This is a genomic window from Enterobacter sp. D2 (assembly GCF_034427575.1).
Taxonomy (GTDB): Bacteria; Pseudomonadota; Gammaproteobacteria; order Enterobacterales; family Enterobacteriaceae; genus Enterobacter; species Enterobacter cloacae_M.
Genome location: NZ_JAXQPP010000002.1, coordinates 171,047 through 228,717, shown reverse-complemented (window position 1 = coordinate 228,717; position 57,671 = coordinate 171,047). Strand labels below are relative to the sequence as shown.

Annotated in this window: 51 protein-coding genes (2 of these 51 running past the window's edge); 37 read left to right on the top strand and 14 right to left on the bottom strand. The window is 56.6% G+C overall.

All coding sequences use genetic code 11. From position 1 onward, the window contains the following. A protein-coding gene (gene tcdA / locus SPG90_RS13275) for a tRNA cyclic N6-threonylcarbamoyladenosine(37) synthase TcdA (RefSeq protein WP_008499651.1) crosses the window boundary here: on the top strand, positions 1-758 show its 3' portion. It extends 49 nt beyond the left edge of the window; only the last 758 of its 807 coding nucleotides appear in the window; the start codon falls outside the window, past its left edge; its stop codon occupies positions 756-758. On the opposite strand, the gene csdE is transcribed toward tcdA, so the two are convergent. Continuing rightward, positions 749-1,195 carry a cysteine desulfurase sulfur acceptor subunit CsdE gene (gene csdE, locus SPG90_RS13270; RefSeq protein ID WP_115876194.1) on the bottom strand — a complete coding sequence of 149 codons (447 nt, stop codon included), beginning with the start codon at positions 1,193-1,195 and terminating at the stop codon, positions 749-751. The genes tcdA and csdE overlap by 10 nt on opposite strands. Then, a complete protein-coding gene (gene csdA, locus SPG90_RS13265) occupies positions 1,195-2,400 on the bottom strand; it encodes a cysteine desulfurase CsdA (RefSeq protein WP_126303061.1) in 1,206 nt (401 codons plus the stop codon). The genes csdE and csdA overlap by 1 nt, the downstream gene beginning before the upstream one ends. Positions 2,401-2,592: 192 nt before the next feature. Between csdA and SPG90_RS13260 the strand changes: the two genes are divergently transcribed. The 4 genes from SPG90_RS13260 to rlmM all read left to right on the top strand — a co-directional run bounded on the left by SPG90_RS13260 (position 2,593) and on the right by rlmM (position 5,615). Then, a complete protein-coding gene (locus tag SPG90_RS13260) occupies positions 2,593-2,820 on the top strand; it encodes a YgdI/YgdR family lipoprotein (protein ID WP_008499648.1) in 228 nt (75 codons plus the stop codon). A gap of 349 nt (positions 2,821-3,169) precedes the next feature. Further along, complete coding sequence (gene gcvA, locus SPG90_RS13255; RefSeq protein ID WP_023309032.1) at positions 3,170-4,087, top strand: glycine cleavage system transcriptional regulator GcvA; 918 nt, start codon at positions 3,170-3,172, stop codon at positions 4,085-4,087. 39 nt (positions 4,088-4,126) lie between these two features. Then, a complete protein-coding gene (locus tag SPG90_RS13250) occupies positions 4,127-4,522 on the top strand; it encodes a DUF423 domain-containing protein (protein WP_023309031.1) in 396 nt (131 codons plus the stop codon). Beyond that, positions 4,515-5,615 (top strand): 23S rRNA (cytidine(2498)-2'-O)-methyltransferase RlmM, encoded by a 1,101-nt coding sequence (gene rlmM / locus SPG90_RS13245; protein WP_322408185.1) that lies wholly within the window; start codon positions 4,515-4,517, stop codon positions 5,613-5,615. The genes SPG90_RS13250 and rlmM overlap by 8 nt, the downstream gene beginning before the upstream one ends. A 107-nt stretch (positions 5,616-5,722) precedes the next feature. On the opposite strand, the gene xni is transcribed toward rlmM, so the two are convergent. The 5 genes from xni to queF all read right to left on the bottom strand — a co-directional run bounded on the left by xni (position 5,723) and on the right by queF (position 12,157). Further along, entirely contained in the window at positions 5,723-6,478 is a 756-nt protein-coding gene (gene xni / locus SPG90_RS13240; protein ID WP_248162743.1) for a flap endonuclease Xni, read from the bottom strand. Positions 6,479-6,590: 112 nt separating this feature from the next. Further along, positions 6,591-7,958, bottom strand: a complete 1,368-nt coding sequence (sdaB, locus tag SPG90_RS13235; protein WP_045355758.1) for an L-serine ammonia-lyase II — start codon at positions 7,956-7,958, stop codon at positions 6,591-6,593. A 65-nt stretch (positions 7,959-8,023) separates the two neighbouring features. Continuing rightward, positions 8,024-9,319, bottom strand: a complete 1,296-nt coding sequence (locus SPG90_RS13230) for an HAAAP family serine/threonine permease (RefSeq protein WP_322408184.1) — start codon at positions 9,317-9,319, stop codon at positions 8,024-8,026. 514 nt (positions 9,320-9,833) lie between these two features. Beyond that, positions 9,834-11,198 (bottom strand): nucleotide 5'-monophosphate nucleosidase PpnN, encoded by a 1,365-nt coding sequence (gene ppnN / locus SPG90_RS13225; protein ID WP_023309027.1) that lies wholly within the window; start codon positions 11,196-11,198, stop codon positions 9,834-9,836. Between the two features lie 116 nt (positions 11,199-11,314). Next, on the bottom strand, positions 11,315-12,157 hold the full coding sequence (queF, locus tag SPG90_RS13220; RefSeq protein WP_126303058.1) for an NADPH-dependent 7-cyano-7-deazaguanine reductase QueF: 843 nt from the start codon (positions 12,155-12,157) through the stop codon (positions 11,315-11,317). Positions 12,158-12,226: 69 nt separating this feature from the next. On the opposite strand from queF, the gene syd reads away from it, so the two are divergent. The 8 genes from syd to SPG90_RS13180 all read left to right on the top strand — a co-directional run bounded on the left by syd (position 12,227) and on the right by SPG90_RS13180 (position 20,541). Further along, positions 12,227-12,772: a SecY-interacting protein gene (gene syd / locus SPG90_RS13215; RefSeq protein WP_126303057.1), complete on the top strand. Its 546-nt coding sequence runs from the start codon at positions 12,227-12,229 to the stop codon at positions 12,770-12,772. A gap of 631 nt (positions 12,773-13,403) precedes the next feature. Continuing rightward, positions 13,404-13,733 (top strand): YqcC family protein, encoded by a 330-nt coding sequence (locus tag SPG90_RS13210; RefSeq protein WP_023309024.1) that lies wholly within the window; start codon positions 13,404-13,406, stop codon positions 13,731-13,733. Further along, positions 13,730-14,506 carry a tRNA pseudouridine(65) synthase TruC gene (gene truC / locus SPG90_RS13205; protein ID WP_045404163.1) on the top strand — a complete coding sequence of 259 codons (777 nt, stop codon included), beginning with the start codon at positions 13,730-13,732 and terminating at the stop codon, positions 14,504-14,506. Before SPG90_RS13210 ends, truC begins: the two co-directional genes overlap by 4 nt. Positions 14,507-14,530: 24 nt before the next feature. After that, positions 14,531-14,980, top strand: a complete 450-nt coding sequence (locus tag SPG90_RS13200; RefSeq protein WP_029741558.1) for a flavodoxin — start codon at positions 14,531-14,533, stop codon at positions 14,978-14,980. Between the two features lie 295 nt (positions 14,981-15,275). Further along, positions 15,276-16,631, top strand: coding sequence for a galactarate/glucarate/glycerate transporter GudP (gene gudP / locus SPG90_RS13195; protein ID WP_023309021.1), 1,356 nt, complete (start codon positions 15,276-15,278; stop codon positions 16,629-16,631). Beyond that, positions 16,631-17,971 carry an enolase C-terminal domain-like protein gene (locus tag SPG90_RS13190; protein WP_126303151.1) on the top strand — a complete coding sequence of 447 codons (1,341 nt, stop codon included), beginning with the start codon at positions 16,631-16,633 and terminating at the stop codon, positions 17,969-17,971. The genes gudP and SPG90_RS13190 overlap by 1 nt, the downstream gene beginning before the upstream one ends. 15 nt (positions 17,972-17,986) lie before the next feature. Next, entirely contained in the window at positions 17,987-19,324 is a 1,338-nt protein-coding gene (gene gudD / locus SPG90_RS13185) for a glucarate dehydratase (RefSeq protein WP_126303056.1), read from the top strand. Between the two features lie 77 nt (positions 19,325-19,401). Continuing rightward, a complete protein-coding gene (locus SPG90_RS13180) occupies positions 19,402-20,541 on the top strand; it encodes a glycerate kinase (protein WP_045355763.1) in 1,140 nt (379 codons plus the stop codon). Positions 20,542-20,636: 95 nt separating this feature from the next. Here the strand turns inward: SPG90_RS13180 and barA are convergent, their stop codons facing one another. Continuing rightward, on the bottom strand, positions 20,637-23,396 hold the full coding sequence (barA, locus tag SPG90_RS13175) for a two-component sensor histidine kinase BarA (RefSeq protein WP_126303055.1): 2,760 nt from the start codon (positions 23,394-23,396) through the stop codon (positions 20,637-20,639). A 57-nt stretch (positions 23,397-23,453) separates the two neighbouring features. On the opposite strand from barA, the gene rlmD reads away from it, so the two are divergent. The 5 genes from rlmD to eno all read left to right on the top strand — a co-directional run bounded on the left by rlmD (position 23,454) and on the right by eno (position 31,136). Then, a complete protein-coding gene (gene rlmD, locus SPG90_RS13170; RefSeq protein WP_322408183.1) occupies positions 23,454-24,752 on the top strand; it encodes a 23S rRNA (uracil(1939)-C(5))-methyltransferase RlmD in 1,299 nt (432 codons plus the stop codon). Positions 24,753-24,803: 51 nt separating this feature from the next. After that, a complete protein-coding gene (relA, locus tag SPG90_RS13165; protein ID WP_008499628.1) occupies positions 24,804-27,035 on the top strand; it encodes a GTP diphosphokinase in 2,232 nt (743 codons plus the stop codon). 67 nt (positions 27,036-27,102) lie between these two features. Next, the gene (gene mazG, locus SPG90_RS13160) at positions 27,103-27,894 is read left to right on the top strand and encodes a nucleoside triphosphate pyrophosphohydrolase (RefSeq protein WP_045404169.1); all 792 of its coding nucleotides are present in this window, start codon (positions 27,103-27,105) and stop codon (positions 27,892-27,894) included. 223 nt (positions 27,895-28,117) lie between these two features. Next, a complete protein-coding gene (gene pyrG / locus SPG90_RS13155; protein ID WP_023309013.1) occupies positions 28,118-29,755 on the top strand; it encodes a glutamine hydrolyzing CTP synthase in 1,638 nt (545 codons plus the stop codon). Positions 29,756-29,837: 82 nt separating this feature from the next. After that, positions 29,838-31,136, top strand: coding sequence for a phosphopyruvate hydratase (gene eno / locus SPG90_RS13150; RefSeq protein ID WP_045355766.1), 1,299 nt, complete (start codon positions 29,838-29,840; stop codon positions 31,134-31,136). A gap of 53 nt (positions 31,137-31,189) precedes the next feature. Here eno and SPG90_RS13145 read toward each other — a convergent pair whose 3' ends face one another. Further along, positions 31,190-32,299: an SDR family oxidoreductase gene (locus SPG90_RS13145; RefSeq protein WP_126303053.1), complete on the bottom strand. Its 1,110-nt coding sequence runs from the start codon at positions 32,297-32,299 to the stop codon at positions 31,190-31,192. Positions 32,300-32,657: 358 nt separating this feature from the next. Beyond that, positions 32,658-33,482, bottom strand: a complete 825-nt coding sequence (locus SPG90_RS13140; RefSeq protein ID WP_032660262.1) for a MurR/RpiR family transcriptional regulator — start codon at positions 33,480-33,482, stop codon at positions 32,658-32,660. Between the two features lie 165 nt (positions 33,483-33,647). On the opposite strand from SPG90_RS13140, the gene SPG90_RS13135 reads away from it, so the two are divergent. The 3 genes from SPG90_RS13135 to queE are packed head-to-tail and all read left to right on the top strand — an operon-like array spanning position 33,648 to position 36,640. Further along, on the top strand, positions 33,648-35,207 hold the full coding sequence (locus SPG90_RS13135) for a PTS transporter subunit EIIC (RefSeq protein WP_047173516.1): 1,560 nt from the start codon (positions 33,648-33,650) through the stop codon (positions 35,205-35,207). Further along, the gene (locus tag SPG90_RS13130) at positions 35,207-35,914 is read left to right on the top strand and encodes an N-acetylmannosamine-6-phosphate 2-epimerase (RefSeq protein ID WP_029741548.1); all 708 of its coding nucleotides are present in this window, start codon (positions 35,207-35,209) and stop codon (positions 35,912-35,914) included. Before SPG90_RS13135 ends, SPG90_RS13130 begins: the two co-directional genes overlap by 1 nt. 54 nt (positions 35,915-35,968) lie before the next feature. Beyond that, complete coding sequence (gene queE / locus SPG90_RS13125) at positions 35,969-36,640, top strand: 7-carboxy-7-deazaguanine synthase QueE (protein WP_023309006.1); 672 nt, start codon at positions 35,969-35,971, stop codon at positions 36,638-36,640. Between the two features lie 17 nt (positions 36,641-36,657). Here the strand turns inward: queE and SPG90_RS13120 are convergent, their stop codons facing one another. Both SPG90_RS13120 and SPG90_RS13115 read right to left on the bottom strand, forming a co-directional pair. Beyond that, positions 36,658-38,055 carry an MFS transporter gene (locus SPG90_RS13120; RefSeq protein ID WP_047173515.1) on the bottom strand — a complete coding sequence of 466 codons (1,398 nt, stop codon included), beginning with the start codon at positions 38,053-38,055 and terminating at the stop codon, positions 36,658-36,660. Between the two features lie 27 nt (positions 38,056-38,082). Continuing rightward, positions 38,083-39,252: a M20 aminoacylase family protein gene (locus SPG90_RS13115; protein ID WP_045355771.1), complete on the bottom strand. Its 1,170-nt coding sequence runs from the start codon at positions 39,250-39,252 to the stop codon at positions 38,083-38,085. A gap of 171 nt (positions 39,253-39,423) precedes the next feature. On the opposite strand from SPG90_RS13115, the gene SPG90_RS13110 reads away from it, so the two are divergent. Beyond that, positions 39,424-41,769 (top strand): helix-turn-helix transcriptional regulator, encoded by a 2,346-nt coding sequence (locus SPG90_RS13110; RefSeq protein ID WP_322408182.1) that lies wholly within the window; start codon positions 39,424-39,426, stop codon positions 41,767-41,769. On the opposite strand, the gene queD is transcribed toward SPG90_RS13110, so the two are convergent. After that, positions 41,715-42,119, bottom strand: coding sequence for a 6-carboxytetrahydropterin synthase QueD (gene queD / locus SPG90_RS13105; RefSeq protein WP_206514966.1), 405 nt, complete (start codon positions 42,117-42,119; stop codon positions 41,715-41,717). The two genes, SPG90_RS13110 and queD, sit on opposite strands and share 55 nt — an antisense overlap. Before the next feature lie 303 nt (positions 42,120-42,422). Here queD and cysJ point away from each other — a divergent pair, with 303 nt between their 5' ends. The 3 genes from cysJ to cysH all read left to right on the top strand — a co-directional run bounded on the left by cysJ (position 42,423) and on the right by cysH (position 46,751). Beyond that, complete coding sequence (gene cysJ / locus SPG90_RS13100; RefSeq protein WP_126303050.1) at positions 42,423-44,228, top strand: NADPH-dependent assimilatory sulfite reductase flavoprotein subunit; 1,806 nt, start codon at positions 42,423-42,425, stop codon at positions 44,226-44,228. After that, positions 44,228-45,940 (top strand): assimilatory sulfite reductase (NADPH) hemoprotein subunit, encoded by a 1,713-nt coding sequence (cysI, locus tag SPG90_RS13095; RefSeq protein ID WP_023309000.1) that lies wholly within the window; start codon positions 44,228-44,230, stop codon positions 45,938-45,940. Before cysJ ends, cysI begins: the two co-directional genes overlap by 1 nt. Before the next feature lie 76 nt (positions 45,941-46,016). After that, positions 46,017-46,751, top strand: a complete 735-nt coding sequence (cysH, locus tag SPG90_RS13090) for a phosphoadenosine phosphosulfate reductase (protein WP_126303049.1) — start codon at positions 46,017-46,019, stop codon at positions 46,749-46,751. Between the two features lie 71 nt (positions 46,752-46,822). On the opposite strand, the gene SPG90_RS13085 is transcribed toward cysH, so the two are convergent. Then, complete coding sequence (locus SPG90_RS13085; protein WP_045404176.1) at positions 46,823-47,866, bottom strand: aminopeptidase; 1,044 nt, start codon at positions 47,864-47,866, stop codon at positions 46,823-46,825. A gap of 237 nt (positions 47,867-48,103) precedes the next feature. Here SPG90_RS13085 and cysG point away from each other — a divergent pair, with 237 nt between their 5' ends. From cysG to nlpD, 12 genes are all read left to right on the top strand, one after another. Beyond that, a complete protein-coding gene (gene cysG, locus SPG90_RS13080) occupies positions 48,104-49,462 on the top strand; it encodes a siroheme synthase CysG (protein ID WP_023308997.1) in 1,359 nt (452 codons plus the stop codon). 9 nt (positions 49,463-49,471) lie between these two features. Then, entirely contained in the window at positions 49,472-50,380 is a 909-nt protein-coding gene (gene cysD / locus SPG90_RS13075; protein WP_006811770.1) for a sulfate adenylyltransferase subunit CysD, read from the top strand. A gap of 9 nt (positions 50,381-50,389) precedes the next feature. Then, positions 50,390-51,814 (top strand): sulfate adenylyltransferase subunit CysN, encoded by a 1,425-nt coding sequence (gene cysN / locus SPG90_RS13070; protein ID WP_059446890.1) that lies wholly within the window; start codon positions 50,390-50,392, stop codon positions 51,812-51,814. After that, complete coding sequence (cysC, locus tag SPG90_RS13065) at positions 51,814-52,419, top strand: adenylyl-sulfate kinase (protein ID WP_010434543.1); 606 nt, start codon at positions 51,814-51,816, stop codon at positions 52,417-52,419. The genes cysN and cysC overlap by 1 nt, the downstream gene beginning before the upstream one ends. 58 nt (positions 52,420-52,477) lie before the next feature. Continuing rightward, entirely contained in the window at positions 52,478-52,804 is a 327-nt protein-coding gene (locus SPG90_RS13060) for a DUF3561 family protein (RefSeq protein WP_008499610.1), read from the top strand. A gap of 166 nt (positions 52,805-52,970) precedes the next feature. Then, complete coding sequence (gene ftsB / locus SPG90_RS13055; RefSeq protein ID WP_008499609.1) at positions 52,971-53,282, top strand: cell division protein FtsB; 312 nt, start codon at positions 52,971-52,973, stop codon at positions 53,280-53,282. Between the two features lie 19 nt (positions 53,283-53,301). Then, the gene (gene ispD / locus SPG90_RS13050) at positions 53,302-54,012 is read left to right on the top strand and encodes a 2-C-methyl-D-erythritol 4-phosphate cytidylyltransferase (protein ID WP_126303048.1); all 711 of its coding nucleotides are present in this window, start codon (positions 53,302-53,304) and stop codon (positions 54,010-54,012) included. Beyond that, entirely contained in the window at positions 54,012-54,491 is a 480-nt protein-coding gene (gene ispF / locus SPG90_RS13045) for a 2-C-methyl-D-erythritol 2,4-cyclodiphosphate synthase (protein ID WP_008499607.1), read from the top strand. The genes ispD and ispF overlap by 1 nt, the downstream gene beginning before the upstream one ends. Beyond that, positions 54,488-55,537 carry a tRNA pseudouridine(13) synthase TruD gene (gene truD, locus SPG90_RS13040; protein ID WP_047059981.1) on the top strand — a complete coding sequence of 350 codons (1,050 nt, stop codon included), beginning with the start codon at positions 54,488-54,490 and terminating at the stop codon, positions 55,535-55,537. The genes ispF and truD overlap by 4 nt, the downstream gene beginning before the upstream one ends. After that, positions 55,518-56,279: a 5'/3'-nucleotidase SurE gene (surE, locus tag SPG90_RS13035; protein ID WP_126303047.1), complete on the top strand. Its 762-nt coding sequence runs from the start codon at positions 55,518-55,520 to the stop codon at positions 56,277-56,279. The genes truD and surE overlap by 20 nt, the downstream gene beginning before the upstream one ends. Next, entirely contained in the window at positions 56,273-56,899 is a 627-nt protein-coding gene (locus SPG90_RS13030; protein ID WP_126303046.1) for a protein-L-isoaspartate(D-aspartate) O-methyltransferase, read from the top strand. Before surE ends, SPG90_RS13030 begins: the two co-directional genes overlap by 7 nt. 116 nt (positions 56,900-57,015) lie before the next feature. Next, a protein-coding gene (gene nlpD / locus SPG90_RS13025) for a murein hydrolase activator NlpD (RefSeq protein WP_322408181.1) crosses the window boundary here: on the top strand, positions 57,016-57,671 show its 5' portion. 469 nt of this gene lie beyond the right edge of the window; 656 of the gene's 1,125 nt are visible here — the first part of the coding sequence; its start codon is at positions 57,016-57,018; its stop codon lies off the right edge, out of view.

Here is a 57,671-nt window from a genome sequence, read left to right as displayed (position 1 = left end):
CACGTTTATATGGTGAAAAAGCCCTGCAGCTGTTTGCGGATGCGCACGTCTGCGTCGTGGGCATTGGTGGTGTGGGGTCGTGGGCGGCAGAAGCGCTGGCGAGAACCGGTATTGGCGCAATTACCCTGATTGACATGGATGACGTTTGCGTCACCAACACTAACCGTCAAATCCATGCGCTGCGTGATAGCGTCGGCCTGGCAAAATCCGAGGTGATGGCGGAGCGTATCCGTTTGATCAACCCGGAGTGCCGCGTGACGGTAATCGACGACTTTGTGACGGCCGATAACGTCGCCGAATACATGAGCAAAGGCTACAGCTATGTGATTGACGCCATCGACAGCGTGCGGCCAAAAGCGGCGCTGATCGCCTACTGTCGTCGTTACAAGGTTCCCCTGGTGACGACGGGCGGCGCGGGCGGGCAAATCGATCCGACGCAGATCCAGGTAGCCGATCTGGCGAAAACCATTCAGGATCCGCTGGCGGCTAAGCTGCGTGAGCGCCTGAAGAGCGACTTTAACGTGGTGAAGAACAGCAAAGGCAAGCTGGGCGTTGACTGCGTGTTCTCGACCGAAGCGCTGGTCTACCCGCAGGCGGACGGCTCCGTGTGCGCGATGAAAAGCACGGCGGAAGGGCCAAAGAGGATGGATTGTGCCTCAGGCTTTGGCGCGGCCACGATGGTGACCGCTTCCTTTGGCTTTGTGGCGGTGTCACACGCCCTGAAGAAGATGATGGCGAAAGCGGAGCGTCAGGCCTGAGCCTGGCGTGCGGCGTCCTGCACGGCTTCGCTTAGCGCGATCAGCCCCTGACCGCGCGAGGCGCTGAGCTGCGCGCGCAGTCCCAGCTCATCAAATAATGCCAGCGGCGAATGCGCCAGCAGTTCCGCCGCGCTTTTTCCTTCAACAGCGGTCAACAATACGGCCAGCAGGCCCCGGACAATCCGGCCTTCGCTGTCGCCGAAGAAGTGCAGCTTTTCGCCGGAGACGCTCACGCCCAGCCAGACTCGGTTCTCACAGCCCGCAATCTCTTTCGCCTGCGCCTTGAGATCGTCTGAAAGGGCAGGGAGCTGTTTACCCAGCAGGATCAGCTGTCGATATTTATCTTCCCACTGCTGGAGCGGGGCGAAGGTCTGTTTTAAGGTCTCTTCTGTGATGACGGTGCCAAACGGATGTCCGGCTAAAGCAGCGCTAGTCATTAATCCACCAGTATTTCAAGGGCGCGGTCAACTGCGGCAACCAGCGCGTCGACATCGCTTTGGGTATTATACGGCGCAAACGAGGCGCGCAGCGTACCGTTAACGCCAAGCGCCGCCAGCAGCGGCTGGGCGCAGTGCTGTCCGGCACGCAGGGCAATGCCGTACCCGGCCAGCAGCGTCACCATGTCGCTGTGATGTACGCCCGCAAAATCAAAGGCGAGCAGGCTTGAATCCTGAACGCGGAACGAGCGGAAACCCGGGCGCTTTTTGAGTTCTTCCTCTGCCAGCGTCGCCAGCCCCCGGCTCCAGCTTTCAGCCTGAACGATGTCTGTTTCTGCCAGCCACTCCAGCGCCGCGCTTAAGCCAATCACACCCGCCACGTTCGGCGTACCGGCCTCCAGGCGATAGGGAACATCCTGAGTTTTGAAGCCATAGAACGACACTTCGGTGATCATTTTGCCGCCACCCAGCCACGGCGTCATTTTTGCCAGCAGTTCAGGCTTGCCGTACAACGCTCCAATACCGGTTGGCCCGTAGAGCTTATGCCCTGAGAAGGCATAGAAATCGATATCAAGCGCCTGCACATCAGCGGGGAAGTGCACCACGCCCTGAGCGCCGTCGACCATCACCACCATCCCGCTTGCATGGGCAATGCGAATAGCCTGAGCCAGGTCCGGGCAACCTCCCGTGACGTTCGACATCTGTCCGAGCGCCAGAATGCGGCTGCGAGGGGTAATCAGTTCGGGGAGACGGGCCACGTCGGGCAGAAGGTCTGCACCCAGTGGGAGTTTCACCACGCGCGCACCCGTTTGCTCGGCCACCATCAGCCATGGCACAAGGTTGGCGTGATGTTCCGCCTCGCTGACGACGATCTCATCGCCCGGCTGAAGCAGCGGGCGCGCGTAGCACTGGGCCACCATATTGATGGCTTCGGTGGTGCCGCGCGTCCAGACGATGTTTTTCCCGCTTTCGGCATTGATCAGGCGCGCGATCTGATCGCGTGCGGCTTCGTAGCGCGCGGTTAATCGCTGGGCTTCGGCAAACTGGCTGCGATGCACGTTCCCGGCGCTCAGGCTGTAGAACTGCTGCGTGGCCTCAATCACCGCCTGTGGCTTAAGGGCGGTGGCGGCGCTATCCAGGTAAATACCGGCATCGGCCAGGGCCGGAAACTGTGCGCGGAACTGCGCAGGACTGAAAGCGTTCATGGGATTCCTCATTTCAATATAGCGATCGTCGCGCAATTTCAGCGGCAGGGCAAGGAGGTTGATATCTATCAGAATTGTCTGCTTATCCTTACGACTTCAAAAAAGCAGGTTATGCTAAATAGTGTTAGGCGGATGTTTTAGCCTGTTATAAATCGAGGTTTGAATAGCATTAATTGCTAAAGGAGAATAATCATGAATAAGACAGCTGCAATCATTTCTGCCTGTGCGTTTACTTTTGCCCTGAGCGCGTGTTCTGGTAACAACTACGTGATGCACACCAACGATGGTCGTTCTATCGTTTCGGAAGGGAAACCGACTACCGATAATGATACCGGGATGATTTCGTACAAAGATGCTAACGGGAACAAGCAGCAGATCAACCGCACGGACGTGAAAGAGATGAAAGAGATCGAGCATTAACAGATCGCAGGCGAAAAAAAAGCACCGCAAATTGGCGGTGCTACATTAATCACTATGGACAGACAGGGTAAATGTACAGGAAGTGAAAAATTGGTAGCGTTGCTACCGTGGTCTGAATCGCAGACCAATTGCAAACACAACAACACAACATCACAACCGTAAGCCAAAAGCCCTTCAGAACACGCATTCCGAAAAAAGCTCTTCGTTCCGGCTCAGGAAGTGCCGCCACTATAGGTATTTGCTGGTAGTTCCTCAACGGACAAATTATAATGGCTCAGATAAAAAAAACTAATAGGTTAAACGTTGTTTCCTGTTTGTTAAAACCCGTTAACATCTAAGCCAGATAACCATGTCAAAGCGATTGCCACCCCTTAATGCATTACGTGTTTTTGATGCAGCAGCACGTCACCTGAGCTTCACCCGCGCGGCAGATGAGCTTTTTGTGACACAGGCCGCAGTAAGTCACCAAATCAAGTCTCTGGAGGATTTTCTGGGCCTTAAGCTGTTTCGTCGACGCAACCGTTCGTTGCTGTTGACCGAAGAGGGGCAGAGCTATTTTCAGGATATTAAAGAGATTTTTTCCCAGCTTACGGAAGCCACGCGTAAGCTGCAGGCTCGGAGTGCAAAAGGTGCTCTGACCGTCAGTTTATTGCCCAGTTTTGCCATTCATTGGCTGGTGCCAAGGCTCTCAAGCTTTAACTCAGCTTATCCGGGGATCGACGTTCGAATCCAGGCGGTAGATCGTCAGGAGGACAAGCTGGCCGATGACGTAGATGTCGCCATTTTTTATGGTCGCGGTAACTGGCCGGGCTTGCGCGTTGAAAAATTATACGCAGAATATCTCCTGCCGGTCTGTTCTCCTCTGCTGTTAACGGGTGAGAAGGCGCTGAAGTCACCCGCTGATCTGGCTCAGCATACGCTTTTGCATGATGCCTCTCGCCGCGACTGGCAAACTTATACCCGTCAATTAGGTCTTACACATATTAACGTGCAGCAGGGGCCCATTTTTAGCCACAGTGCGATGGTGTTACAGGCTGCCATTCACGGGCAGGGCGTGGCGTTGGCGAACAACGTCATGGCGCAGTCCGAAATTGAGGCAGGCCGCCTGGTTTGCCCTTTTAATGATGTACTGGTCAGCAAGAATGCGTTTTATCTGGTTTGTCATGACAGTCAGGCAGAACTGGGTAAAATAGCCGCCTTCCGGCAGTGGATACTGGCGAAAGCGGCAACCGAGCAAGAAAAATTCCGCTTCAGGTATGAGCAATAACGTTTGTGTGCCGGGCACGCATTAACTCAGGACTTAAACATGACCAGCCGATTCATGCTGATTTTTGCCGCGGTGAGTGGCTTTATTTTTGTTGCACTGGGCGCCTTTGGCGCACATGTATTAAGCAAGTCTTTGGGCGCAGTAGAGATGGGCTGGATCCAGACCGGCCTTGAATATCAGGCGTTCCACACGCTGGCTATTTTTGGGCTGGCGGTGGCGATGCAGCGTCGTATCAGTATCTGGTTTTACTGGAGCAGCGTGTTTATGGCGCTGGGTACCGTGTTGTTCAGCGGTAGCCTGTACTGCCTTGCGCTCTCACATTTGCGCCTGTGGGCGTTTGTTACACCTGTCGGCGGCTTCAGCTTCCTGGCGGGTTGGGTATTAATGTTTATCGGAGCTATCCGTCTGAAACGCAAGGGCGTTGTTCATGAATAAGGTTGTTTTATATTGTCGCCCGGGGTTTGAGAAAGAGTGCGCCGCGGAAATTACCGATAAAGCGGCGAAGCGCGAAGTCTTCGGCTTTGCCCGTGTAAAAGAAAACGCGGGCTATGTGGTATTCGAGTGCTATCAGCCTGAAGACGCGGACAAGCTGGCGCGCGAGCTGCCGTTCAGCTCGCTGATCTTTGCTCGCCAGATGTTTGTCGCGGGTGAGCTGCTGAAGGATCTTCCGCCGGAAGACCGCATCACGCCTATTGTCGGCATGCTGCAGGGCGTGGTGGAGAAGGGCGGCGATCTGCGCGTTGAAGTGGCGGATACCAACGAAAGTAAAGAGCTGATGAAGTTCTGCCGTAAGTTCACCGTGCCGCTGCGTGCGGCGCTGCGTGATGCGGGCGTGCTGACGAACTACGAAACGCCGAAGCGTCCGGTGGTGCATATCTTCTTTATCGCACCGGGCTGCTGTTATACAGGCTATTCGTACACCACCAACAACTCTCCCTTCTTTATGGGTATTCCGCGTTTGCGCTTCCCGTCCGATGCGCCAAGCCGTTCCACGCTTAAGCTGGAAGAGGCGTTCCACGTTTTTATCCCGGCAGATGAGTGGGATGAGCGTCTGGCAAACGGCATGTACGCCGTCGACCTTGGCGCGTGCCCGGGCGGCTGGACCTATCAGCTGGTGAAACGCAATATGTGGGTATCGTCCGTTGATAACGGCCCAATGGCGCAAAGCCTGATGGACACGGGGCAGGTCACATGGCTGCGTGAAGACGGATTCCGCTATCGCCCGAACCGTAACAACATCTCGTGGATGGTGTGCGATATGGTTGAGAAACCGGCAAAAGTCACCGCGCTGATGGCCTCCTGGCTGGTGAATGGCTGGTGCCGTGAGACCATTTTTAACCTCAAGCTGCCGATGAAAAAGCGCTATGAAGAAGTGTCGCAGAACCTGGCGTACATTCAAGAACAGATGGACGAACACGGTATTAACGTGGAGATCCAGGCGCGTCAGCTGTATCACGACCGTGAAGAGGTGACGGTGCATATTCGTCGCTGGTGGGCTGCGGTTGGCGGACGTCGCGACGAGCGATAGTCCGCTGATTGCCCTCACCCCGGCCCTCTCCCAAAGGGGCGAGGAGGAAAAGACCGCACCGAGAAATTCCCTCTCCCCCATGGGGAGAGGGTTAGGGGGAGGGGATATTAACGTTCTAACCGCAGCTGCTGTAAATTCCCGTCCAGCTGTAAATCCGTCTGTAGCGTTGCGATTTCCCGGCAGATAAACGCCGTCTCTTTATGCGCCTCCAGCTTCTTGCGCCACTTTTCCGGTACCTCATCCAGACGGGCGTAAATCCCTTCCAGACTCTGAAAATCGGTCAGCAGCTGCGCGGCGCTCTTCGGCCCAATACCGGCGACACCCGGAACCTTAGAGCTGCTGATGCCTGCCAGCCCCCAGTAATCCGGCAGTTGCTCAGGCGAGACGCCGAACTCGCTGGCAATAAACGGCGCGTCCAGCCAGCGTTTTTGAAAATAGTCGCGAATGCGGATAGTCGGGGAGAGCAGCTGGCAGTAGCCTTTGTCAGTTGAAACGATAGTGGCCTGATGCCCGGCGCTTGCCACCTTTACGGCCAGGGTGGCCGCGAGATCGTCGGCTTCATTTCCCTGTGCACCCCAGCATGGAACGCCACGCTGTTCAAATGCAGCGCGCAGCATGGGCAACTCAGCGTGAAGATCGTCCGGCATCGGGGCGCGTCCGGCTTTGTAGTCAGGTAGACGCTGGTGTCGCCAGCCCGTGTTGCGGGCTTCGTCATCAAATACCGCGACCGCATGGGTGGGCTCACTGTGGCGGATAAGCTGTTCCAGCGCGTGCAGACAGGTGTCTTTACAAGGCGTCCCCTGTACCGCATGGATACGGCGGATCAGGTTAAGAGCATCGACGATAAGTAAATGAACGACCACAGATAATCTCCCTTCTATCTCATGCGTAAAGGGTAACACTGTCAGCAGCGTGAAACTATGAATGGTGGGGAAAACAGGAAGAAGCCTCGCAAAACGAGGCTTCCTGAGGGGCTTAATCGCAGGTCACGATCTTCATCGCCAGGCCGCCGCGAGAGGTTTCGCGGTATTTGGCGTTCATATCTTTACCTGTTTCGTACATGGTTTCGATAACCTTATCGAGACAGACGCGCGGCTCGCTGGTGCGGCGCAGCGCCATACGTGCCGCGTTCACCGCCTTCACTGAGGCAATCGCGTTACGTTCGATGCACGGCACCTGTACCTGTCCGGCAACCGGGTCACAGGTCAGTCCCAGGTTATGTTCCATGCCGATTTCCGCAGCAATGCACACCTGTGTCGGGCTTGCACCCAGCAGTTCGGCCAGACCCGCCGCCGCCATGGAGCACGCCACGCCGACTTCACCCTGACAGCCCACTTCCGCACCGGAAATAGACGCGTTCATCTTATACAGCGAACCAATCGCACTAGCGACCAGCAGGTAGCGCGCCAGCGAGTTCGCGTTCACTTCACGGATAAACTTGTCGTAGTACGCCAGCACCGCCGGAACGATACCGCAGGCGCCGTTAGTCGGCGCGGTGACCACGCGGCCCCCTGCGGCGTTCTCTTCGTTTACCGCCAGGGCGAACATGTTGATCCAGTCTACAACGGCCATCGGGTCCGTCGTCGTTTTGTCGGTGCTCACCAGCATACGGCGCAGCGCAGCAGCGCGACGCGGCACGCGAAGCTTGCCCGGCAGAACGCCTTCGGTGGTGATCCCGCGCTCAATACCGCCGCGCATCACTTCCCAGACGTTAGTGAAGTGCTGTTCGAGCTCTTCTTTACTGTGAAGTGCCAGCTCGTTTTTCATCATCAGGCCGGAGAGGGAAAGGCCCGTCTCCTGACAGTGACGCTGAAGATCCGCCGCCGTTTTGTACGGATACGGCACTTCGACAGAAGAGGTATTGGTTTGACCAAAGTGGTCTTCGTCGACGATAAAGCCGCCGCCGATAGAGTAATACGTCTGGCTGTATACCGCTTTGTCGCCGGCCAGCGCGGTAATGCGCATGCCGTTTTCGTGCAGCGACAGGTTGTCCGCATGGAAATTCATGCAGTGGTCAACCGGGAATTCAACCTCATGCTCACCGTTCGCCAGCAGCAGGCGACCGTGGGTGTTCACATCCTGGATGAAGCCAGGGATCGCATCAATATCAACGGTATCCGGCAGGTTTCCCGCCAGGCCCATGATAATGGCGATATCGGTATGGTGGCCTTTCCCGGTCAGGGAAAGTGAGCCGTATACATCGACAACCACACGGGTAACGTCATGCAAGATGCCGCGTGCAATCAAGTCATCCGTGAACTGCTTACCGGCTTTCATTGGTCCGACGGTGTGAGAGCTGGAAGGACCAATACCGATTTTGAAGATATCGAATACGCTAATCATGATGCGTCCATTGCTTTCAGTCAGAGAGGGAGGAGTGCGCCGTCCGAAGTCGGCGCGGGTGATAATCAGAACATGGTGTACAGGGAGTAGAAGATCGCAGAGATTGCGATAAGACCCATGATAACCACAAAGACGTTGCTCACATGACCGCTGTACTTGCGCATAGCAGGGACTTTCTGAATCGCGTACATCGGCATCAGGAACAGAATCATCGCGATGACCGGGCCGCCCAGGGTTTCAATCATGCCCAGGATGCTTGGGTTCAGGGTCGCTACCGCCCAGGTGGTGAGCAGCATGAACAGTGCAGTGATTTTGTTCAGCTTGTTGATTTCAATGCTCTTGCCTTTACCGCGCAGAGATTTAATCACCATACCGTTGAAGCCTTCACGCGCGCCGAGGTAGTGGCCCAGGAAGGATTTGGTGATGGCGATAATCGCGATGATTGGTGCCATCCACGCAATGACCGGTGCGTTAAAGTGGTTCGCCAGGTAAGACAGAATAGAGATGTTCTGCTCTTTCGCTGCCGCCAGATCCGCCGGGGAGAGGCTCAGTACGCAGCTGAAGACGAAGAACATAACGGTCAGTACCATCATGACGTGAGCGCGTGCCAGAATGCTGGAGCACTTCTTCTCTGCGCCATTACCGTACTCTTCACGTTTCGCCACGGCGAAAGAGGAGATGATTGGGGAGTGGTTGAAGGAGAACACCATCACCGGAATCGCCAGCCAGAGGGTCATCAGCAGGCCGTTACCGGTTGCCGATGCGCTGCTCAGGGACAGGGTTTCCAGCGCTGCGCCGTTCCACTGTGGGATCAGGTAGCAAGCCAGTACCATCAGAGCAATAACGAACGGGAAGACCAGTACGCTCATTGCTTTCACAATCATCTGCTCACCGAAGCGAACGATGGTCATCATGCCCACGATCAGGATCAGAGACAGAATCGCACGCGGAGGCGGCGTCATGTGCAGCTGGTGCAGCATGAAGCTTTCAACGGTGTTGGTGATCGCCACGCTGTAAACCAACAGGATAGGGTAAATCGCGAAGAAGTAGAGCAGGGTAATCAGTTTACCTGCGCCCACGCCGAAATGCTCTTCAACCACTTCAGTGATGTCTTCACCCGGGTTTTTACCGGACAGCACGAAGCGGGTCAGACCGCGGTGTGCAAAGAAGGTCATCGGGAAAGCAATGATAGCCATAATGATCAGCGGAATCAGACCGCCGACGCCTGCGTTGATAGGAAGGAACAGTACACCAGCGCCGATTGCCGTGCCGTAAAGGCCAAGCATCCACATGGTATCCGTTTTGCGCCAACCACTTCGGGATTCAATCGAAGCAACGGTGCTGGTTTGAGTGGTTTCCATCTGTATCTCCTGGAGGAAGCGAATTGTCAGGTTTTTTAGTCAAATCCGATGAAAAAGTGCCTGACGGTAATATGAAATTCGTTCAGTGACGGTTTTTTAATAATTTTCGCCCGTAACTATTGGCGGGCGGAAAGATACATTCTAGTTATGAATCTATCAGTGATCCTGATCCCAAATGCAATAATCCACTTATGATGTGGGCATCTTTAGACCATTTATCTGTTAAAAAAACACCAAAGAGAATTTACGGGCGCGAAGGCTACCACCAACGACATGTGAGCTGAAAGACTGGCCCGTGATATAGGTGTCTTTAGCTGTAAAGAAATGGGTTTTTAGTATTTTCTGGCAGGTAATTTGGATTAAGGCTGATAATTTACGGTTGAAAAAACCAGGTAATCGTTTGCGTTTGCGCATAGTTTGTAAAAGACATAAGTGATGCGTATGAATTACCTCGGTAATAAAAAAGCCGGGACGCGCAACAGGCGACCCGGCTTTGATCAGATGCTGCTGAGCGCTATGTGCAGATTTCGTAGCAAGGAATATAGGCTGAGCCCGGCAGCTTCATGCGGTGCTGGGCGACAAAGCCCTGCAGCATGTCGTCCATGCGGCGCATCATCTCCGGGTCGCCGTGGATCTTGTATGGACCGTACTGTTCAATGGCGCGGATGCCCATCTCTTTCACGTTGCCCGCCACAATCCCGGAGAAGGCACGACGCAGATCGGCAGCCAGGACTTCCACCGGCTGGTCCGGGTAGAGTTTCAGGTTCGCCATATTTTCGTGAGTTGGCTCGAACGGGATCTGCAGGTCTGGCGCAATACGGATTGACCAGTTAAAGCTGTACGCATCGCCGGTATCGCGACGGTTCTCCTTCACCAGCGGCATCGCTTTTTTCATCTGGCGCGCCACTTCCGCGGCATCGTCAATGATGATGCGATAGTGACGACGTGCGGCTTCACCCAGCGTGTGCACGATAAACTCGTCCAGCACGCGGAAGTAGTCGGCGCTCTCTTTTGGCCCGGTCAGGATCAGCGGCAGAACCTGATCCTTGTTGGCGGGGTTCATCAGAATACCCAGCAGATAGAGCAGCTCTTCCGCTGTCCCCACGCCGCCCGGGAAGATGATAATGCCGTGGGCGATACGGACAAACGCTTCAAGACGCTTCTCAATATCCGGCATGATAATCAGCTCATTAACCAGCGGGTTAGGTGGCTCAGCGGCGATGATGGACGGTTCGGTCATGCCGATAAAGCGTCCCTCTTTATAACGCTGTTGCGCATGCCCAACCGCCGCTCCTTTCATTGGTGCTTCCATCGCACCCGGACCGCAGCCGGTACAGATATTCAGCTCACGCAGGCCGAGTTGCGTTCCAACCCGACGGGCATAAAGGTATTCGGTTTCGTTAATGGAGTGGCCGCCCCAGCAGACAACCATGTTCGGCGCTTCGCCAACGTGCAGGGCACGGGCGTTACGCAAAATGGAGAACACCAGGTTGGTGATATGGACCGAGCTTTCCAGGTCGAGATGCTGGAAACGGCCTGCGTTGTGGATCTGCCCGTTAACAAACAGAATGTCACGCAGCACGGCAAACAGGTTAGCCTGAAGTGAACGGATGATGCGCCCGTCGACAAAGGCCTCTTCCGGCGGGTTGATGACTTCAAGCTTCACGCCACGCTCGCGGCGCAGCACGTTGATATCAAAGCTTTCGAAGCGGGACAGCAGTTCTTTACTGTTATCTGTCAGGCTTCCGGAGTTCAGAACGGCAAGTGAACAGTTACGAAACAGTTGATAAAGATCGCTGCTGGCCGTGCGCTTAAGCATGTCCACTTCCAGCTGCGACAACATATCCATTGAGCCAAGCGGGCTAATATGTGTAATCAAGTGAGCTCCTTACGGGACGATTATCGTCTTTCCCTGTTGATTACAATAGCCCTGGCGCGTGACGTTTCACAACCTAAAGCGCGGAAGATACCGCGCATATTGTGAAAATATTTATATTACTGACGCACCAGCCGTCCCGTTGCTGGCACAAAATCGGTGTTGGTGCGCCACGGGTTGATGTCCAGACCGCCGCGGCGGGTGTAGCGCGCGTAAACGCTCAGTTTTTCTGGCTGGCAGAGACGCTGAATATCGCTAAAGATGCGCTCCACGCACTGCTCGTGAAATTCGTTGTGATGGCGGAACGAGACCAGGTAGCGCAGCAATTTTTCCCGGTCAATTTTCGGGCCGCGGTACTGGATCTGCACCGAGCCCCAGTCCGGCTGGTGGGTGATCAGGCAGTTGGATTTCAGCAGGTGGCTGACCAGCGTCTCTTCAACCACTTTGCCGCTCGCCGCGTTTTCGAGGTAGTCCGCGCTGAATTCATAATTCTCCACCTCGATATCCTGATCGTCGATGCAGGTCCCGTTGAAGTGTGCGACTGGCTGCCCTTCCAGCTCGTGCAGGCGATACAGTGAAACGCTCACCTTTCCCTGCGCGCAGGCGCTCAAATCACGTTCCAGGGTGTGCTGAACGTCGTCCCAGCTGTTGAATTTTGTCTGGTTAAAGCTGTTGAGATAGAGCTTAAAGCTTTTGGACTCGACGAGATTAACGCTGGCGTAATCCAGCTCAACGTGGCCCACTGCCACCTGCGGCAGACCGCGCGCGTTAAGCCACGAGAGTTCGTACAGCGTCCAGATGTCACCGCCGACAAACGGCAAGGCATTCGCATGCAGGCCCAGAGGATCGCGATTCAGGCTGCGCGGCACGCCCTGCAGCAGGCTTGCATCGTAGGTATCGCGGTAATCGGTCGATTTACCCAGCGTTAAGCCGGTTAACGCCTGATGATTTTCGTAAGACATGTTTCATAACCACTTTACAGGTACACTTATGGCCTGAGTTTATCCTGTCTGACAAGAAGAGAGAAATCGGTGGACATCGAAACTGCAAATGCCCTCACTACCTTCACGACCCGCTACTGCGATGCATGGCATGAAAAGCACGGAACATGGCCACAAAGCACTGATTTGTATGGCGTACCCTCGCCGTGCATTATCTCTTCAGTCGACGATTACGTTATCTGGCAGCCAAAACCTTTCGATGGCGAGCAAAATGTAAATGCGGTTGAGCGTGCAATGGACATTGTGGTACAACCAGCGGTTCACGCGTTTTATACCACGCAGTTCGCAGGGGATATGCCCGCGCGCTTTGCTGATATCACGCTGACGCTGTTGCAGACCTGGAGCGAAGACGATCTGCAGCGTGTTCAGGAAAACCTGATTGGTCATCTGGTTACGCAAAAACGCCTTAAGCTTTCTCCGACGCTTTTTATTGCCACGCTGGACAGCGAACTGGATGTGTTATCCGTCTGTAACCTGTCAGGTGAAGTGGTTAAAGAGACTATCGGCACCCGCAATCGCGAGACTCTCGCCCCCTCTCTTGCGGATTTCCTCACCCGACTTGAGCCCCTTCTGTAATCCATGCTGCTACAGCGCGTGTGAGAGATCTCTTACAAGGTTTGTGAGAGATCGCTGGAACATTCAGTATTACCTCATTAAATTCAGATTAATATCACTCTATTTTTCAACAGATTAGTTGTTCATCCTATTATTTTTAGGGAGCCTGTGCGTCTTACAACTCCGGCTGAGTGGGTTGTAAGACGAAGCGGAATAGCGGATTCTATCTCCGTCGACAGGACGCCGACACGAGAAACGAACATCAGGATGATGGCGTTTCTCACACAGGACTCGTCAGGATGGCGCTGCAGGAAGGCTTCAGGATGAAGCGAAGTGGATAACGCAGGATGCGTAAGGGACACCTCCAGGAAGGAGAATGAGAGCCGGTCAGGATGGTCGGTGGGTCAGGAAGGCCAGGATGTTTCAGGATGAGACAAACGCGTCAGGAAGATGTGTGCAGGATGCATCGGCTTACGGATGACCAGGCCTTCGGGCTTCAGGAAAAGTTGTCACGGATGAGCAGGGAGCACGAATTGTAGCTGGAATGCTGCGAAACGAACCGGGAGCACTGTTTTTACAGTGCTCCCTTTTTTTATTTCTGCCTTCCGCAATGCTATGCTGCGCGCCGTTCACTTTTTCAGTTGAGGTTACTATGACGCAACACGATAGCGTTCGTGCGCAGTTGCACGCCATCGAAGCCCTTTTGCGCCAACATCAGCTGTGGCAGGAGACCGCGCCGCAGCCAGAAGCGTTCGCGAGCACTCAGCCCTTCTGCCTGGATACGCTGGCCCCGTTTGAATGGCTGCAGTGGGTGTTAATTCCGCGCATGCACGCCCTGCTTGAGGGCGGTCACCCGCTTCCGCAGGCGTTTGCCGTCTCTCCCTACTATGAAATGGCGCTCGAGGCGACGCACCCTGCGCGCGACGTGATGCTGGTCGAACTGGAAAAACTGGATGCCCTGTTTGCCGGTGAAGATGCATGACGCTTGAGATCCTCTATCAGGACGAGTGGCTGGTAGCGGTGAATAAACCGTCAGGCTGGCTGGTACACCGCAGCTGGCTCGATCGCGATGAGAAGGTGGTGGTGATGCAGACCGTTCGCGACCAGATTGGTCAGCATGTTTTTACCGCCCATCGTCTCGACAGGCCGACCTCCGGCGTGCTGCTGATGGGGCTTTCCAGTGAGTCGGGACGCCTGCTGTCACAGCAGTTTGAACAGCATCAGATGCAAAAGCGCTATCACGCGATCGTGCGCGGCTGGCTGACGGAAGCCGCCACGCTGGATTATCCGCTGGTGGAGGAGCTGGACAAAATCGCCGATAAATTTGCCCGCGATGACAAAGGTCCGCAGCCCGCAGTGACGGATTATCGCGGCATGGCGACGACCGAAATGCCGGTGGCCACCAGCAAATTTCCGACCACACGCTACAGCCTGGTTGAGCTTCTGCCTAAAACCGGGCGTAAGCACCAGCTGCGACGCCATCTTGCGCACCTGCGCCATCCGATTATTGGCGACAGCAAACACGGTGATTTGCGCCAGAACCGCAGTGCGGCCGAACACTTTGGTTGCCATCGTCTGATGCTGCACGCCAGCGAGCTGAGCCTGACGCACCCGTTTACCGGCGAGCCGCTGACTATCCGTGCTGGGCTGGACGACGTCTGGATGCAGGCGCTGTCACAGTTTGGCTGGCTGGGACAACTCCCCGAAAATGAAAGGGTTGAGTTTGTATCGGGCAACGTTCAGGATGAACGGTAAACGCATTCATTATGGGAAAATAGCATGGCTGAAGTAGGCATTTTTGTCGGGACAATGTACGGCAACTCGCTGCTGGTAGCGGAAGAGGCTGAGGCAATACTCGCCAGCCAGGGCCATAAAGCCACGGTCTATGAAGATCCGGAACTGGCAGACTGGGAAAAGTATAAAGATAAATACATTCTGGTGGTGACCTCCACCACCGGGCAGGGCGATCTGCCGGACAGCATCGTGCCGCTTTTCCAGGGAATTAAAGACCAGCTTGGCTATCAGCCGGACGTGCACTACGGCATCATTGCTCTGGGCGACAGCTCTTACGCTAACTTCTGCGGCGGCGGCAAGCAGTTCGATGCGCTCCTGCAGGAACAGAGCGCCCAGCGCGTCGGCGAGATGCTGCTGATTGATGCCGGGGAGCATCCTGAACCCGAAAGCGAATCGAACCCGTGGGTCGAGCACTGGGCAACTCTCCTTAAATAGTTGTGTAGGCCGGGTCAGGCGTAGCCGCCGCCCGGCGATACATCCCGCTCCAAACGCCAATTCCGTGAACCACCTTCCATTCCCCTGGGCTTATGCCATAAACAACCTCTCATACACCCTTTAATACTGTGTTTCTGCACGGTGAGGTGATGAGGCACTCCTTCATATACTTTTCCGGTCACTATAAAACGGCGTCAGGCCGTACCAAAACGACAAAACACCAATCTCATTCTGATTACCCTACCGGTGCTGTACAGAATGAACCAGGCGAAAGCTATGTTTCAGGAGTGCAACAATGAGTACATTAAGCCACGCAGCGAGCAGCGCTGAAAAGCGCACCAATGCCCGCTACTGGATAGTGGTGATGTTGTTTATCGTCACATCCTTTAACTATGGTGACCGCGCCACGCTGTCCATTGCCGGTTCGGAAATGGCAAAAGATATCGGCCTTGATCCGGTGGGCATGGGTTACGTTTTCTCCGCATTCTCATGGGCCTACGTCATCGGTCAAATTCCTGGCGGCTGGCTGCTGGACCGTTTTGGATCTAAACGCGTCTATTTCTGGTCCATCTTTATCTGGTCGATGTTTACCCTGTTGCAGGGTTTCGTCGATATCTTCAGCGGCTTCGGCATTATCGTGGCGCTCTTCACGCTGCGCTTCCTGGTAGGTTTAGCGGAAGCACCTTCTTTCCCGGGGAACAGCCGCATTGTCGCTGCCTGGTTCCCGGCGCAGGAGAGGGGAACGGCGGTGGCGATTTTCAACTCCGCACAGTACTTCGCAACGGTGATCTTCGCGCCAATCATGGGCTGGCTGACGCATGAGGTGGGCTGGTCGCACGTCTTCTTCTTCATGGGCGGGCTTGGGATCGTCATCAGCTTCGTCTGGCTGAAAGTGATCCACGAACCCAACCAGCACCCTGGCGTGAACAAAAAAGAGCTGGAGTACATCGCGGAAGGTGGCGCGCTGATCAATATGGATCAGAAATCCGCAAAAGCAAAAGTCCCGTTCAGCCAGAAATGGGCGCAGATCAAGCAGCTCGTCGGCTCGCGCATGATGATCGGCATCTATCTGGGCCAGTACTGTATTAACGCCTTAACCTACTTCTTCATCACCTGGTTCCCGGTGTACCTGGTGCAGGCTCGCGGCATGTCGATTCTGAAAGCGGGATTTGTCGCGTCGGTCCCGGCAATCTGCGGCTTCGTCGGCGGCGTGCTCGGCGGAGTGATTTCCGACTGGCTGATGCGCCGGACCGGCTCGCTGAACATCGCGCGTAAAACCCCGATTGTGCTCGGCATGCTGCTCTCCATGACCATGGTGTTCTGTAACTACGTCAACGCCGAATGGATGATTATCGGCTTTATGGCGATGGCCTTCTTCGGCAAAGGCATTGGCGCGCTGGGCTGGGCGGTGATGGCGGATACGGCGCCGAAGGAGATCAGCGGCCTGAGCGGCGGACTGTTCAACATGTTCGGCAATATCTCCGGGATTGTTACGCCTATCGCTATCGGCTACATCGTCGGCACCACCGGCTCTTTCAACGGTGCGCTGATCTACGTGGGTGTGCATGCGCTGGTGGCGGTGCTGAGTTACCTGGTGCTGGTTGGGGATATCAAACGCGTCGAACTTAAACCTGTTGCGGAGCGTGGATGATGACAACGCAATCGAGCCCAACCGTTACGGAGATGAAGGTCATTCCGGTAGCCGGACAGGACAGCATGCTGCTCAACATTGGCGGTGCGCATAGCGCCTGGTTTACCCGTAATATCGTCGTGCTGAAAGACAGCGCAGGGAATACCGGCGTGGGCGAAGCCCCGGGCGGAGAGGTGATCTACCAGACGCTGGTCGATGCCATTCCGCAGGTGGTGGGCCAGGAGGTCGCCCGTCTGAACAAGGTCGTTCAGCGGGTGCATAAGGGCAATCAGTCGGCGGACTTTGAGACGTTCGGTAAAGGTGCCTGGACGTTTGAACTGCGCGTCAATGCGGTCGCCGCGCTGGAGGCCGCCCTGCTCGACTTGCTGGGTAAGGCGCTCAATGTTCCGGTTTGCGAGCTGCTGGGGCCAGGCAAACAGCGCGATGCGGTAACGGTGCTGGGCTATCTGTTCTACGTTGGCGATCGCAATAAGACCGATCTCCCTTATCTGGCTCGATCCACGGGCGATCACGACTGGTATCGCCTGCGCCACCAGGAAGCGCTCTCCAGCGACGCGGTGGTGCGGCTGGCCGAGGCGGCGCAGGATCGCTACGGCTTCAAGGATTTCAAGCTGAAGGGCGGCGTGCTGCCCGGCGAGCAGGAGATTGAAACGGTCCGGGCGCTGAAAAAACGCTTTATGGATGCGCGGATCACCGTTGACCCGAACGGCGCCTGGCTGCTGGATGAAGCAATTAGCCTGTGCAAAGGGCTGGGGGATGTCCTGACCTATGCGGAAGATCCCTGCGGTGCGGAGCAGGGCTTCTCGGGCCGTGAAGTCATGGCCGAGTTCCGTCGCGCCACCGGGCTGCCTGTCGCGACCAATATGATCGCCACCAACTGGCGTGAAATGGGCCATGCGGTGATGCTGAACGCCGTCGACATACCGCTGGCGGACCCTCACTTCTGGACGCTTTCAGGTGCAGTGCGCGTGGCGCAGCTGTGCGATGACTGGGGGCTGACCTGGGGCTGTCACTCGAACAACCACTTTGATATTTCGCTGGCGATGTTTACCCACGTTGGCGCGGCGGCGCCGGGTAACCCGACCGCCATCGACACCCACTGGATTTGGCAGGAAGGGGAAGCCCGCCTGACGAAAAATCCGCTGGAAATCATCAACGGCAAGATTGCCGTACCGGATGCGCCGGGGTTGGGCGTGGAGATTGACTGGGATCAGATCCATAAAGCCCATGAGGCGTATAAAAAGCTACCGGGCGGCGCGCGTAACGACGCGGGCCCGATGCAGTACCTGATCCCCGGCTGGACATTTGACCGTAAGCGCCCTGTTTTTGAACGTCACTGATAAAAGGATTACACGATGAGTACTTTTTCTACCCCTGTAGTCACCGCCATGCAGATCGTTCCGGTTGCGGGCCATGACAGCATGCTGATGAACCTGAGCGGCGCGCATGCGCCATTCTTCACCCGCAATATTGTCATTATCAAAGACAATTCCGGCCATACGGGCGTGGGCGAAATTCCGGGCGGGGAGAAGATCCGCCAGACGCTGGAAGATGCCATTCCGCTGGTGGTGGGCAAAACGCTGGGCGAGTACAAAAATGTCCTCAACACCGTGCGCAATACCTTTGCCGATCGCGATGCCGGAGGGCGTGGCCTGCAGACCTTCGATCTGCGCACCACTATTCACGTGGTGACCGGGATTGAATCCGCGATGCTGGATCTGCTGGGTCAGCATCTGGGCGTTAACGTTGCCTCGCTGTTGGGCGAGGGGCAGCAGCGCAGCGAAGTGGAAATGCTGGGCTATCTTTTCTTTGTCGGCGACCGCAGGCTGACGCCATTGCCTTATCAGAGCCAGCCGGATGAACAATGCGACTGGTATCGACTTCGCCACGACGAGGCGATGACCCCGGATGCGGTGGTGCGCCTGGCGGAAGCCGCGTACGAAAAATATGGCTTTAATGATTTCAAACTGAAGGGCGGCGTGCTGGCCGGTGAGGAAGAGGCGGAAGCCGTCACCGCGCTGGCAAAACGTTTCCCGCAGGCGCGCGTGACGCTGGATCCGAACGGCGCGTGGTCGCTTGATGAAGCGATCAAAATTGGTAAGCAGCTGAAAGGCGTGCTGGCGTATGCGGAAGATCCGTGTGGGGCTGAACAGGGCTTCTCTGGCCGTGAAGTCATGGCGGAATTCCGTCGCGCCACGGGGCTGCCGACCGCGACTAATATGATTGCCACCGACTGGCGTCAGATGGGACACACCCTGTCATTGCAGTCCGTCGATATTCCGCTGGCTGACCCGCACTTCTGGACGATGCAGGGGTCGGTGCGCGTGGCGCAAATGTGCCACGAGTTTGGCCTGACCTGGGGCTCGCACTCTAATAACCACTTCGACGTGTCGCTGGCGATGTTCACGCACGTTGCCGCCGCCGCGCCGGGCACGATTACCGCTATCGACACGCACTGGATCTGGCAGGAAGGTAATCAGCGTCTGACTAAGCGGCCGTTTGAGATCATAGGTGGCATGGTGCAGGTGCCTTCCACGCCGGGGCTAGGGGTTGAGCTGGATATGGACCAGGTTATGAAAGCCCATGAGCTGTATCAAAAACACGGTCTGGGCGCGCGCGACGATGCGATGGCGATACAGTATCTGATCCCCGACTGGACATTCGACAATAAACGCCCGTGCATGGTACGATAAACGCATTGGGACCGCTCCCACAAGCGGTCTTTTACGTGGTGTATGCTTAACGTAATGACTATGCGTAAGGATGGCTTATGAAAATTGTTATCGCACCGGACTCGTATAAGGAAAGTTTGAGTGCGCTTGAGGTTGCGACAGCGATAGAACGTGGTTTTCGCGAGATCTTTCCCGAGGCGGTTTACGTCAAACTGCCGGTCGCGGACGGTGGCGAAGGAACGGTTGAGGCGATGATCGCGGCAACGCGGGGACGCATTGTGCATGTTCCGGTGACCGGTCCGCTGGGTGAGCGCGTTGAAGGGTTTTATGGCTTATCCGGTGACGAGCAGAGTGCCTTTATTGAAATGGCGGCGGCAAGCGGCCTGGAGCTGGTCGTCCCTTCGCAGCGCAACCCCCTGAAAACCACCTCCTGGGGCACGGGCGAACTTATTCGTCACGCGCTGGATGCGGGCGTTAAGCATATCATCATCGGCATTGGCGGCAGCGCCACCAATGACGGCGGAGCAGGGATGGTGCAGGCGTTGGGGGCAAAGCTGCTGGACGACAGCGGGCAGCCCCTTGGGCAGGGCGGGGGCGAGCTGGGAAAACTCGCGCGTATCGACCTGAGCGGGCTGGACAGACGTCTGGCGGAGTGCCGGATAGAGGTCGCCTGTGATGTGACGAATCCGCTCACCGGTAAGGATGGCGCGTCAGCCGTATTTGGCCCGCAAAAGGGGGCCACTCCCGAGATGATCGTCACCCTGGACAACGCGCTGGCGCAGTATGCGAGAGTCATTGCCCGGGATCTGGATATCGACGTGCTAAACCTTGCTGGCGGCGGCGCGGCGGGTGGCATGGGGGCCGCGCTGTACGCTTTTTGCGGCGCGCAGCTGCGCCAGGGTATTGAGATCGTGACCGATGCGCTACACCTGGCCGACCAGGTGGCCGATGCGGATCTGGTGATCACGGGAGAAGGCCGCATCGACAGCCAGACGATCCACGGCAAAGTTCCGGTGGGCGTGGCGAAAGTGGCGAAACGCTTTAACAAACCCGTCATCGGCATTGCAGGCAGCCTGACGGCGGACGTTGGCGTGGTACACGATCACGGCATTGATGCGGTGTTTAGCGTGATTTACACCATCTGCTCGCTGGAGGATGCGCTGGAAAATGCCAGCGAGAACGTCAGGATGGCCGCCAGGAATATCGCGGCGGTGCTGAAAGTGGGGCAGGGAATGTAGTTCTCCCTCTCCCTGTGGGAGAGGATCGGGGTGAGGGCATCAGGCCGCACCCGCAATTGCAGGCCCGGTAAGCGAAGCGCCACCGGGCTTTTATCTCAGCTTCCCAGCAACTTCGTCGCTTCGCGCGTTACGTTATCCATTTCATCCAGCAGCTCCAGGAACTCCGGTTCAAGCTCCGATTCCGGCGTGCCGGCACGCAGCTGCTGCTCCAGCAGCTGGCAAAGGTTTTTCAGCCGCGGTACGCCGCTGTACCCGCAGCTGCCGTGCAGCTTGTGGATCGCTTCCAGCAGCGCTTCCGGATTTTCACCCACCAGCTGCTCTTCCACCTTATTGCGAATTTCCGGCAGAAACGCGACCAGCATTTGCAGCATTTCGCGGGCTAAATCGGGTTTACCCGCCGCCTGGCGCAGGGCAAGCTGCCAGTCAAAGGTGGCGTTCTGGTTAACGCTGATTTCAACCGGCTCGCTGGAAACCGTGTACGTCCCGCCAATGTGACCCGGCTTATAGCGTAACAGCAGATTATGAAGTTTCTCTTCATCGATGGGCTTCGCCAGATAGTCATTCATTCCGGCGCTCAGCAGCTTCTCTTTCTGACCGGCCATCGCGTGCGCGGTGACCGCAATGACCGGGGTTTGCTGCTGGTGCGGCAGCTGGTGGATCAGCTCGCAGGCCCGAATGCCATCCATGCCCGGCATCTGAATATCCATCAGGATTAAATCGAACTGCATCTGCTTCGCCTGTTCAACCGCCTGCGCGCCGCTGGTGCACAGCTCAACGTGCTGAACCTGGTCTTCAAGCAATGCGCCAATCAGCTTCAGGTTGGCTTGATTATCATCCACCGCCATCACGCTCATGGGCAATTTTTGCTCATCGTTAATCAGCGGGAGAGCATGCTGGCTAAGACGGCAATACTCCGTGAGCGCGGGCAGGAGGCGGGTCGAGGTGAGCGGCTTCAGCAGACACGCGGCGGCTCCGTCGTTTTTCAACTCCTCTGCATTAATCTGGGCGTGGCAGGGCAGCGCCAGCAGCAGATAGTCGGTCATTGAGGCGGCTTTCGCCAGCCGCTCCTGCTGCATGGTCAGCTCGCCGGTGAAGGTAACCGGGATCCCCATCAGCAGAATATCGTAGTGCTCAACGGCAAGCGCTGAGAAGGTTGGGCTGTAGACCACCTCCAGCGGCGTGGTGCTTAAAATATCGAGCGCGCACTGCGCGGCCGCCGCGTTAGGTTCGACGTAGGCCAGACGCTTGCCTTTCAGGCAGTCCGTCACCGGGCCATCGGTCAGGACATTCGGATTGAGGTCCAGATTAATGTGGAACCAGAAGGTTGAACCACGGTTCGGCTGGCTGTGGAAAGAGATATCGCCGCCCATCTCGTTCACCAGGCGCTGGGTGATCACCAGCCCCAGGCCGGTACCGCCATGACGGCGGGAGATACTGGCGTCCGCCTGACGGAACGCCTGGAACAGACGCGACTGATCCCGCTCAGGAATACCGATGCCGGTATCGCGGATCTGGACTTCAATCTGCACCTTATTGCTGCTGATGCAGCGTTTTTCTACCAGAATGTCGATGTTACCGCTTTCGGTGAATTTAATCGCATTCCCGACAAGGTTGGTAATGACCTGCTGTAGGCGCAGCGGATCGCCAATGACGTTATCCGGCACGTCGTTTTTAATATTAAGCGTCAGCTCAAGGCCTTTGTCGTGCGACGAGTGCGCGAGCAGCGTCACCACCTCATCGAGCGTACTGCGCAGCGGGAACGGAATACTCTCCAGGATCAGCTTGCCCGCTTCCAGCTTGGAGAAGTCGAGCACGTCGTTGATGATCGCCAGCAGGTTGTTGGCCGAACGTTCAATGGTGTGCAGGTGATCGCGCTGAGTCGGGTTAAGCTCGCTTTTCAGCGTCAGGCGGGTAAAGCCGATCACGCCATTGAGCGGCGTACGCAGCTCGTGAGACATATTGGCAAGGAATTCCGACTTAATACGTGCCGCTTCCTGGGCGCGCTTTTTCGCCAGATCCAGCTCAACGTTCTGGATCTCCATCTGCTCCAGCGTTTCGCGCAGGTCGGACGTGGCCTGGTCAACGTTGTGCTGCATCTCTTCGTGATACGCCGCCAGCGACATGGCCATCGAGTTGATGCCGTTCTTCAGCATGTCCAGCTCACCCAGCATAAACCCTTCCACCCGGCTGTCGAGCTGACCGCGGCGGATGCGGTCAACCGTATTAACCATGTTGCGGATGGGGCCCGTCACGTCGCGCATCAGGCGCCAGCCGAAGATCAGCGCAATGCCAATGCAGAACAGCATCATCACGCCAGAGATAAAAATTTCTTTGTACTGCTGTAGCCGGACCGACTTGAGATCCAGCTCCAGCGCCACATATCCCAGCATATTGTTGCTGGATTTGGCATCGGATTGCGCAGACTCATCGGGGGAATAGCTTTCCGATACGATCGGCGTGCGCAGGATCATGATATCGCCGCGCCGCAGTACGGTGAGGTGGCGCGGGAATGGCGTACCGTCCGGGATCTTCAGAGCCGCCGGATCGAGATGAAAATTCGAGGTGACAAACAGGCGGTTATGTTCGTCGTAAACGGAAATGGCGCGTACGATGTCCGAGTGGCGGCGGTGGAGCACGCTGATTAACTGACCAATGGATTCGCGGTTTTGCAGGTTCATGCCGTACTCGCTGGACACGGCAAGCGGTTCGATAATGCTGGCACCTGCATCCTCCAGCTGCCGCTGCAAATCGTTATAGCGGTGCACCACAAAGAAGATACTCAGCAGCAAACCGATGAGAACGGTGGGGGCGAGGATCAAAATCATCATGCGCGCGCGCAGGCTGTAGTTGGTCATGGCGTTCCGTTATGGGACAATTAAGATAATTATGTTTATGTGAGAAAAATCTCGGCGATGGCGCAATTCTACTCTGCAAAGCGACGCGTGACGACGCGTCAAATCATTACTGTTGAAGCCACGGACCTCGATCCGTTTGGTCAGGGAGTGGCACGTCACAATGGTAAAGCTCTGTTTATAACAGGTTTACTGCCAACAGAACGAGCAGAAATTACGCTGACGGAAGATAAACGCCAGTTCGCGCGCGGACAGGTTAAGCGTCGCCTCAACGATAGCCCGGAGCGCGTGAAGCCCCGCTGCCCACATTTTGGCGTTTGCGGGGGCTGCCAGCAACAGCATGCGAGCACAGAATTACAGCAAAAAAGCAAAAGCCGCGCGCTGGCGCGTCAGCTTAAACATGACGTTAACGAAATTCTCGCCGATGTGCCCTGGGGCTATCGTCGACGCGCGCGCCTGAGCCTCAGCTATCAGCCAAAAACGGCTCGGCTGGAGATGGGGTTTCGCAAGGCCGGTTCCAGCGACATTGTCGATGTGCAGCAGTGCCCCATTTTGGTGCTCCATCTTGAGGCATTACTTCCGGAAGTGCGCACCTGTCTTTCCGGGCTGGACGGCGTTCGCCATCTCGGGCATGTCGAACTGGTCATGGCAAACAATGGACCGCTGATGGTCCTGCGCCATACCGCGCCGTTGTCGAAAAAAGATCGCGAAAAACTGGAACGCTTTTCGCATTCCCACGACCTGGCGCTTTTCCTTGCATCACAAAGCGAGATACTTGAGCAGGTTACCGGTGAGGCGCCCTGGTATGCGTCAAACGGGCTACGCTTAACGTTCAGCCCGCGGGATTTCATTCAGGTGAATGATGGCGTTAACCAACTGATGGTTGAGAAAGCGCTGACGTGGCTGGACGTCCAGAAAAGCGATCGGGTGCTCGACCTGTTCTGCGGAATGGGCAACTTCACGCTGCCGCTGGCGCGAGAAGCGGCCAGCGTCGTCGGCGTGGAAGGCGTTGAGGCGCTGGTGGCTAAAGGGCAGGAGAACGCGCTGCAGAACGGCTTGCAAAATGTGACATTCTTTCATCAAAATCTTGAGGAAGATGTCACCCAACAGCCGTGGGCAAAGCAGGGCTTTGATAAAATTTTGCTCGACCCGGCGCGTGCCGGTGCCCCGGGTGTGATGGCACATATTATTAAACTCGCGCCGAAGCGTGTGGTCTATGTTTCCTGTAACCCGGCAACGCTTGCCCGGGACAGCGAGGCATTAATCAGCGCGGGTTACCAGATTCAGCGTCTGGCAATGCTGGACATGTTCCCGCACACTGGACATCTGGAATCGATGGTGTTGTTCGAGCACATCTAATTTGTTTGGCTTGTCGACTTCGACAGGCCCAGGTCCCTAAAGGAGAGGACAATGGTTGCGGTAAGAAGTGCACATCTCAATAAAGCTGGGGAATTTGACCCACAAAAATGGATCGCAAGTCTGGGAATTTCCAGCCAGCAGTCGTGTGAACGCTTAACCGAAACCTGGGCCTATTGTCTGCGCACCACGCAGGGGCATCCGGATGCCGATCTTCTCCTGTGGCGCGGCGTTGAGATGGTGGAAATCTTATCCATGCTGAACATGGATATTGAAACGCTGCAGGCCGCGCTTCTCTTCCCCCTCGCGGATGCGGACGTGGTCAGCGAAGACGTACTGCGCGACAGCGTCGGGAAATCCGTCGTCGCGCTGATCCACGGCGTGCGCGATATGGCGGCCATTCGCCAGCTGAAGGCCGCGCACACCGATTCCGTTTCCTCAGAACAGGTCGATAACGTTCGCCGGATGCTGCTGGCCATGGTGGATGATTTCCGCTGCGTGGTTATCAAGCTTGCAGAGCGTATTGCTCATCTGCGTGAGGTGAAGGATGCGCCGGAAGACGAGCGCGTGCTGGCCGCCAAAGAGTGTACGAACATCTATGCGCCGCTGGCGAACCGCTTAGGGATTGGTCAGCTGAAGTGGGAACTGGAAGATTACTGCTTCCGCTATCTGCACCCGGCGGAATATAAACGGATTGCCAAACTTCTGCACGAGCGCCGTATCGACCGCGAGCACTATATCGAGGAGTTTGTCGGCGGCCTGCGCCAGGCGATGAAAGAAGAGAACGTGCGCGCCGAAGTCTACGGTCGGCCTAAGCATATCTACAGCATCTGGCGCAAAATGCAGAAGAAACACCTCGCCTTTGACGAGCTGTTTGACGTACGCGCCGTGCGTATCGTGGCGGAGCGTCTGCAGGATTGCTACGCCGCGCTGGGGATAGTACACACTCACTTCCGTCATCTGCCCGATGAGTTCGACGACTATGTCGCCAACCCAAAACCGAACGGCTACCAGTCTATCCATACCGTGGTGCTTGGCCCTGGCGGTAAAACGGTTGAGATTCAGATCCGCACCAAACAGATGCATGAAGACGCCGAGCTGGGCGTTGCCGCGCACTGGAAATACAAAGAAGGCACCTCCGGTGGGGCGCGTTCTGGCCACGAAGACCGCATTGCCTGGCTGCGCAAGCTGATTGCGTGGCAGGAAGAGATGGCCGATTCCGGCGAGATGCTCGACGAAGTGCGCAGCCAGGTCTTTGACGATCGGGTGTATGTCTTTACGCCGAAAGGGGACGTTGTCGACCTGCCGGCCGGCTCTACGCCGCTTGATTTTGCCTACCATATCCATAGCGATGTGGGACACCGATGCATCGGGGCGAAAATCGGCGGGCGTATTGTACCGTTCACCTATCAGCTGCAGATGGGTGACCAGATTGAAATCATTACCCAGAAGCAGCCCAACCCGAGTCGGGACTGGCTTAACCCTAACCTGGGCTACGTCACCACCAGCCGCGGGCGCTCGAAAATTCACGCCTGGTTCCGTAAGCAGGATCGTGACAAGAACATCCTTGCCGGTCGCCAGATCCTCGACGACGAGCTGGAGCATATCGGGATAAGCCTGAAAGAGGCGGAAAAATTCCTGCTGCCGCGCTACAACTTCAACGAGCTTGACGAGCTGTTAGCGGCCATTGGCGGCGGTGATATTCGTCTGAATCAGATGGTGAATTTCCTGCAGGCGCAGTTCAATAAGCCAAGCGCGGAAGAGCAGGATGCGGCGGCGCTGAAGCAGCTGCAGCAGAAAACCTACGCGCCGCAGCAGCGCAGTAAAGACAACGGCCGCGTGGTGGTCGAGGGTGTAGGTAACCTGATGCACCACATTGCCCGCTGCTGCCAGCCTATTCCGGGCGACGATATCGTCGGCTTTATCACCCAGGGACGCGGGATTTCGATTCACCGTTCCGACTGTGACCAGCTTGCCGAGCTGCAGTCGCATGCGCCGGAGCGCATCGTGGAAGCGGTTTGGGGTGAGAGCTATTCCGCTGGCTACTCGCTGGTGGTGCGCGTCACTGCCAATGACCGCAGCGGGCTGCTGCGCGACATCACGACCATTCTCGCCAACGAGAAGGTCAACGTGCTGGGCGTCGCCAGCCGCAGCGATACCCGCGAGCAGCTTGCCACCATCGATATGACCATCGAAATCTACAACCTGCAGGTGCTGGGCCGCGTGCTCGGCAAACTGAACCAGGTGCCGGATGTGATAGACGCGCGTCGTCTGCACGGCGGTTAAACACACTCTTCTGTAGGCCGGGTAAGGCTTTGCCGCCGCCCGGCTTGTTTTTTTAATGGAAAACACTATGACTCAAATCGACCGCCTGCTCGGCATCATGAAACGCCTGCGCGACCCGGAAAACGGCTGCCCGTGGGACAAAGAGCAGACTTTCGCCACCATCGCGCCTTATACCCTCGAAGAGACCTATGAGGTGCTGGACGCTATTTCCCGCGCAGATTTTGACGACCTGCGCGGCGAGCTGGGCGATCTGCTGTTCCAGGTGGTGTTCTATGCGCAAATGGCGCAGGAAGAAGGGCGCTTTAACTTTGACGATATCTGCGCTGCCATCAGCGACAAGCTTGAGCGCCGTCATCCCCATATCTTCGGCGATGCCACCGCAGGGAACAGCGCTGAGGTGCTGGCCCGCTGGGAGCAGATCAAAAGCGCTGAGCGGGCGGAAAAATCCCAGCACTCGGCGCTGGATGATATTCCGCTGAGCCTTCCCGCGCTGATGCGCGCGCATAAAATCCAGAAGCGCTGCTCCGCCGTCGGTTTTGACTGGACCTCCCTCGGCCCGGTGCTGGATAAAGTGCACGAAGAGATTGACGAAGTCATGCACGAAGCGCAGCAGGCGGTGGTGGATGAAGCAAAGCTTGAGGAAGAGATGGGCGACCTGTTGTTCGCGACCGTCAACCTTTCTCGCCACCTGGGTGTAAAAGCGGAAACCGCCCTGCAAAAAGCCAACCTAAAATTCGAACGACGCTTTCGCGAAGTTGAGCGGATTGTCGCCTCGCGAGGCCTGGAAATGAGCGGAATTGACCTCGAAGCGATGGAAGAAGTCTGGCAGGAAGTAAAGCGCCAGGAATCTGATCTCTAACGAGATTTTGCGATCAAGCGCAATTTGTGTGATTTTTTAAATGACAAGCGCTTGATTTGCGTCAAAAACATTTACCCAAAAGGGGCTATTTTCTCACTCCTTATGTTTGTCATGGCCTGGAATGGAGACGGAGAATGAAAGTTTGTGGCGCTCGCCGTGTTCGGGTATACTACTTTCCCGTCTTGGTTATTCCATCGTTTCACCCTAACTTCTCAGGTTCAGCATGACAACGAACTATATTTTTGTGACCGGCGGGGTCGTATCCTCTCTGGGTAAAGGCATTGCCGCAGCCTCCCTCGCAGCCATTCTTGAAGCCCGTGGCCTCAATGTGACCATGATGAAACTGGATCCGTACATCAACGTCGATCCGGGCACCATGAGCCCAATCCAACACGGGGAAGTGTTCGTTACTGAAGACGGCGCTGAAACCGATCTGGATCTTGGCCACTACGAGCGTTTCATCCGCACCAAAATGACCCGTCGTAACAACTTCACGACTGGCCGCATCTACTCCGACGTTCTGCGTAAAGAGCGCCGTGGTGACTACCTGGGTGCAACCGTTCAGGTTATCCCGCACATCACTAACGCAATCAAAGAACGCATTGTTGCGGGTGGCGAAGGCCACGACGTGGTGCTGGTTGAAATCGGCGGTACCGTGGGTGATATCGAATCCCTGCCATTCCTGGAAGCGATTCGTCAGCTGGCGGTAGATATCGGCCGTGAGCACGCGCTGTTCATGCACCTGACTCTGGTGCCGTACATGGCCGCCGCAGGTGAAGTGAAAACCAAGCCGACTCAGCACTCTGTGAAAGAGCTGCTCTCTATTGGTATTCAGCCAGATATCCTGGTTTGCCGCTCCGATCGCGCGGTTCCGGCGAACGAACGTGCGAAAATTGCATTGTTCTGTAACGTGCCTGAAAAAGCCGTTATTTCAATGAAAGATGTCGATTCCATTTATAAAATCCCGGGCCTGTTGAAATCTCAGGGCCTGGACGATTATATTTGTAAACGATTCAGCTTGAACTGTCCGGAAGCGAACCTGTCTGAATGGGAACAGGTTATTTATGAAGAAGCCAACCCGGCAGGCGAAGTGACTATCGGTATGGTCGGTAAGTACATTGAACTGCCGGATGCCTATAAGTCAGTGATCGAAGCGCTGAAACACGGTGGTCTGAAGAACCGTGTTTCCGTGAACATCAAGCTGATTGATTCGCAGGATGTTGAAACGCGTGGCGTTGAAATCCTGAAAGATCTGGATGCTATCCTTATCCCTGGCGGCTTCGGCTACCGTGGTGTTGAAGGCAAGATCGCCACCGCGCGCTATGCGCGTGAAAACAATATTCCATACCTCGGCATCTGTCTGGGTATGCAGGTTGCGCTGATCGAATTTGCGCGCAACGTAGCGGGAATGGAAAACGCGAACTCTACGGAATTTGTGCCAGACTGTAAGTACCCTGTTGTGGCGCTTATCACTGAATGGCGTGACGAAGAAGGTAACGTCGAAGTCCGTACCGAGAAGAGCGATCTGGGTGGCACCATGCGTCTTGGCGCACAGGCCTGCCAGCTGTCTGACGATAGCGTGGTTCGCAAGCTGTACGGCGAGCCGGTCATCACCGAGCGCCATCGTCACCGCTATGAAGTCAACAACATGTTGTTGAAACCTATTGAAGCCGCGGGCCTGCGTGTTGCGGGCCGCTCCGGGGATGATCAGTTAGTCGAGATCATTGAAGTGCCAAACCATCCGTGGTTTGTCGCCTGCCAGTTCCACCCGGAATTTACTTCAACGCCACGTGACGGGCATCCGCTGTTTGCAGGCTTCGTGAAGGCCGCCAGCGACTACCAGAAGCGTCAGGCGAAGTAAAAAAAGTTAGAACGGCAACGCGTACCTTTGGTACGCGTTGTTTGTCTGGAGTTTTAGTTTAACTTGTACTGAGGAAAATCTAATGTCCAAAATCGTTAAAGTCATCGGTCGTGAAATCATCGACTCCCGTGGTAACCCGACCGTTGAAGCCGAAGTTCACCTGGAAGGTGGTTTCGTTGGTATGGCTGCTGCTCCATCAGGTGCTTCTACTGGTTCTCGCGAAGCGCTGGAACTGCGCGATGGCGACAAATCCCGCTTCCTGGGCAAAGGCGTACTGAAAGCGGTTGGCGCTGTAAACGGTCCTATTGCTCAGGCAATCCTTGGCAAAGACGCCAAAGACCAGGCTGGCATCGACAAGATCATGATCGATCTGGACGGTACTGAAAACAAATCTAACTTCGGTGCGAACGCAATCCTGGCAGTTTCTCTGGCAAACGCCAAAGCGGCTGCTGCTGCGAAAGGTATGCCACTGTTCGAGCACATCGCTGAACTGAACGGCACCCCAGGCAAATACTCCATGCCTGTACCAATGATGAACATCATCAACGGTGGTGAGCACGCGGACAACAACGTTGATATTCAGGAATTCATGATTCAGCCAGTTGGCGCGAAATCCCTGAAAGAAGCGGTACGTATGGGTTCTGAAGTGTTCCACAACCTGGCTAAAGTTCTGAAAGCTAAAGGTATGAACACTGCTGTTGGTGACGAAGGTGGCTATGCGCCAAACCTGGGTTCTAACGCAGAAGCGCTGGCTGTTATCGCAGAAGCAGTAAAAGCTGCTGGCTACGAGCTGGGCAAAGACATCACCCTGGCGATGGACTGTGCAGCATCTGAATTCTACAAAGACGGTAAATACGTTCTGGCTGGCGAAGGCAATAAAGCGTTCACCTCCGAAGAGTTCACTCACTTCCTGGAAGACCTGACCAAACAGTACCCAATCGTGTCTATCGAAGACGGTCTGGACGAGTCTGACTGGGCTGGCTTCGCATACCAGACTAAAGTACTGGGCGACAAAATCCAGCTGGTTGGTGACGACCTGTTCGTAACCAACACCAAGATCCTGAAAGAAGGCATCGAGAAAGGCATCGTTAACTCCATCCTGATCAAATTCAACCAGATCGGTTCTCTGACCGAAACTCTGGCTGCGATCAAAATGGCGAAAGACGCTGGCTACACCGCGGTTATCTCTCACCGTTCTGGCGAAACTGAAGACGCTACCATTGCCGACCTGGCTGTGGGTACCGCTGCAGGCCAGATCAAAACCGGTTCTATGAGCCGTTCTGACCGTGTTGCTAAATACAACCAGCTGATTCGTATCGAAGAAGCGCTGGGCGAAAAAGCACCATACAACGGTCGTAAAGAGATCAAAGGCCAGGCATAATTGCTTAAGCCTTAAAATGAAAATGCCAGTCGAATGACTGGCATTTTTTTTGGCTATTTAAAATCGACCGCCATTTGCTCCGGAATGGTCAGCCCCTGGGTGGTTTGCACGCAGCGGGCGATGTAATCCGTAAACCGGGGGGGCTTCGGCATCCCCATGCTCAGCAGCTTATCGTTGCTGAAGCGCACGTTAAGCGTGGCAAACGCACCGTATAAACGCATGGCTTTCAGCATCAGACGTTCGTTGCACGGCCCAAAAATATGTTTCAACTCGCGGCGCATTCTGACCAGCGTTTCGTAGCTGACCTGCGCATATCTATCCCCGACGGGGGCTTTCTCCAGCGCCTGCGCCATTGCCTGATCGATATCCGCAAAGCGAACGCTGTTCTCTTCTCCCGCAGAAATGTGTACCACTTCTCCCGGACGAGCGTTGCTGTTGAGCAGCATTAACATCGCGTCGGCGCAATAATCCACCGGAACAACGTCGATCCTGTCTTCCATTGAGCACATAAACTTCTGCAGCATCAGGCCCATGCTAAAGACCCAGAAAATGCTGCTCGACGGCGTGCAGCCGTGACGGGTATGGCCGACGACGATGGACGGACGGGCGATGAGCAGCGGCAGGTTCGGACACTCCTGGCGCATCAGCTGTTCGATAGTTGACTTCGAAAACGTGTATTCCACCAGGTGTTCAGCATTCTCTCTGAATTCAGCGCTTTCGGCGACCAGTGAATCCTGCTCCGGCGTGCATGACATTGCTGTGCCGACGTGGAGGAAACGCTGCAGTCCTGTAACCTGCTCCATACGGCGCGCCAGCGCGAGCGTACCTTCTACGTTTACCTTCCAGATCAGCGGGTTATTACCAAATGAGGCCACGGCCGCACAGTTAACCACGTGCGTGACCCGATCCAGACGGGGATCGTTGAGAAAGGCTTCAGGCTGGCTGAGGTCGCCAATCAGGATATTATCCACCTTCAGGGAGGCCAGTTTGTCCTCGGGAACGTTGAACTTGCGCATGTTCTCCAGCACGCGCTCCAGCCCGCTCTGCGGATCGCTGGCGCGCGCAAGCAAAAGGAGTTTTGCAGGTTGATCGCTGGTCAGGATTTTTTCAAGAACTGCACCGCCCAGAAATCCGGTCACGCCTGTAATCAATAACATCTTCATTAATACCGTCTCATTATGATTGATGAGGCGGATTGTAGGCGTGCAAAAGTAAACGGCATTTAAATAATAAAACGCCGAAATCAATGGCGTCTTAAGCTTATTTTAAGGAAAGGGAATCAGGTGGAGATATTGGACACTAGCGCAAGGGTAAAAATTCACTCTATTAAAATTTAAATTTTAACTTATTGAATTTAAATGTTTTTATAAAGTCTATGTCGAATGGCTAACGTAATTCAAAATGTAATAAATATAATAATTTGTTACACCAAACATTTATCGAATAAATGTTTTAAATACCACTTAACTCAAATCAGACAAAATAAGTCGCAGGCCGATTTATTTAGCCTGCGAATGATTTTCAGAGCAAAAGGGGAAGCGTGGCGCTGGCTGTTTGCTGGCTAACGTCGCCGTAATGACCATCCAGCGCAATCATGGACGTGGTCAGCAGCTCGACCAGCAGCATCACCCCAACCTTAGCATTGAGCGCGCCTGCGCTAAGGGGTCCCTCTGGTTTGGCGGCCACCAGCTGCATGTCGCTCAGGGACGCCAGCGGGCTGCGGGGCGTATTGCTGAGTGCCAGCACCTTAACGCCGCGCTTGCGGGCAAGCTTCACCACGTGGAGTAAATCCCGCGTTGAACCCGAGCTGGAGATGGCCACAACCAGCGTCTCTTTCGAAAGCGTTGTCGCATTCATGGCCGCGCGGTGCATATCGCTAAACAGCTGTGCGGGTTTGCCCAGCCGCAGCAGCTTGTAATGCAGATACTCGCCGAGGATCGCGCTGGCCGCGACGCCATAAATCTGCACGGATTGCGCCTGGTGCAGCGCCAGCGCCGCCTTTTCAAGCAGCGTGCGGTCGAGGAGTCTGGCGGTATCCTGCAAGGCCTGCACCGACTCATCCACGACGTTATCAATCTCATCCCCCGCCTGACGCGCGGGCTGGCCCTGCTGAATATCCAGCGCAAGCGCCATTTTAAATTCGTTATAGCCCTTGCAGCCCAGCGTCCGGCAAAGGCGCGTGACGCTTGCCTCGCTGGTGTGGCTCTCGCGCGCCAGTTCAGTGATCGTCAGGTAGAGCACCCGGCCAGGATCGCTGAGGACAAACTCGCCGAGTTTTTGTTGCGTTGGGCTGTACCCGGAAGCCTCCTGGCGGAGCTTCAGCAGCAGATTTTCATGGTCCGACATGCCACGTCCTTAATGTGTTTCGCTGCGACTAGTGTGGCGGAAAGGAGGGGAAAGATGCCAGTCATTTTGAAAAAGTATGATCGGCTTCCTGGTTATTGATGATAATTTTCACTTCTATATATTTATGTGGTAAAAATTTTCATCATTTAGTGGGGAGATGAAAACATGATGCAAATGTTCAGTGGTGCTTCTTCGGGGGGATGGTTTGAAAAAGCGCAGCGCTTTGGTAAATCCTTTATGTTGCCTATCGCCGTGCTGCCCGCGGCGGGCCTGCTGCTGGGAATAGGCGGCGCGCTATCGAATCCCAATACGCTGGCGGCTTATCCGTTTTTAGATGTGAGCTGGCTGCAGGCCATTTTCACCATCATGAGCAGCGCCGGTTCAATCGTGTTTGCGAACCTCTCGGTGCTGTTTGCGGTTGGGGTCGCCGTCGGGCTGGCAAAAAGCGATAAGGGTACGGCTGGGCTGGCGGCGCTGCTCGCGTTTCTGGTGATGAATGCCACCATCAACGCGCTGCTGATCCTCACCGGCAAACTGGCGCATGAGAACCCGGGCGCTGTAGGGCAGGGCATGACGCTGGGGATACAGACGCTCGAAACCGGCGTGTTTGGCGGCGTGGTGATTGGGCTGGTGACCTGCACGCTCCATCATCGGTTTAATAAAATTGCGCTTCCGCAGTTCCTGGGCTTTTTTGGCGGCTCGCGCTTTGTTCCCATCATCAGCTCGCTGGCGGCGATACTCGTCGGCGCGCTCATGACCGTGGTCTGGCCGCATTTCCAGAAACTGATTTTTGGTCTCGGCGGGCTGGTGGATGCCACCGGCTATCTGGGCACCCTGCTGTACGGCTTTATTTTACGCATGCTGGGCCCGTTTGGTTTGCACCACATCTTCTATCTGCCGTTCTGGACTACCGCGCTCGGCGGCAGTGAGATTGTTAACGGTCACCTCGTTGAGGGCACACAGCGGATCTTCTTCGCCCAGTTGGCCGACCCGAACACGCAGCATTTCTATGAGGGCACGTCGCGCTTCATGTCCGGGCGCTTTATTACGATGATGTTTGGCCTGCTCGGCGCGTGTCTGGCGATGTACCACACGGCAAAACCGGAGAACAAAAAGCGCGTTGCCGGGCTGCTGCTCTCTGCGGCGCTAACCTCGTTCCTGACCGGGATTACCGAGCCTATCGAGTTTTCCTTCCTGTTTATTGCGCCGGTGCTTTACGTCATTCATGCGCTGTTTGACGGGCTGGCGTTCATGCTCGCACACATGCTGCATATCACCATCGGGCAAACCTTCTCCGGCGGTTTTATCGACTTCGTGCTGTTCGGCATTTTGCAGGGGGAGGCCAAAACCCACTGGATGTTCGTTCCGCTGGTCGGCGTGCCGTGGTTCTTCCTTTACTACTTCACCTTCCGCTATCTGATTAACCGTTTCGATTTTGCCACACCGGGTCGGGAAAAGGAGGCGATGGCCAGTGAAGCGACCTTCTCGCAGAGCGAGCGCGCCGTTGCGGTGATCGCCGGATTAGGCGGAAAAGACAATCTGGAAGAGGTGGACTGCTGCGCCACGCGGCTTCGCGTCACGGTGAAGGACGGCAGCAAAGTGAATGACGCGGCGCTGAGAGCCACCGGCGCACGCGGCGTTATCGTGCGCGGTAACGGTGTTCAGGTCATTTATGGCCCGCACGTCACGATTATCAAAAACGAAGTGGAAGAGATCTTATCGTAATGAAAACTGTACTGGATAACCTGAAGGGAAAACTGGTCGTCTCCTGTCAGGCGCTGGAAAATGAACCGCTGCACAGCCCGTTTATTATGTCGCGGATGGCGCTGGCGGCGGCACAGGGCGGGGCCGCAGCCATTCGTGCCAACAGCGTGGTGGATATCGAGGCCATTAAGCAGCAGGTGTCTTTGCCTGTTATCGGCATCATCAAACGGGATTACCCGGAAAGCGAGGTGTTTATCACCGCCACGATGAAAGAGGTGGATGAGCTCATGGCCGCCTCTCCGGAAATCATTGCGCTTGATGCGACGGCGCGTGAGCGTCCCGGTGGAGAATCCCTGGAAACGCTGGTCACGCGCATTCGCTCGCGCTACCCCTCGGTACTGCTGATGGCGGATATTTCCACCGTGGGCGAAGCCGTGACGGCGCAGGCGCTTGGCTTTGACTGCGTCGGCACCACGCTTTACGGCTATACGGCGGAAACGGCGGGCCATTCGCTTCCGGAAAATGACTGCGCGTTCCTGAAGGCCGTGCTGGCCGCCGTGACGGTTCCCGTGATTGCCGAAGGCAACGTGGATACGCCTGAACGCGCGGCCAGATGCCTGGCGCTGGGCGCGCATACGGTCGTCGTCGGCGGCGCGATCACCCGTCCACAGCAAATTACCGAGCGTTTTATGGCGGCGATTGGCGCGCAAAGCACCGATGGAGCATGACCATCCGGCGGGGATCTGCGATACTTATCGTTTATCCCCTTTACTGAGATGACTATGCAGTACCCGATTAACGAGATGTTCCAGACCCTGCAAGGCGAGGGTTACTTTACCGGCGTTCCCGCTATTTTCATTCGTTTACAGGGATGCCCGGTTGGCTGTGCCTGGTGTGATACCAAACATACGTGGGATAAGCTCGCAGATCGGGAAGTGTCGCTGTTTAGCATTCTGGCGAAAACCAAAGAGAGCGATAAGTGGGGCGCGGGCAGTTCTGAAGATCTGCTGGCCATTATTGGTCGTCAGGGCTGGACGGCGCGCCACGTGGTGATCACCGGCGGTGAGCCCTGCATCCACGATCTGACGCCGCTGACCGAGCTGCTCGAAAAGAACGGCTACAGCTGCCAGATTGAGACCAGCGGCACCCATGAAGTGCGCTGTTCACACACGACCTGGGTGACGGTATCGCCAAAAGTGAATATGCGCGGCGGGTATGACGTGCTGTCTCAGGCGCTGGAACGCGCGGATGAGATTAAGCACCCGGTAGGGCGCGTGCGTGATATCGAAGCGCTGGATGAACTGCTGGCCACGCTGACGGATGAAAAGCAGCGGGTGATTGCCCTGCAGCCTATCAGCCAGAAAGAGGATGCAACGCGCCTGTGCATTGAAACCTGTATTGCGCGCAACTGGCGCCTGTCGATGCAGACGCACAAATATCTGAATATCGCATGATCGTTGCGCGGCCCCGACTATCGCGGGGCCCGTTCTGAAGGAAGTAATGCCCAGGTGACTCCCGCCGAAGCGAGACAAATTGCGCTGTTGAAGAGTAGCGCATACTGTGCGGCGCTGGCCATTCCCAGCGGCAGCAGCAGCGCATACAGCGACGCGGTAACGGCGATCCCCATTGCTCCGCCCAGTGAACTGCCCATCTTGTAAACCCCTGAGGCCACGCCAACTTTGTTTTCAGGCGCATTCATTACCGCAGTATCCGTTGACGGCGTGGCGTAACACCCCAGCCCCAGGCCAAATAAAATGTTGCTGAGAAAAACGGTGACAATATAGATCTCTTTGCTTAAGAAAGTGCAGGAGATCAGCGTGATACCCGTTGCGGTCAGCAGCGGCCCTGTCATCATCGGCAGGCGCGCCCCGTAACGCTGGAGCAGCTTTTCCCCGACCCGAATCATCGCCAGCACGGTGACCAGATATCCCAGCGTCATGATGCCGGTTTGTAGCGGCGAAAGATGGTGTCCTTGCTGCAGCCAGATACTGGCGATCATCATGGTGCCAATGCAGCCGTTGAGCAAAAAATTTGAGAATACCGACGCGCTGTAGGCCCGGTTTTTAAACAGGGCAAAATCAATCAGCGCCACATCACCTTTACGTCGCCCGGTAAGCACAAAGAAGACCGCTGCCAGCGCGGCGCTACCCAGCACAAGTAGCGATAAAACGCTGCTCCAGCCCCAGCTGTGCCCTTTACTGATAAATAGGTTCAGCAGCACCAGCATGCAGACAAAGCTCACCAGGCCGCTGATATCCAGCTTATGGCGGCTCACGGCGTCGCTTCGGCTTTCCGGCGTACCGCGGATCAGCAGCAGCGCCGCCACCGCGACCAGCATGGAAAAAACAAAAATCCAGCGCCAGCCGAGCGTGGTGGCAATAGTCCCGCCGACAAACGCGCTCAGGCCGCTGCCGCCCCATGAACCAATGACCCAAAAGCTGATGGCCCGCTGCCGCGCGTTTCCTTCATACCAGGTTTTAATCAGCGCCAGCGTGGCGGGCATGATGCAGGCCGCTGACAGCCCCTGTATCGCTCTTCCCAGCAGAAACAGAACCGGCTCCCACGAGATGAAAAGCAGGGCGCTTCCGACGATGCTCAGCATCAGGCCGATATAGGTCATGCGCATACGCCCAAACTTGTCGGCGAATCCCCCGCAGGCAACGACAAAACAGCCGCTGAACAAGGCGCTGAGGCTGACCGCCAGCGTGAGGGTTTCGAGGGAGATAGTCAGGCTATTTTTCATTGCCGGGACAACGTTAATCACCGACTGCGCAAATAACCAGAACGTCAGAACGCTCATCACAATACCGGCCAGCAGCCGATCGTTACCGGCGTAGGTCGGTGTGCCTGTCAGGGGAACGGTACTCATCGTGCAAGCCTCCGGGGTGGGCGGGAATTAACGCAGATAATGTTCGGTCAACGCGCTCCAGAGTGCCGCGCCGGTGAGGAGAAGCTTGTCGTTAAAGTCATAGCCTGGGTTATGCACCATGCAGCGCTCAGGTTCATCTCCCGCACCGAGGGTGAAGTAGCAGCCGTTGGGATTTTTCTCGAGCATGAACGCAAAATCTTCGCTTCCCATAAAGGCATTCACCGACGAGACGGCATCCTGACCGAACAGGTCGGTCGCTACCGTACGCACCATTTCATTGGCCTGCGGGTTATTCCTTAGCACCGGACTCCCGTTCACGTGACGGATCGTGGCCGTGGCGTTGAAGCTCTCAGCCTGCGCCACGGCGATATCATGGATCCGCTGCAGCACGGTTTGACGCACCGTTTCATCCAGCGTGCGAACGGTCAGCTTCATTAACACCTTGTCGTTGATGATATTCGGAGCATGACCCGCCTGGATGCTGCCCACGGTCACGACGACCGGCTGGAACGGGGTAATATTCCTCGACACAATCGACTGCAGGGCGAGGGTGATGTGGCAGGCAACCAGCGTGGCATCGACGGTGTGTTCCGGAACGGCGCCGTGTCCTCCCACCCCGTTGACTTCAATATGAACGGTATCCGAAGAGGCCATCATGGCGCCATCGCGAAGGCCGATTTTCCCGAGCGGCTGGGAGGGCATATTGTGCAAGCCGAAAATATGGTCGCAGGGGAACTGCTCAAACAGGCCATCCTCCAGCATGACGCGTCCGCCATACAGCAGCTCTTCCGCAGGTTGAAAAATGAGATGTAACGTACCGCTAAAGTTGCGGGTGCGCGCCAAATATTCTGCGGCATAGAGCAGCGTGGTGGTGTGGCCATCGTGCCCGCAGCCGTGGAATTTTCCCTCGACGGTGCTACTCCACGCCTTACCGCTGTTTTCCTGCATTGGCAGTGCATCCATGTCGGCGCGCAGGCCCAGGCTTTTGCTGCTGTTGCCCACCTTCAGGGTGCCAACCACCCCGGTTTTTGCCATTCCCCGGTGGACCTCATAGCCCCATTGTTGAAGGAGTGACGCGACGCGGTCGCTGGTTTTGTGCTCCTCGAAGCCAATTTCGGGGTGTCGGTGGAATTCGCGACGAAGTTCAGTGAACCGATCTTCGGTGTCCCGCAGAGCGTCAACAATTGGATGTGTCATTTTTGTTATCCTTTTCCTGCCAAACGGTGTTAGTTTCGAGTTTATGTCGATCGCATTGCCGGAAAATGCCCTTTTTTGTTGTAAAGCGACGCTTTTTTTCTGATTGTTTTTCATACGATTCAGTTATGACAAAAAATGGCGCATCATTTTTTGTCCATGCGGGGGAGCCGAATGGAGCAGCATGGGAACGAGTTTGCGGTAGTCGTTGAAGACATTCGCCTGCTCACGCAGGATGAAGGTGATTCGCTGACGATACTGTGGGTTCTGGAAGGGCAAGCCGAACTGCAAACCGCCGCAGGACGCGAGACGGTGTCAAATAACGGTCTTGCGGTGATAAACCGCTATCAGCGCTGGCGGTTCAGTAGCCAGAGCGCGAACGTGACGCTTCGTGTCGTTCTCTCCGGGCGGTGGGTAATCAAGCTGTACAATGACTTTTTTGCCCATGACTACGCGGTTCCGACAGAGTCCGGTGGAAACTGGCCGCAGTGTGACGAACTTCGGCACCTGCTGCGTCAGCTTCTGGTGGTGACGCTGGTGAACGATCCGCACCGCTTCAGGCTGGAGGCAAATCGCTGGCTGAGCGAGATCCTGCTGCTGCTGATTGGCCGCTTTCAGCAGCCTGCCCGCCAGAAACCCCGGGACCAGCACGCCGACGTCAGCAAGCGCATTGCCCGCGTGCTGGAGCGGATCAACGCCAGCTATACCCGGCGCATTACGCTGGCCGAAATTGCAGCGAGTGAGTTCGTCTCCGAAGCGTGGCTCTCCCGCCTCTTTCGAAAAGAGATGGGTGTCAGTTTTATGCAGTACATCACCGCCCTGCGGCTGGAAAAAGCGGCTGATGCCCTGCGCCTCACCAGCCGTCCTTTGCATCAGATTGCGCTGGAGCACGGGTTTGCCAGCACGCGTATGATGACCGATCGGTTCCGGCGCTATCACAATATGTCTCCGGGCGAGTTTCGTAAGGCCAGGCGGCATCGCTCCGATGCGTCTCCGCTGCGGGCTGGCACGGGCGAGCAGCGCTTTCCCATCGCGGTGGATAGGCTGTTTAGCTTGCTTAGAGGCGCTGAGAACCGCGGCTGGGAACCCGCTCCGCTAACCCACTCTCCGCGTCAGGAGCGAATATTTGATCTGCAGCAGCTTTATCCGCTCTCGTCCGCGCTGCGCCGCGCGCGGCTGGTCGTCACCCTGCGCGAGCTCGACGATTTACTGCGGGAGGATGTTCGCCAGCATCTGGAGGCGCTTCACGAGGCGATCCCAATTGAGGGGATTGATATCGCTGAACCTTTTCTCAGCAGCCGTCTGTTCGCCACGGGATGGGACGATCCCCATATGGCGGGTTACGCCTGCTGGTACAATCTGCAGCAGCTGTTTACCTGGGTAGCAAAAAAAGGCTGGACGATCCTGCTGCACACGGGGGTCACCACCCGATGCGATCTTCTGAAGCGCTTTTTGCAGTTGTCGGTTAACCGATTTTTACCCGATATTACCGCAGGCTGGCACGTTGTGATGCACTGGTCTCCTCAGGCAAGCGCGGAAACCCAGGAGCACGCCTGGCAGGCTCAGCGGGCGACGGTCGGGGCCTACCTTCCACAGGCAAAGTTTGGGGTGTGGCATCGCTTCTCTCCCGTGGGTACTGAACTCGGCGACGACGCGCTGTTCCATTCTGGCATTCTGGACCAGGCCGATTTCCTCGCCTGTCAGGCGGATGCCAACGAGCTGCTCGATCTGGCGCGGCTGGATCCTGCACATCTCTCCTCGGCTGAAAACTATCCCGTGCTGAAGATTCGCCAAATACTCGCCGCCCTTCGCCAGCGGCAGCGCACGCTGCCGGTATGGTTACTCTCGTGGAATACCCTTACCGGGAATACGCGGGCAACCAACGGCTGGTTTTTTCGCGGCGCGCTGCTTATGCAAAATTTACTCGGGCTTTCAGAACAGGTCTGGCTGGCAGGGTTCTGGCTGAATTCCGGTTTGCAGGGGGAAGCCAGGACGAACAACACCCTCGATACATCGAGCCTTGCGCTTCAGTATAATCACGGCCTTCCGCGGCCCATCTACTGGGTGCTCTGGCTGTGGCAACGCCTGCGGGGTGAGGTGCTCGTCAACGACAAGAGCGTGCTGCTGCTCCGCCATCAGGGGGGCTATCAGCTGCTGCTGCGTAACGTGGTGGTGTTCAATCCGCTGCTCTCCAGCGAGGAGGCTTTCATCCAACGTTTTCAACAGCAATATCATCTGCAGCTACAGGGGATGTGCGGCGAGTGGCGCATCAGGCGCCATCTTTTCGATCGGCACAATGGTGCGCTCTACCCGCTGCTGGAAGGGGTACGCAGCGACAGCGGGCCTGATGAAGAGATGTGGCGCTGGATTGCGCACAAAGCGCGTCCAACGCTTTCCTTACGCGATGAACGGCTTAATGACGGCTGGCAAATGACAGAATCACTGGAAAGTAACGCGCTCGTGCTCTATGAGTTCATGCCGCTAAACGGGCGTGATGAAGAGGAGCACTCCCCGCGATAGATACAGCCAGCGGTGCAGGTCTCTTTGATCATCACCGCGCTCAGCAGCGGCACCAGCGGCTTCATCTGATCCCAAATCCATTTAGCCAGCACTTCGCTGGTCGGGTTTTCAAGGCCCGGGATATCATTCAGGTAGTAATGATCCAGACGATCGTAGGTCGGCTTAAACGCCGCCTTCAGCTCGGCAAAATCCATGATCCAACCGGTATGCGGATCAACTTCACCGGTGATCTCAAGACGCACCATGAACGAATGCCCGTGCAGACGGCCGCATTTATGCCCTTCAGGGACATGCGGAAGGTGGTGGGCGGCTTCGAAGGTGAAATCTTTAAACAGTGTGGTGGACATGATCGCTCTCAGTAATGCGGAAAAAACCGCCGCATAGTACCGGAAAGCACAATTTTTAGCATTAACTAAAACGGCTCTGAAGCCATGCGTCTCGTTAACGGGCTTTTTTTGTGGGTTTTATCGATAATTTTCAGTGGGTTAATTAATCGGTTTTATCGTTAAGTATGACAACTAAAACAGGTTAGTCCATTTGGTTATTTATTATTTCCATCCCTTCTTTAATTGTTATTATCCTCGCCGTTAACCTTATCTTCAGTTTGGATTTATTCGCTTAAAGTCCGCTTGGCTACTGGAACATAACGACGCATGACAACACAGGCCCCACCTTCAAATTTGCTTCCCCTGAACCCGGAGCAACTGGCGCGCCTTCAGGCTGCCACCTCTGATTTTTCTCCCACTCAGCTTGCCTGGGTCTCCGGTTATTTCTGGGGAATGCTCAATCAGCAGCCTGGCGCTGTGGCGGGTGCACCAGTAACGGCCGTTGAAATTCCGGCCATTACGCTGATTTCCGCCTCGCAGACGGGCAATGCGCGCCGCGTGGCCGAAGCGCTGCGTGACGACCTGCTGGCCGCCAAACTGAATGTGAACCTGGTCAACGCCGGGGATTATAAATTTAAGCAAATCGCGTCAGAAAAACTGCTGGTGGTGGTCGCTTCTACGCAGGGTGAAGGTGAACCCGCTGAAGAAGCGGTGGCGCTGCATAAGTTCCTGTTCTCGAAAAAAGCGCCGAAGCTGGATGGCACGGCGTTTGCCGTATTTGGCCTTGGCGATACCTCGTATGAATTCTTCTGCCAGTCCGGTAAAGACTTCGACAGCAGGCTGGCGGAGCTGGGCGCGGAGCGCCTGCTGGACCGCGTTGACGCGGATGTCGAATACCAGACCGCCGCCGCCGAATGGCGTGCCCGCATCGTTGAGGTGCTGAAAGCGCGCGTGCCGAAAGAGACGTCGGCGCAGGCCGCCTTCACCGCGACGGGGGCCGTCAACGACATCCATACCAGCCCGTACACCAAAGAGGCGCCGCTGACGGCGAGCCTGTCGGTGAACCAGAAAATTACCGGCCGCGATTCGGAAAAAGACGTGCGCCATATCGAAATCGATCTCGGCGACTCTGGCCTGCGCTATCAGCCGGGCGACGCGCTGGGTATCTGGTACCAGAACGATCCGGCTCTGGTGAAAGAGCTGGTTGAGCTGCTGTGGCTGAAGGGTGACGAGCCCGTCACCGTTGACGGCAAAACCCAGTCGCTTTCAGAGGCGCTGCAGTGGCATTTCGAACTGACGGTGAATACCCCGAATATCGTCGAAAATTATGCCACCTTAACGCGCAGCGAATCCCTGCTGCCGCTGGTGGGCGACAAGGCGAAGCTGCAGCATTACGCCGCGACGACGCCAATTGTCGATATGGTCCGTTTCTCTCCGGCTCAGCTGGATGCCGATGCGCTAATCGACCTGCTGCGACCGCTGACACCGCGCCTGTACTCCATTGCCTCTTCGCAGGCCGAAGTGGAGAGTGAAGTGCATGTTACCGTCGGTGTGGTGCGCTACGACATCGAAGGCCGCGCCCGCGCGGGTGGGGCGTCAAGTTTCCTGGCGGATCGCGTGGAAGAAGAGGGCGAAGTGCGCGTCTTTATCGAGCACAACGACAACTTCCGCCTCCCGGCGAACCCGGAAACGCCGGTCATCATGATTGGCCCGGGCACCGGCATTGCGCCGTTCCGCGCCTTCATGCAGCAGCGCGCGGCAGATGAAGCGCCGGGTAAAAACTGGCTGTTCTTCGGCAACCCGCACTTTACCGAAGATTTCCTCTACCAGGTTGAGTGGCAGCGCTATGTTAAAGAAGGCGTACTGACCCGCATCGATCTGGCCTGGTCCCGCGACCAGAAAGAAAAAGTATACGTACAAGACAAACTGCGCGAACAGGGCGCAGAGCTGTGGCGCTGGATCAATGACGGTGCCCACATTTATGTCTGCGGCGACGCCAATCGCATGGCGAAAGACGTTGAGCAGGCACTGCTGGAAGTGATTGCCGAATTCGGCGGTATGGATGCCGAAACGGCGGATGAATTTTTAAGTGAGCTGCGCGTTGAGCGCCGTTATCAGCGAGATGTCTACTAATGAGCGAAAAACATCCAGGGCCACTGGTGGTCGAAGGTAAACTGACAGACGCCGAGCGCATGAAGCTGGAAAGCAACTATCTGCGCGGCACCATTGCTGAAGATCTGAATGACGGTCTCACCGGCGGCTTCAAAGGCGACAACTTCCTGCTGATCCGCTTCCACGGTATGTACCAGCAGGACGATCGCGACATCCGCGCCGAGCGTGCCGAACAGAAGCTGGAGCCGCGTCATGCGATGCTGCTGCGCTGCCGCCTGCCGGGCGGGGTGATCACCACCAAACAGTGGCAGGCCATCGACAAGTTTGCCGGTGAAAACACGATTTATGGCAGCATCCGCCTGACCAACCGTCAGACCTTCCAGTTCCACGGCATTCTGAAGAAGAACGTGAAGCCGGTGCATCAGATGCTGCACTCGGTCGGGCTGGACGCGCTGGCGACCGCCAACGACATGAACCGTAACGTGCTTTGCACCTCGAACCCGTATGAGTCCGAGCTGCACGCCGAAGCCTATGAGTGGGCGAAGAAGATCTCTGAGCATCTGCTGCCGCGCACCCGCGCCTATGCGGAGATTTGGCTCGATCAGGAAAAAGTCGCCACCACGGACGAAGAACCGATCCTTGGCCAGACCTATCTGCCGCGTAAGTTTAAAACCACGGTCGTGATCCCACCGCAGAACGATATCGATCTGCACGCCAACGACATGAACTTCGTGGCGATTGCCGAAAACGGCAAGCTGATTGGCTTTAACCTGCTGGTGGGCGGCGGCCTGTCCATTGAGCACGGCAATAAGAAAACCTACGCCCGTACCGCGAGCGAGTTCGGCTTCCTGCCGCTGGAGCACACGCTGGCCGTGGCGGAAGCGGTAGTAACCACCCAACGCGACTGGGGCAACCGTACCGACCGTAAAAACGCGAAAACCAAATACACCCTGGAGCGCGTGGGCGTTGAGACGTTCAAAGAGGAAGTGGAGCGTCGCGCAGGCATCAAGTTTGAGCCGATCCGCCCTTACGAATTCACCGGTCGCGGCGATCGCATTGGCTGGGTGAAGGGTATCGATAATAAATGGCACCTGACGCTGTTTATTGAAAACGGCCGTATTCTGGATTATCCGGGCCGTCCGCTCAAAACCGGTCTGCTGGAAATTGCTAAGATCCATAAAGGCGAATTCCGCATTACCGCTAACCAGAATCTCATTATTGCCGGCGTGCCGGAGAGCCAGAAGGCGAAGATCGAGAAGCTGGCGCGCGACCACGGGTTAATGGATGCGGTTAAGCCGCAGCGTGAAAACTCGATGGCCTGCGTGTCGTTCCCGACCTGCCCGCTGGCGATGGCCGAAGCGGAACGTTTCCTGCCGTCATTCACTGACAAGGTAGAAGCGATTCTGGAAAAACACGGTATTCCGGACGAGCATATTGTTATGCGCGTCACCGGCTGCCCGAACGGCTGCGGTCGCGCGATGCTGGCCGAGCTGGGTCTGGTGGGGAAAGCGCCGGGGCGCTATAACCTGCACCTGGGCGGTAACCGTATCGGCACTCGCATTCCGCGTATGTTCCGCGAGAACATTACCGAGCCGGAAATCCTTGATTCCATCGACGAGCTTGTCGGGCGCTGGGCGAAAGAGCGCGAAGCGGGTGAAGGCTTCGGCGACTTTACGGTGCGTGCGGGCATCATTCGCCCGGTGCTCGATCCCGCAAGGGATTTCTGGGAGTAACATCCCGATGGTTTTACAGGTGTTGTAGGCCGGGCAAACGCAGTGCCGCCCGGCAAAACAGGCAAACGAGGTTCTTATGTCCGTACTCGATCTAAACGCCCTTAACGATCTGCCTAAAGTCGAACGCATTCTGGCGCTGGCAGAAACCAATGCCCATCTTGAAAAGCTGGACGCCGAAGGGCGCGTGGCGTGGGCGCTGGAAAACCTGCCGGGAGACTATGTGCTCTCGTCGAGCTTTGGTATTCAGGCGGCGGTCAGCCTGCATCTGGTGAATCAGATCCGTCCGGACATTCCGGTGATCCTCACCGATACCGGTTACCTGTTCCCGGAAACCTACCAGTTTATTGACGAGCTGACGGACAAGCTCAAGCTGAACCTCAAAGTGTACCGCGCGATGGAAAGCGCGGCCTGGCAGGAGGCGCGCTACGGTAAGCTGTGGGAGCAGGGCATTGAGGGCATTGAGAAATACAATGAGATCAATAAAGTCGAACCGATGAACCGGGCGCTGAAAGAGCTCAATGCGCAGACGTGGTTTGCGGGCCTGCGTCGCGAGCAGTCCGGCAGTCGTGCAACCTTACCGGTTCTGGCGGTCCAGCGCGGGGTGTTTAAAGTGCTGCCGATTATCGACTGGGATAACCGGACGGTGTATCAGTATCTGCAAAAACACGGGCTGAAGTACCATCCGCTGTGGGACCAGGGCTATCTGTCGGTGGGCGACACCCACACCACGCGCAAATGGGAACCGGGAATGGCGGAAGAAGAGACGCGATTCTTTGGGCTGAAGCGCGAGTGCGGGCTGCACGAAGGGTGATCCTTTATCCTCCCTCTCCCTGTGGGAGAGGGTTTGGGTGAGGGCATCAGGCCGCGCTATGTTTAACCACCTCAGGCTTTCCCCGCCTTCGCCAGCTCCTTCACCAGCGGCAGCATGACCTTCACCACATCACGACTGCGGTGCTCAATCCGCTGCGGCAGCGCGCTGTCAATGTGCTGCTGATTATCCAGCATCACGTTGTGCCAGCTTGTCCCGTCCGGGAAGGCTTTCGATTTAGCCCGCTGCTGATAGCCATCTTTTTTGCCCAGTGCCCAGTTTGTCGCTTCCACGTACAGCACCGGAATGCCCGCCTTATCGAAGACTTCCCCGTCGTTGCAGCAGCCTGTTCCGCGTGGGAAAGCAGGATTCCCGCCCGGATTGGTCGTGGCAAAAACGCCATGGCTGCGGGCTATCGCCAGCGCCCGGTCGCGCGTCAGTTTCCGCACCGGTCCCGGCGTACTCTGCCCGCTGTTGAAATAAAGTTTATCGCCGACGATCAGGTTATCGAGGTTGATCACCAGCAGCGTATTTTTCTTCTCCTCAGCGCTCATGCGTTTAAGGAGATTCTCAGCGCCGAGTTTGCCCTCTTCTTCACCGCTGGTAGCCACGAAACGAATGCCATACCGGGTTGGAATATCTTTCATCCGCTCGGCCAGTTCGAGCATCACGCCCAGGCCCGCCGCGTTGTCGTCCATGCCTTGCAGCGTCAGCCCGCCGAGGTTGTTATCCGTATCGGCATCGCTCATCGGGGCGTAGGTATCAAGGTGCGCCATAATAATAATCTGTTCAGCCGCGCTACCTTCATGCGCCGCGATAACCGTACTGCCGGTCACGTTATGCCAGTTTTTCGTTTTATTTCGTGAGGTATAGACGTAGCGGCTGTGAAACGACCTGATATCGCTCTGATAGCCCATCCCGGCAAACTGCTGGCGAAGATAGTCCGCGGAGAGCATCTCCGCAGGCGAGCCGGTCATGCGGCCAGGAAAGACGGTGGCAATATGCCGCGCCTGCATAGTGGCGATTTCACCATAAGGTTGGTTTTTTGCCTGGGCAGGAAGAATAAAGCAAACGCCGAGCGCCAGGGCAGCAATACGGTGGCGCGTTGCGGAAAACATAGTGAGTCCTTAAAAACAGAGCAAAATATTAACCCGCCTAGTATGAAACTGTGATCGCCCATACACAATTTGAATTGCTCTTAAATGCCCGATATTTCGCGTGTTAAGCACTTTTTGGTATTAGCTTTTTCACGGCGTTATTCCATTGAGTAACTACTCATTCCAATTCGTAATTTCATTCGGTCTAAGCCGCCCCCTATAGTCCCTTTATTCCTCGTTGTTAGTGAGTTGTTGCTAGTGGACTATCTGCCCTTATTTGCCGCGATAAAAGAGAAGCCGGTGCTGGTTGTTGGCACGGGTGAAATTGCCGATCGCAAAATCGCGTTTTTGCAGCGCGCAGGGGCGCAGGTGCGGGTAGTGGCAGAAGCGGATTTTGACGAATCACAAATCGATACCGTAGTGCTGGTGATTGCGGCGACCGAAGATCGCGACCTGAACCGGCGGATTTCCGACGCCGCCCAGGCCCGTTACCGCCTGGTGAACGTGGTGGACGACCAGCCGTTATGCTCGTTTATCTTCCCGTCGATCGTTGACCGTTCTCCGCTGCTGGTGGCGATCTCCTCCGGCGGTACCGCACCGGTGCTGGCGCGCGTGCTGCGTGAAAAAATCGAGGCGCTGCTGCCGACCAGCCTCGGGCGCATGGCGGAAAAAGCCAGCTTCTGGCGCAACCATCTTAAAACGCGCCTGACCAGCGTAACGGAACGCCGTCGCTTCTGGGAGCGCGTGTTTCGCGGCCGCTTTGCCAGCCTGATGCATGCCGGTAATGAGACGGCGGCGCAGAAAATCCTCGAGGACGAACTGGATAACCCCGGCAGCACGGGCGGGGAGATCATTCTGGTGGGGGCAGGGCCGGGCGATGCCGGGCTCCTGACGCTGCGCGGCCTGCAGGTGCTGCAGGACGCGGACGTGGTGTTCTACGACCATCTGGTCACCGACGGCGTGCGCGAGCTGATCCGTCGCGACGCGGAGCAAATCTGCGTCGGCAAACGGGCTGGCGAGCACTCGGTGCCGCAGCACGACACCAACCAGATGCTGGTTGACGCCGCCAAAGCGGGTAAAACCGTGGTGCGCCTGAAAGGGGGCGATCCGTTTATCTTCGGCCGCGGCGGCGAAGAGCTGCAGGCGGCAGCCGAAGCGGGCATACCGTTCCAGGTGGTGCCCGGCATCACGGCGGCCTCTGCGGTGACGGCCTACGCCGGTATTCCGCTGACCCACCGCGATTACGCCCAGAGCGTCACCTTTGTGACCGGCCACTACAAGGCCGACAGTACGCCGTTCGACTGGTCGCATCTCGCCCAGAGCCGCCAGACGCTGGCGATCTACATGGGCACGATGAAGGCCGCGGACATCAGCGAACAGCTTATTCAGCACGGTCGCGAGGCGACGACGCCCGTTGCCGTCATTTCTCGCGGCACGCGCGTCGATCAGCACGTTGCGACGGGCACGCTGGAACATCTTGCAACCCTGGCGAAAGACGCCCCGATGCCCGCCCTGATCGTGGTGGGTGAAGTGGTGCAGCTGCACAGCACGCTCGCCTGGTTCCAACACACAACCGATACAGAAGGCTTTGGTTCTTCTGTCGTAAATTTGGCTTAAGGAACGGTTATGGACCAAAAACGTCTTACACACCTGCGGCAGCTCGAAGCGGAGAGTATCCATATCATCCGCGAAGTGGCCGCCGAGTTTTCTAACCCGGTGATGATGTACTCCATCGGTAAAGATTCCAGCGTCATGCTGCATCTGGCGCGTAAAGCGTTTTATCCGGGCACGCTGCCGTTCCCGCTGCTGCACGTGGATACCGGCTGGAAGTTCCGCGAAATGTACGAGTTCCGCGACCGTACCGCGAAGGCCTACGGCTGCGAGCTGCTGGTGCACAAAAACCCGGAAGGGGTGGCGATGGGCATTAACCCGTTCGTGCACGGCAGCGCCAAGCACACCGATATCATGAAAACCGAAGGGCTGAAGCAGGCGCTGAACAAATACGGTTTTGACGCGGCCTTCGGCGGCGCGCGCCGTGACGAGGAGAAATCCCGCGCCAAAGAGCGTATCTACTCCTTCCGCGACCGCTTCCACCGCTGGGATCCGAAAAACCAGCGTCCGGAGCTGTGGCACAACTACAACGGTCAGATCAACAAAGGCGAAAGTATTCGCGTCTTCCCGCTCTCCAACTGGACCGAGCTGGATATCTGGCAGTACATCTATCTGGAAAACATCGAGATCGTTCCGCTGTACCTGGCCGCCGAGCGCCCGGTGCTGGAGCGCGACGGCATGCTGATGATGATCGATGACGATCGCATCGACCTGCAGCCGGGTGAAGTGATCAAAAAACAGATGGTCCGTTTCCGTACCCTCGGCTGCTGGCCGCTGACCGGCGCGGTGGAATCCAGCGCGCAGACGCTGCCGGAGATCATCGAAGAGATGCTGGTGTCCACCACCAGCGAGCGACAGGGGCGCGTGATTGACCGCGACCAGGCAGGCTCCATGGAGCTGAAGAAACGTCAGGGTTATTTCTAAGGAGCCGCCATGAACACCACTATTGCTCAACAAATTGCCAACGAAGGCGGCGTGGAAGCGTATCTGCACGCGCAACAACACAAAAGCCTGCTGCGTTTTCTGACCTGCGGCAGCGTGGATGACGGGAAAAGTACCCTGATTGGCCGCCTGCTGCACGACACGCGCCAGATTTATGAAGATCAGCTCTCTTCCCTGCATAACGACAGTAAACGTCACGGCACCCAGGGTGAAAAACTCGACCTGGCCCTGCTGGTGGACGGCCTGCAGGCGGAGCGCGAGCAGGGCATCACCATCGACGTGGCCTACCGCTACTTCTCTACCGAGAAGCGCAAATTTATTATCGCTGACACCCCGGGGCACGAGCAGTACACACGCAACATGGCGACCGGCGCGTCCACCTGCGACCTGGCGATCCTGCTGATGGACGCGCGTAAAGGCGTGCTGGATCAGACCCGTCGTCACAGCTTTATCTCGACGCTGCTGGGGATCAAACACCTGGTGGTGGCGGTCAACAAGATGGATCTGGTCAACTTCAGCGAAGAGAAGTTCGAGGAGATCCGCCAGAGCTACCTGACCTTTGCCGAACAGCTGCCGGGCAACCTGGATATTCGCTTTGTGCCGCTCTCGGCGCTGGAAGGGGATAACGTCGCCTCCCAGAGCGCGAACATGCCGTGGTACAGCGGTCCGACGCTGCTGGAAGTGCTGGAAACCGTTGAAGTTCAGCGCGTGGTCGACACCCAGCCGATGCGTTTCCCGGTGCAGTACGTGAACCGTCCAAACCTCGATTTCCGCGGTTTCTCAGGCACCCTGGCGTCAGGCTCCGTGAAGGTAGGTCAGCGCGTCAAGGTGCTGCCATCCGGCGTGGAATCGACTATCGCCCGCATCGTCACCTTCGACGGTGACCTGCAGGAAGCGGGCGCCGGTGAAGCCGTAACGCTGGTGCTGAAAGACGAAATTGATATCAGCCGCGGCGACCTGCTGGTCGACGCGCAGGAAACGCTGGCGGCAGTGCAGGGGGCTTCCGTGGACGTGGTCTGGATGGCCGAACAGCCGCTGACCGCTGGCCAGAGCTATGACATCAAAATTGCCGGCAAGAAAACCCGCGCCCGCGTGGACGGTATTCAGTTCCAGGTGGATATCAACAACCTGACCCAGCGTGACGTCACCGAACTGCCGCTGAACGGCATTGGTCTGGTCGATCTGACCTTCGACGAACCGCTGGTGCTGGATCCGTATCAGCAGAACCCGGTCACGGGAGGGCTGATCTTTATCGACAGGCTGACCAACGTTACCGTCGGGGCCGGTATGGTTCGCGAACCGATTAAACAGGCTGCCGCGACGTCTGAATTCAGCGCCTTCGAGCTGGAACTGAACGCGCTGGTGCGTAAACACTTCCCGCACTGGGGCGCACGCGATCTGCTGGGAGGCAAGTAATGGCCGCCCATGATGAGAACGTCGTCTGGCATCCTCATCCGGTCACCGTCGCCCAGCGCGAACAGCTCCACGGTCACCGTGGGGTTGTGCTGTGGTTTACCGGGCTGTCCGGCTCGGGTAAATCGACGGTGGCGGGCGCGCTGGAAGAGGCGTTGCATCAGCAGGGCGTAAGCACGTACCTGCTGGATGGCGATAACGTGCGTCACGGCCTGTGCAGCGATTTAGGGTTTAGCGACGATGACCGCAAAGAGAACATCCGCCGGGTGGGCGAAGTCGCCAGCCTGATGGCTGACGCCGGGCTGGTGGTGCTGACCGCGTTTATCTCCCCGCACCGCGCCGAGCGCCAGATGGTGCGCGAACGCGTGGGCCAGGATCGCTTTATCGAGGTGTTTGTCGATACGCCGCTGGAGATTTGCGAAGCGCGCGACCCGAAAGGGCTGTACAAGAAAGCGCGTGCCGGAGAGCTGCGCAACTTCACCGGAATTGACGCGGTATACGAAGCGCCTGAATCGCCTGAAATTCACCTGGAAGGTCAACAATTGGTAACAAATTTAGTAAGCCAATTATTAGACCTGCTCAGGCGGGACGATATTATCAGATCCTGAGGCGGTATCGTTCGGGAGCTGTCTTCCCGAACGATGAGTCACGGTCACAGGATTAGCTATGCGCAACAGTGAACATTACATCACCACCACCGGGTCGGAGCCGCTAGCGACCGACGACGAAACGACCTGGTCATTTCCTGGGGCCATCATTGGCTTCGTCTCATGGCTGCTGGCGCTTGGCATTCCGTTTCTTATCTACGGCGGCAACACGCTGTTCTTCTTTCTCTACACCTGGCCTTTCTTTCTGGCGTTGATGCCCGTGGCGGTTGTTGTCGGCATTGCGCTGCACTCTCTGCTCAACGGCAAGCTCCTCTACAGCACCGTGGTCACGATTGTGACGGTGGTTCTGATGTTTGGTCTGTTATTTTTGTGGCTCATGGGCTAACTTCAGCCATAATTCAAACCGTAACCAACTGTGTAACGATATTGTGCAGGACGATTCTGCGGAAAAAATGTGGTACATTTGCCCGCGATGTTGCGGCATCTCTGTTACCCCGGCGTAGTGCTCTGGGGAAGTCTTGGGATGATGATGCCGTTTTTCAGGGGGCAGGATGGGTAAACTAACGCTGCTGTTGCTGGCTTTGCTAATCTGGCTGCAATATTCGCTGTGGTTCGGTAAGAACGGACTTCACGACTATAGCCGGGTGAGCGATGACGTCGCGGCTCAGCAGGCAACAAACGCCAAACTTAAGGCGCGAAACGATCAACTCTTCGCTGAAATTGATGACCTCAATGGCGGGCAGGAGGCGATTGAGGAACGCGCACGCAATGAACTCAGTATGACTAAGCCGGGCGAAACCTTTTATCGTCTGGTTCCGGATGCGTCTAAACGCAATCAGGGCTCAGCACAAAACAATCGATAATCAGGCCCAGGATTACGACATGGCAGTAACTTTTTCGGACGTATGCGCCGTGGTGCCGGCCGCAGGTTTTGGCCGGCGCATGCAGACAGAATGTCCCAAGCAGTACCTCTCTATTGGCGATAAAACGATCCTCGAGCACGCCGTGGCGGCGCTGCTGGCGCACCCGCGGGTGACGCGTGTGATTATCGCTATCAACCCTGGCGATGCGCGCTTCGCGCAGCTGCCGCTGGCAAATCACCCGCAGATTACCGTCGTTGACGGTGGCGCCGAGCGCGCCGATTCCGTTCTGGCGGGCATTCAGGCCGCCGGAAACGCGCCGTGGGTGCTGGTGCATGACGCGGCGCGTCCTTGCCTGCATCAGGACGATCTTGCGCGCCTGCTGGCGCTGAGCGAAACAAGCAAGGTTGGCGGGATTCTGGCCGCACCGGTGCGCGACACCATGAAGCGCGCCGAGCCGGGCAAACAGGCTATCGCCCACACCGTCGATCGCGTCGATTTATGGCACGCGCTGACGCCACAATTTTTCCCCCGCGAATTACTCCACGACTGCCTAACGCGAGCGCTTAAAGAAGGCGCGACCATCACGGACGAAGCCTCCGCGCTGGAGTATTGCGGTTTCCACCCTGAGCTTGTTGAAGGACGCGCTGATAATATAAAAGTGACGCGTCCGGAAGATTTACAGCTCGCGGAATTTTATCTTACCCGTTCGACCCATCAGGAGAAGGCATAATGCGAATTGGACACGGTTTTGATGTACACGCCTTTGGCGGAGAAGGCCCAATTATCATTGGCGGCGTGCGCATTCCCTATGAAAAAGGACTGCTGGCGCATTCTGATGGCGACGTGGCACTGCATGCGCTGACCGACGCGCTGTTGGGCGCTGCCGCGCTGGGTGATATCGGCAAGCTGTTCCCGGACACCGACCCGGCATTTAAAGGCGCGGACAGCCGCGAACTGCTGCGCGAAGCGTGGCGCCGCATTCAGGCGAAAGGTTACACCCTCGGCAACGTCGACGTGACGATTATTGCCCAGGCCCCGAAAATGCTGCCGCACATTCCGCAGATGCGCGTGTTTATTGCAGAGGATCTGGGCTGCCATATGGACGACGTGAACGTCAAAGCGACGACGACCGAGAAGCTGGGCTTTACCGGGCGTGGCGAAGGGATTGCCTGTGAGGCCGTGGCGCTGCTGGTGAAGGCGAGCAAATGACGGACTTCGACAACCTGACATACCTGCACGGTAAACCGCAGGGGACCGGGGTGCTGAAAGCCAGCCCGGAAGATTTCCTCGTGGTGGAGGATCTGGGCTTTGAGCCGGATGGCGAAGGCGAACATATCCTGGTGCGTATTCTGAAAAATGGCTGCAATACCCGCTTCGTGGCCGACGCGCTGGCAAAATTCCTCAAAATTCATGCCCGCGAAGTAAGCTTTGCCGGGCAGAAAGATAAACACGCCGTCACGGAACAGTGGCTGTGTGCGCGCGTTCCCGGCAATACGATGCCTGATTTAAGCAAATTTGAGCTTGAAGGCTGTAAGGTACTGGAATTCGCCCGGCACAAGCGCAAACTGCGTCTGGGGGCGTTGAAGGGGAACGACTTTACGCTGGTGTTGCGTGAAGTGTCGCACCGCGAAGATGTTGAAAAACGACTGAACGCTATCAGTGAACGCGGCGTACCGAACTACTTTGGCGCGCAGCGCTTTGGCATTGGCGGCAGCAACCTGCAGGGCGCGCTGCGCTGGGCGCAAAGCGATGCACCGGTGCGCGACAGGAATAAACGCAGTTTTTGGTTGTCGGCGGCCCGCAGCGCGTTGTTTAATCAGATTGTGAGCGAAAGGCTGAAAAAACCGGACGCGAATCAAGTTGTTGTTGGCGATGCGCTACAATTAGCGGGACGCGGAAGCTGGTTTGTGGCAACGGCCGAAGAAATGGCCGATGTGCAGTCGCGCGTGGACGCAAAAGCGCTGATGATTACCGCCGCGCTGCCGGGTACGGGCGACTGGGGAACACAGGGCGACGCGCTGGCCGCCGAGCAGTCAGCCGTAGCGGATGCGCCAGAATTACAATCCTTGCTGGTGCGGGAAAAAGTTGAAGCGGCACGCCGCGCGATGCTGCTCTATCCGCAGCAGTTAAGCTGGAACTGGTGGGATGACGTAACCGTCGAGTTACGCTTCTGGCTACCGGCAGGTAGCTTTGCCACCAGTGTTGTCAGGGAACTAATCAACACCTCGGGTGATTATGCGAATATTGCTGAGTAACGATGACGGGATCCACGCGCCAGGCATTCAGACCCTGGCGAAACACCTCCGTGAATTTGCGGATGTGCAGGTCGTGGCGCCCGATCGTAACCGCAGTGGAGCGTCTAACTCTCTGACGCTGGAGTCGTCGCTTCGCACCTTTACCTTTGAAAATGGCGATATTGCCGTGCAGATGGGCACGCCAACCGACTGTGTTTTTCTGGGCGTGAACGCGCTGATGCGGCCGCGTCCGGATATCGTTGTTTCCGGCATTAACGCCGGTCCTAACCTCGGCGATGACGTGATTTACTCCGGCACCGTGGCGGCCGCAATGGAAGGGCGCCATCTGGGGTTCCCGGCGCTGGCGGTCTCGTTGAACGGCCATACGCACTACGATACCGCCGCCGCGGTGACCTGTTCGATCCTGCGGGCGCTCGGCCGCGAGCCGTTGCGTACCGGGCGCATCCTCAACATCAACGTGCCGGACCTTCCCCTCGACGAAATTAAAGGCATTCGCGTCACCCGTTGCGGGAGTCGACACCCTGCCGAGCAGGTCATCCCGCAGCAGGATCCTCGCGGCAACACGCTTTACTGGATTGGCCCTCCCGGCGATAAGTGCGATGCGGGTCCGGATACCGACTTTGCCGCCGTTGATGAAGGCTATGTTTCGGTTACCCCGCTGCACGTAGATTTAACCGCGTATAGCGCGCATGATGTGGTGTCGGGCTGGCTGGATCGCGCAGGAGTGAACGCGCAATGGTAAACAAACGTGTACAAACTCTTCTGGAACAACTCCGCGCGCAGGGGATCCGCGACGAGCACGTGCTTGAAGCGCTTGCTCAGGTTCCGCGTGAGAAATTTGTAGACGAGGCGTTTGAACACAAAGCGTGGGAAAACGTGGCGCTGCCCATCGGACAGGGCCAGACGATTTCGCAGCCTTACATGGTGGCGCGCATGACGGAGCTGCTGGAGCTGACGCCTGACTCCCGCGTGCTGGAGATTGGCACCGGGTCGGGGTATCAAACCGCGATCCTGGCGCATCTGGTTCATCATGTATGCTCCGTTGAGCGAATTAAAGGTTTACAGTGGCAGGCGCGTCGTCGCCTGAAACAACTTGATTTACATAATGTTTCGACACGACACGGTGATGGATGGCAGGGTTGGAAGGCGCGCGCGCCGTTTGACGCGATCATCGTGACGGCGGCCCCGCCTGAAATTCCTGCAGCCCTGTTGTCGCAGCTGGATGAGGGGGGCATTCTTGTTCTGCCCGTCGGGGACGAGCAGCAGCTTTTGAAGCGCATTCGTCGGCGCGGCGGCGAGTTTATTATCGACACCGTGGAAGCCGTGCGCTTTGTGCCTCTGGTAAAGGGGGAGTTGGCCTGAGACTCGGAATTATCCAGGGTTATTAAGGCAAATTCAGCGTATGGTGTGGCGCGAAAGATTCGTGCCATCACGGTAAATTTTAAGTCACTGGTAGTTAACACATTCCTGGGGGATAAATGAGCGCGGGAAGCCCTAAATTCACCATCAGCCGTGTTGCGGCATTATCACTGGTTTCGCTCTGGCTGGCAGGCTGTACAAGTTCTAACAACGCGCCTGCGCCCGTCAGTTCTGTCGGCGGAAACAGCGGCTCGGGTAACACGTCCAGCGGAATGTTGATCACTCCTCCGCCTAAAATGGGTACCTCTACGGCGCAACAAAATCCGCCAATCCAGCCGGTTCAGCGTCCAATGACGCAGTCGACGCAGATTCAGCCAGTGGAAAAGCCTGTTCAGACCCAGAATGGCCGCATAGTCTATAACCGTCAGTATGGGAACATTCCGAAAGGCAGCTATACCGGTGGCAGCACTTATACAGTGAAACGCGGCGATACGCTGTTCTACATTGCGTGGATCACCGGGAACGATTTCCGTGACCTCGCGCAGCGCAATAACGTCCAGGCCCCGTATGGTCTGGAAGTGGGGCAAACGCTCCAGGTTGGCAACGCGACGGGCACGCCGCTTACGCCTGGCAACACCGTTTCAGCGGCCGATGTGACGGCTCAAAATAACAGCGTTAAGCCTGCACAAAAATCCACCACGGTGGTTGCTTCACAACCTGTAATTACGTATTCTGAGGATTCAGGTGATCAGACTGCTAACAAAATGTTGCCGAA

Bases quoted from the DNA above. Each gene is read 5' to 3' on its own strand.
- SPG90_RS13200 (WP_029741558.1), top strand. From the start codon at position 14,531: ATGGCTGAAGTAGGCATTTTTGTCGGGACAATGTACGGCAACTCGCTG.
- cysH (WP_126303049.1), top strand. From the start codon at position 46,017: ATGTCCGTACTCGATCTAAACGCCCTTAACGATCTGCCTAAAGTCGAA.
- SPG90_RS13190 (WP_126303151.1), top strand. From the start codon at position 16,631: ATGACAACGCAATCGAGCCCAACCGTTACGGAGATGAAGGTCATTCCG.
- SPG90_RS13130 (WP_029741548.1), top strand. From the start codon at position 35,207: ATGAAAACTGTACTGGATAACCTGAAGGGAAAACTGGTCGTCTCCTGT.
- truD (WP_047059981.1), top strand. From the start codon at position 54,488: ATGACGGACTTCGACAACCTGACATACCTGCACGGTAAACCGCAGGGG.
- SPG90_RS13230 (WP_322408184.1), bottom strand. From the start codon at position 9,319: ATGGAAACCACTCAAACCAGCACCGTTGCTTCGATTGAATCCCGAAGT.
- relA (WP_008499628.1), top strand. From the start codon at position 24,804: ATGGTTGCGGTAAGAAGTGCACATCTCAATAAAGCTGGGGAATTTGAC.
- cysN (WP_059446890.1), top strand. From the start codon at position 50,390: ATGAACACCACTATTGCTCAACAAATTGCCAACGAAGGCGGCGTGGAA.
- rlmM (WP_322408185.1), top strand. From the start codon at position 4,515: ATGAATAAGGTTGTTTTATATTGTCGCCCGGGGTTTGAGAAAGAGTGC.
- SPG90_RS13110 (WP_322408182.1), top strand. From the start codon at position 39,424: ATGGAGCAGCATGGGAACGAGTTTGCGGTAGTCGTTGAAGACATTCGC.
- rlmD (WP_322408183.1), top strand. From the start codon at position 23,454: ATGGCGCAATTCTACTCTGCAAAGCGACGCGTGACGACGCGTCAAATC.
- SPG90_RS13120 (WP_047173515.1), bottom strand. From the start codon at position 38,055: ATGAGTACCGTTCCCCTGACAGGCACACCGACCTACGCCGGTAACGAT.
- csdA (WP_126303061.1), bottom strand. From the start codon at position 2,400: ATGAACGCTTTCAGTCCTGCGCAGTTCCGCGCACAGTTTCCGGCCCTG.
- gudD (WP_126303056.1), top strand. From the start codon at position 17,987: ATGAGTACTTTTTCTACCCCTGTAGTCACCGCCATGCAGATCGTTCCG.
- ispD (WP_126303048.1), top strand. From the start codon at position 53,302: ATGGCAGTAACTTTTTCGGACGTATGCGCCGTGGTGCCGGCCGCAGGT.
- queF (WP_126303058.1), bottom strand. From the start codon at position 12,157: ATGTCTTACGAAAATCATCAGGCGTTAACCGGCTTAACGCTGGGTAAA.
- gcvA (WP_023309032.1), top strand. From the start codon at position 3,170: ATGTCAAAGCGATTGCCACCCCTTAATGCATTACGTGTTTTTGATGCA.
- cysC (WP_010434543.1), top strand. From the start codon at position 51,814: ATGGCCGCCCATGATGAGAACGTCGTCTGGCATCCTCATCCGGTCACC.
- SPG90_RS13210 (WP_023309024.1), top strand. From the start codon at position 13,404: ATGACGCAACACGATAGCGTTCGTGCGCAGTTGCACGCCATCGAAGCC.
- SPG90_RS13145 (WP_126303053.1), bottom strand. From the start codon at position 32,299: ATGAAGATGTTATTGATTACAGGCGTGACCGGATTTCTGGGCGGTGCA.
- SPG90_RS13085 (WP_045404176.1), bottom strand. From the start codon at position 47,866: ATGTTTTCCGCAACGCGCCACCGTATTGCTGCCCTGGCGCTCGGCGTT.
- pyrG (WP_023309013.1), top strand. From the start codon at position 28,118: ATGACAACGAACTATATTTTTGTGACCGGCGGGGTCGTATCCTCTCTG.
- cysJ (WP_126303050.1), top strand. From the start codon at position 42,423: ATGACAACACAGGCCCCACCTTCAAATTTGCTTCCCCTGAACCCGGAG.
- SPG90_RS13060 (WP_008499610.1), top strand. From the start codon at position 52,478: ATGCGCAACAGTGAACATTACATCACCACCACCGGGTCGGAGCCGCTA.
- barA (WP_126303055.1), bottom strand. From the start codon at position 23,396: ATGACCAACTACAGCCTGCGCGCGCGCATGATGATTTTGATCCTCGCC.
- cysI (WP_023309000.1), top strand. From the start codon at position 44,228: ATGAGCGAAAAACATCCAGGGCCACTGGTGGTCGAAGGTAAACTGACA.
- SPG90_RS13030 (WP_126303046.1), top strand. From the start codon at position 56,273: ATGGTAAACAAACGTGTACAAACTCTTCTGGAACAACTCCGCGCGCAG.
- queE (WP_023309006.1), top strand. From the start codon at position 35,969: ATGCAGTACCCGATTAACGAGATGTTCCAGACCCTGCAAGGCGAGGGT.
- SPG90_RS13115 (WP_045355771.1), bottom strand. From the start codon at position 39,252: ATGACACATCCAATTGTTGACGCTCTGCGGGACACCGAAGATCGGTTC.
- truC (WP_045404163.1), top strand. From the start codon at position 13,730: ATGACGCTTGAGATCCTCTATCAGGACGAGTGGCTGGTAGCGGTGAAT.
- SPG90_RS13250 (WP_023309031.1), top strand. From the start codon at position 4,127: ATGACCAGCCGATTCATGCTGATTTTTGCCGCGGTGAGTGGCTTTATT.
- cysD (WP_006811770.1), top strand. From the start codon at position 49,472: ATGGACCAAAAACGTCTTACACACCTGCGGCAGCTCGAAGCGGAGAGT.
- surE (WP_126303047.1), top strand. From the start codon at position 55,518: ATGCGAATATTGCTGAGTAACGATGACGGGATCCACGCGCCAGGCATT.
- mazG (WP_045404169.1), top strand. From the start codon at position 27,103: ATGACTCAAATCGACCGCCTGCTCGGCATCATGAAACGCCTGCGCGAC.
- SPG90_RS13140 (WP_032660262.1), bottom strand. From the start codon at position 33,482: ATGTCGGACCATGAAAATCTGCTGCTGAAGCTCCGCCAGGAGGCTTCC.
- eno (WP_045355766.1), top strand. From the start codon at position 29,838: ATGTCCAAAATCGTTAAAGTCATCGGTCGTGAAATCATCGACTCCCGT.
- SPG90_RS13135 (WP_047173516.1), top strand. From the start codon at position 33,648: ATGATGCAAATGTTCAGTGGTGCTTCTTCGGGGGGATGGTTTGAAAAA.
- ftsB (WP_008499609.1), top strand. From the start codon at position 52,971: ATGGGTAAACTAACGCTGCTGTTGCTGGCTTTGCTAATCTGGCTGCAA.
- SPG90_RS13260 (WP_008499648.1), top strand. From the start codon at position 2,593: ATGAATAAGACAGCTGCAATCATTTCTGCCTGTGCGTTTACTTTTGCC.
- sdaB (WP_045355758.1), bottom strand. From the start codon at position 7,958: ATGATTAGCGTATTCGATATCTTCAAAATCGGTATTGGTCCTTCCAGC.
- gudP (WP_023309021.1), top strand. From the start codon at position 15,276: ATGAGTACATTAAGCCACGCAGCGAGCAGCGCTGAAAAGCGCACCAAT.
- csdE (WP_115876194.1), bottom strand. From the start codon at position 1,195: ATGACTAGCGCTGCTTTAGCCGGACATCCGTTTGGCACCGTCATCACA.
- ispF (WP_008499607.1), top strand. From the start codon at position 54,012: ATGCGAATTGGACACGGTTTTGATGTACACGCCTTTGGCGGAGAAGGC.
- SPG90_RS13180 (WP_045355763.1), top strand. From the start codon at position 19,402: ATGAAAATTGTTATCGCACCGGACTCGTATAAGGAAAGTTTGAGTGCG.